Source organism: Acinetobacter sp. NIPH 2100, from assembly GCF_000369805.1.
GTDB lineage: Bacteria > Pseudomonadota > Gammaproteobacteria > Pseudomonadales > Moraxellaceae > Acinetobacter.
This window is the reverse complement of sequence record NZ_KB850224.1, coordinates 3,798,489-3,856,159: the sequence shown is the minus strand read 5'-3', so window position 1 is coordinate 3,856,159 and position 57,671 is coordinate 3,798,489. Positions and strand designations below refer to the sequence as shown.

The 57,671-nt window shown below is 40.1% G+C and carries 54 protein-coding genes (2 of these 54 cut by a window edge); 28 read left to right on the top strand and 26 right to left on the bottom strand.

Annotated elements, in window-relative coordinates; genetic code table 11:
• The 4 genes from pncB to F887_RS00355 all read left to right on the top strand — a co-directional run.
• Positions 1-605, top strand: the 3' portion of a protein-coding gene (gene pncB / locus F887_RS00340) for a nicotinate phosphoribosyltransferase (RefSeq protein ID WP_005297663.1). The gene continues 601 nt to the left of window position 1, outside the view; the window shows 605 of its 1,206 coding nt (coding positions 602-1,206); the start codon falls outside the window, past its left edge; its stop codon occupies positions 603-605.
• A 368-nt stretch (positions 606-973) separates the two neighbouring features.
• Positions 974-1,822 (top strand): sulfurtransferase, encoded by an 849-nt coding sequence (locus tag F887_RS00345; protein WP_005297661.1) that lies wholly within the window; start codon positions 974-976, stop codon positions 1,820-1,822.
• Entirely contained in the window at positions 1,819-2,670 is an 852-nt protein-coding gene (gene asd, locus F887_RS00350; protein ID WP_005297659.1) for an archaetidylserine decarboxylase, read from the top strand. The genes F887_RS00345 and asd overlap by 4 nt, the downstream gene beginning before the upstream one ends.
• 359 nt (positions 2,671-3,029) lie before the next feature.
• A complete protein-coding gene (locus tag F887_RS00355; RefSeq protein ID WP_005297656.1) occupies positions 3,030-3,926 on the top strand; it encodes a LysR family transcriptional regulator in 897 nt (298 codons plus the stop codon).
• On the opposite strand, the gene F887_RS18410 is transcribed toward F887_RS00355, so the two are convergent.
• Entirely contained in the window at positions 3,907-4,512 is a 606-nt protein-coding gene (locus F887_RS18410) for a LysE family translocator (RefSeq protein WP_005297654.1), read from the bottom strand. The two genes, F887_RS00355 and F887_RS18410, sit on opposite strands and share 20 nt — an antisense overlap.
• 207 nt (positions 4,513-4,719) lie before the next feature.
• Between F887_RS18410 and F887_RS00360 the strand changes: the two genes are divergently transcribed.
• Entirely contained in the window at positions 4,720-5,529 is an 810-nt protein-coding gene (locus F887_RS00360; protein WP_005297651.1) for a PhzF family phenazine biosynthesis protein, read from the top strand.
• Positions 5,530-5,766: 237 nt separating this feature from the next.
• Here the strand turns inward: F887_RS00360 and F887_RS00365 are convergent, their stop codons facing one another.
• Positions 5,767-6,684 (bottom strand): LysR family transcriptional regulator, encoded by a 918-nt coding sequence (locus F887_RS00365; protein WP_005297649.1) that lies wholly within the window; start codon positions 6,682-6,684, stop codon positions 5,767-5,769.
• Between the two features lie 96 nt (positions 6,685-6,780).
• Here F887_RS00365 and F887_RS18895 point away from each other — a divergent pair, with 96 nt between their 5' ends.
• Complete coding sequence (locus tag F887_RS18895) at positions 6,781-6,906, top strand: hypothetical protein (protein WP_005297647.1); 126 nt, start codon at positions 6,781-6,783, stop codon at positions 6,904-6,906.
• A gap of 264 nt (positions 6,907-7,170) precedes the next feature.
• Here the strand turns inward: F887_RS18895 and F887_RS00370 are convergent, their stop codons facing one another.
• Positions 7,171-8,064 carry a LysR family transcriptional regulator gene (locus F887_RS00370; RefSeq protein WP_005297645.1) on the bottom strand — a complete coding sequence of 298 codons (894 nt, stop codon included), beginning with the start codon at positions 8,062-8,064 and terminating at the stop codon, positions 7,171-7,173.
• A 94-nt stretch (positions 8,065-8,158) separates the two neighbouring features.
• On the opposite strand from F887_RS00370, the gene F887_RS00375 reads away from it, so the two are divergent.
• Positions 8,159-8,611 (top strand): PACE efflux transporter, encoded by a 453-nt coding sequence (locus F887_RS00375; protein ID WP_005297643.1) that lies wholly within the window; start codon positions 8,159-8,161, stop codon positions 8,609-8,611.
• 98 nt (positions 8,612-8,709) lie between these two features.
• Here F887_RS00375 and F887_RS00380 read toward each other — a convergent pair whose 3' ends face one another.
• The 4 genes from F887_RS00380 to F887_RS00395 form a co-directional block, all read right to left on the bottom strand.
• Entirely contained in the window at positions 8,710-9,177 is a 468-nt protein-coding gene (locus tag F887_RS00380) for a DUF2147 domain-containing protein (RefSeq protein WP_005297641.1), read from the bottom strand.
• Between the two features lie 103 nt (positions 9,178-9,280).
• Positions 9,281-10,639 (bottom strand): phosphate regulon sensor histidine kinase PhoR, encoded by a 1,359-nt coding sequence (gene phoR / locus F887_RS00385; RefSeq protein ID WP_005297639.1) that lies wholly within the window; start codon positions 10,637-10,639, stop codon positions 9,281-9,283.
• 9 nt (positions 10,640-10,648) lie between these two features.
• Positions 10,649-11,359, bottom strand: a complete 711-nt coding sequence (gene phoB / locus F887_RS00390) for a phosphate regulon transcriptional regulator PhoB (protein WP_005147788.1) — start codon at positions 11,357-11,359, stop codon at positions 10,649-10,651.
• Positions 11,360-11,610: 251 nt separating this feature from the next.
• Entirely contained in the window at positions 11,611-12,288 is a 678-nt protein-coding gene (locus F887_RS00395) for a TetR/AcrR family transcriptional regulator (protein ID WP_005297637.1), read from the bottom strand.
• 299 nt (positions 12,289-12,587) lie between these two features.
• Here F887_RS00395 and F887_RS00400 point away from each other — a divergent pair, with 299 nt between their 5' ends.
• Entirely contained in the window at positions 12,588-13,415 is an 828-nt protein-coding gene (locus tag F887_RS00400; protein WP_005147782.1) for an SDR family NAD(P)-dependent oxidoreductase, read from the top strand.
• A gap of 441 nt (positions 13,416-13,856) precedes the next feature.
• Here the strand turns inward: F887_RS00400 and F887_RS00405 are convergent, their stop codons facing one another.
• The 5 genes from F887_RS00405 to F887_RS00425 form a co-directional block, all read right to left on the bottom strand.
• On the bottom strand, positions 13,857-15,224 hold the full coding sequence (locus tag F887_RS00405; RefSeq protein WP_005297634.1) for an MATE family efflux transporter: 1,368 nt from the start codon (positions 15,222-15,224) through the stop codon (positions 13,857-13,859).
• 105 nt (positions 15,225-15,329) lie between these two features.
• The gene (locus F887_RS00410) at positions 15,330-16,484 is read right to left on the bottom strand and encodes a pyridoxal phosphate-dependent aminotransferase (protein ID WP_005297632.1); all 1,155 of its coding nucleotides are present in this window, start codon (positions 16,482-16,484) and stop codon (positions 15,330-15,332) included.
• A 273-nt stretch (positions 16,485-16,757) separates the two neighbouring features.
• Positions 16,758-18,065, bottom strand: a complete 1,308-nt coding sequence (locus F887_RS00415) for a DUF445 domain-containing protein (RefSeq protein ID WP_005297630.1) — start codon at positions 18,063-18,065, stop codon at positions 16,758-16,760.
• Between the two features lie 17 nt (positions 18,066-18,082).
• Complete coding sequence (locus F887_RS00420) at positions 18,083-18,640, bottom strand: CC0125/CC1285 family lipoprotein (RefSeq protein ID WP_004776316.1); 558 nt, start codon at positions 18,638-18,640, stop codon at positions 18,083-18,085.
• Between the two features lie 36 nt (positions 18,641-18,676).
• On the bottom strand, positions 18,677-19,216 hold the full coding sequence (locus F887_RS00425; protein ID WP_005297628.1) for a DUF924 family protein: 540 nt from the start codon (positions 19,214-19,216) through the stop codon (positions 18,677-18,679).
• A 268-nt stretch (positions 19,217-19,484) separates the two neighbouring features.
• On the opposite strand from F887_RS00425, the gene gshA reads away from it, so the two are divergent.
• The 6 genes from gshA (at position 19,485) to F887_RS00455 (ending at position 29,082) form a co-directional block, all read left to right on the top strand.
• Positions 19,485-21,059 carry a glutamate--cysteine ligase gene (gene gshA, locus F887_RS00430; protein ID WP_005297626.1) on the top strand — a complete coding sequence of 525 codons (1,575 nt, stop codon included), beginning with the start codon at positions 19,485-19,487 and terminating at the stop codon, positions 21,057-21,059.
• An 18-nt stretch (positions 21,060-21,077) separates the two neighbouring features.
• Positions 21,078-21,584 (top strand): disulfide bond formation protein B, encoded by a 507-nt coding sequence (locus tag F887_RS00435; protein WP_005297624.1) that lies wholly within the window; start codon positions 21,078-21,080, stop codon positions 21,582-21,584.
• 177 nt (positions 21,585-21,761) lie between these two features.
• Complete coding sequence (locus F887_RS00440) at positions 21,762-25,088, top strand: type VI secretion system Vgr family protein (protein WP_005297622.1); 3,327 nt, start codon at positions 21,762-21,764, stop codon at positions 25,086-25,088.
• Positions 25,089-25,098: 10 nt separating this feature from the next.
• The gene (locus F887_RS00445; protein ID WP_005297621.1) at positions 25,099-27,153 is read left to right on the top strand and encodes a peptidoglycan DD-metalloendopeptidase family protein; all 2,055 of its coding nucleotides are present in this window, start codon (positions 25,099-25,101) and stop codon (positions 27,151-27,153) included.
• 13 nt (positions 27,154-27,166) lie between these two features.
• Positions 27,167-27,868 carry a hypothetical protein gene (locus tag F887_RS00450; RefSeq protein ID WP_005297618.1) on the top strand — a complete coding sequence of 234 codons (702 nt, stop codon included), beginning with the start codon at positions 27,167-27,169 and terminating at the stop codon, positions 27,866-27,868.
• A gap of 689 nt (positions 27,869-28,557) precedes the next feature.
• Positions 28,558-29,082, top strand: coding sequence for a hypothetical protein (locus tag F887_RS00455; RefSeq protein WP_005297616.1), 525 nt, complete (start codon positions 28,558-28,560; stop codon positions 29,080-29,082).
• 98 nt (positions 29,083-29,180) lie between these two features.
• Here the strand turns inward: F887_RS00455 and F887_RS00460 are convergent, their stop codons facing one another.
• Positions 29,181-30,527, bottom strand: coding sequence for a PGAP1-like alpha/beta domain-containing protein (locus tag F887_RS00460; protein WP_005297614.1), 1,347 nt, complete (start codon positions 30,525-30,527; stop codon positions 29,181-29,183).
• A 265-nt stretch (positions 30,528-30,792) separates the two neighbouring features.
• On the opposite strand from F887_RS00460, the gene F887_RS00465 reads away from it, so the two are divergent.
• From F887_RS00465 to urtE, 7 genes are all read left to right on the top strand, one after another.
• Positions 30,793-31,383: a YqiA/YcfP family alpha/beta fold hydrolase gene (locus F887_RS00465; RefSeq protein ID WP_032863028.1), complete on the top strand. Its 591-nt coding sequence runs from the start codon at positions 30,793-30,795 to the stop codon at positions 31,381-31,383.
• A gap of 14 nt (positions 31,384-31,397) precedes the next feature.
• Complete coding sequence (gene parE, locus F887_RS00470) at positions 31,398-33,281, top strand: DNA topoisomerase IV subunit B (RefSeq protein ID WP_005297610.1); 1,884 nt, start codon at positions 31,398-31,400, stop codon at positions 33,279-33,281.
• 259 nt (positions 33,282-33,540) lie between these two features.
• Positions 33,541-34,821 (top strand): urea ABC transporter substrate-binding protein, encoded by a 1,281-nt coding sequence (gene urtA / locus F887_RS00475; RefSeq protein WP_005147750.1) that lies wholly within the window; start codon positions 33,541-33,543, stop codon positions 34,819-34,821.
• Positions 34,822-34,908: 87 nt separating this feature from the next.
• The gene (gene urtB, locus F887_RS00480) at positions 34,909-36,531 is read left to right on the top strand and encodes an urea ABC transporter permease subunit UrtB (protein ID WP_005297605.1); all 1,623 of its coding nucleotides are present in this window, start codon (positions 34,909-34,911) and stop codon (positions 36,529-36,531) included.
• Positions 36,532-36,535: 4 nt separating this feature from the next.
• Positions 36,536-37,606, top strand: coding sequence for an urea ABC transporter permease subunit UrtC (gene urtC / locus F887_RS00485; protein ID WP_005297603.1), 1,071 nt, complete (start codon positions 36,536-36,538; stop codon positions 37,604-37,606).
• The gene (gene urtD, locus F887_RS00490) at positions 37,607-38,434 is read left to right on the top strand and encodes an urea ABC transporter ATP-binding protein UrtD (protein ID WP_005297601.1); all 828 of its coding nucleotides are present in this window, start codon (positions 37,607-37,609) and stop codon (positions 38,432-38,434) included. It begins immediately after the preceding gene.
• A 9-nt stretch (positions 38,435-38,443) separates the two neighbouring features.
• Entirely contained in the window at positions 38,444-39,142 is a 699-nt protein-coding gene (gene urtE, locus F887_RS00495) for an urea ABC transporter ATP-binding subunit UrtE (protein ID WP_005297599.1), read from the top strand.
• Positions 39,143-39,357: 215 nt separating this feature from the next.
• Here the strand turns inward: urtE and F887_RS00500 are convergent, their stop codons facing one another.
• From F887_RS00500 to F887_RS00510, 3 genes are all read right to left on the bottom strand, one after another.
• The gene (locus tag F887_RS00500) at positions 39,358-40,098 is read right to left on the bottom strand and encodes a hypothetical protein (protein WP_005297597.1); all 741 of its coding nucleotides are present in this window, start codon (positions 40,096-40,098) and stop codon (positions 39,358-39,360) included.
• An 81-nt stretch (positions 40,099-40,179) separates the two neighbouring features.
• Positions 40,180-40,731, bottom strand: a complete 552-nt coding sequence (locus F887_RS00505; RefSeq protein ID WP_005297595.1) for a GNAT family N-acetyltransferase — start codon at positions 40,729-40,731, stop codon at positions 40,180-40,182.
• 136 nt (positions 40,732-40,867) lie between these two features.
• Complete coding sequence (locus tag F887_RS00510) at positions 40,868-41,593, bottom strand: outer membrane protein OmpK (RefSeq protein WP_005297593.1); 726 nt, start codon at positions 41,591-41,593, stop codon at positions 40,868-40,870.
• 370 nt (positions 41,594-41,963) lie between these two features.
• On the opposite strand from F887_RS00510, the gene F887_RS00515 reads away from it, so the two are divergent.
• From F887_RS00515 to F887_RS00535, 5 genes are all read left to right on the top strand, one after another.
• Positions 41,964-42,338 carry an HPF/RaiA family ribosome-associated protein gene (locus tag F887_RS00515; protein ID WP_004803557.1) on the top strand — a complete coding sequence of 125 codons (375 nt, stop codon included), beginning with the start codon at positions 41,964-41,966 and terminating at the stop codon, positions 42,336-42,338.
• 144 nt (positions 42,339-42,482) lie between these two features.
• Positions 42,483-43,028 carry an ankyrin repeat domain-containing protein gene (locus F887_RS00520; RefSeq protein WP_005297591.1) on the top strand — a complete coding sequence of 182 codons (546 nt, stop codon included), beginning with the start codon at positions 42,483-42,485 and terminating at the stop codon, positions 43,026-43,028.
• 31 nt (positions 43,029-43,059) lie between these two features.
• Positions 43,060-43,827 carry a transporter gene (locus F887_RS00525; protein WP_005297589.1) on the top strand — a complete coding sequence of 256 codons (768 nt, stop codon included), beginning with the start codon at positions 43,060-43,062 and terminating at the stop codon, positions 43,825-43,827.
• Positions 43,828-43,906: 79 nt separating this feature from the next.
• On the top strand, positions 43,907-45,754 hold the full coding sequence (gene dsbD, locus F887_RS00530) for a protein-disulfide reductase DsbD (protein ID WP_005297585.1): 1,848 nt from the start codon (positions 43,907-43,909) through the stop codon (positions 45,752-45,754).
• A gap of 5 nt (positions 45,755-45,759) precedes the next feature.
• Positions 45,760-46,455, top strand: a complete 696-nt coding sequence (locus F887_RS00535; RefSeq protein WP_005297583.1) for a glutathione S-transferase family protein — start codon at positions 45,760-45,762, stop codon at positions 46,453-46,455.
• A gap of 37 nt (positions 46,456-46,492) precedes the next feature.
• Here F887_RS00535 and F887_RS00540 read toward each other — a convergent pair whose 3' ends face one another.
• Both F887_RS00540 and F887_RS00545 read right to left on the bottom strand, forming a co-directional pair.
• On the bottom strand, positions 46,493-47,680 hold the full coding sequence (locus F887_RS00540) for a GGDEF domain-containing protein (protein ID WP_005297581.1): 1,188 nt from the start codon (positions 47,678-47,680) through the stop codon (positions 46,493-46,495).
• A gap of 272 nt (positions 47,681-47,952) precedes the next feature.
• Positions 47,953-48,864: an alpha/beta hydrolase gene (locus F887_RS00545; RefSeq protein ID WP_005297579.1), complete on the bottom strand. Its 912-nt coding sequence runs from the start codon at positions 48,862-48,864 to the stop codon at positions 47,953-47,955.
• Positions 48,865-49,068: 204 nt separating this feature from the next.
• Here F887_RS00545 and F887_RS00550 point away from each other — a divergent pair, with 204 nt between their 5' ends.
• Complete coding sequence (locus F887_RS00550; RefSeq protein WP_005209507.1) at positions 49,069-49,506, top strand: DUF2147 domain-containing protein; 438 nt, start codon at positions 49,069-49,071, stop codon at positions 49,504-49,506.
• Positions 49,507-49,571: 65 nt separating this feature from the next.
• On the opposite strand, the gene F887_RS00555 is transcribed toward F887_RS00550, so the two are convergent.
• Positions 49,572-49,922, bottom strand: coding sequence for an arsenate reductase (locus tag F887_RS00555; RefSeq protein ID WP_005297576.1), 351 nt, complete (start codon positions 49,920-49,922; stop codon positions 49,572-49,574).
• A 440-nt stretch (positions 49,923-50,362) separates the two neighbouring features.
• Positions 50,363-51,187, bottom strand: coding sequence for an exodeoxyribonuclease III (locus F887_RS00560; protein WP_005297573.1), 825 nt, complete (start codon positions 51,185-51,187; stop codon positions 50,363-50,365).
• Between the two features lie 41 nt (positions 51,188-51,228).
• Between F887_RS00560 and pyrE the strand changes: the two genes are divergently transcribed.
• Entirely contained in the window at positions 51,229-51,879 is a 651-nt protein-coding gene (gene pyrE, locus F887_RS00565; protein ID WP_005147704.1) for an orotate phosphoribosyltransferase, read from the top strand.
• Positions 51,880-51,919: 40 nt separating this feature from the next.
• Here the strand turns inward: pyrE and F887_RS00570 are convergent, their stop codons facing one another.
• From F887_RS00570 to F887_RS00595, 6 genes are all read right to left on the bottom strand, one after another.
• Positions 51,920-53,125, bottom strand: coding sequence for a benzoate/H(+) symporter BenE family transporter (locus F887_RS00570; protein ID WP_005297571.1), 1,206 nt, complete (start codon positions 53,123-53,125; stop codon positions 51,920-51,922).
• A gap of 5 nt (positions 53,126-53,130) precedes the next feature.
• Positions 53,131-53,367 carry a hypothetical protein gene (locus F887_RS00575; RefSeq protein WP_005297569.1) on the bottom strand — a complete coding sequence of 79 codons (237 nt, stop codon included), beginning with the start codon at positions 53,365-53,367 and terminating at the stop codon, positions 53,131-53,133.
• Between the two features lie 328 nt (positions 53,368-53,695).
• Positions 53,696-54,415: an SDR family NAD(P)-dependent oxidoreductase gene (locus tag F887_RS00580; RefSeq protein WP_005297567.1), complete on the bottom strand. Its 720-nt coding sequence runs from the start codon at positions 54,413-54,415 to the stop codon at positions 53,696-53,698.
• 231 nt (positions 54,416-54,646) lie between these two features.
• Positions 54,647-56,365, bottom strand: coding sequence for a tetratricopeptide repeat protein (locus F887_RS00585; protein WP_005297566.1), 1,719 nt, complete (start codon positions 56,363-56,365; stop codon positions 54,647-54,649).
• A 126-nt stretch (positions 56,366-56,491) separates the two neighbouring features.
• Positions 56,492-56,905, bottom strand: a complete 414-nt coding sequence (locus F887_RS00590; protein ID WP_005297565.1) for a divergent PAP2 family protein — start codon at positions 56,903-56,905, stop codon at positions 56,492-56,494.
• A 19-nt stretch (positions 56,906-56,924) separates the two neighbouring features.
• A protein-coding gene (locus tag F887_RS00595; RefSeq protein WP_005297564.1) for a decaprenyl-phosphate phosphoribosyltransferase crosses the window boundary here: on the bottom strand, positions 56,925-57,671 show its 3' portion. 132 nt of this gene lie beyond the right edge of the window; 747 of the gene's 879 nt are visible here — the last part of the coding sequence; its start codon lies off the right edge, out of view — the gene reads right to left on this strand; its stop codon occupies positions 56,925-56,927.

The window sequence follows — 57,671 nt, the reverse complement described above, 5'->3', positions numbered from 1 at the left end:
CAAAAGTATTTCGAGGTACCAGTAATGTGCTATTGGCGAAGCAATTGGGAATTAGCCCGATTGGTACCATGGCACATGAATTCTTACAGGCTTTTCAAGCACTTGATGTGCGTTTGCGTAATTTCCAAAAAGCAGCACTTGAGGCATGGGTACAAGAGTATCGTGGGGATTTAGGGATTGCCTTGACCGATGTGGTCGGTATGGATGCCTTCTTGCGTGACTTTGATTTGTATTTTGCCAAATTATTCGATGGTTTACGTCATGACAGTGGTGACCCGTATGAGTGGGGTGATAAGGCTTATGCGCATTATCGCAAACTCAAGATTGATACCAAGACCAAGATGTTAACCTTTAGTGATGGTCTGAATTTAGAAAAAGCATGGTTATTGCATCAATATTTTAAAGACCGTTTCCAAGTGAGTTTTGGGATTGGCACCAATTTGACCAATGATATGGGGCAGAAACCATTGAATATTGTGTTGAAATTGGTGGAGTGTAATCGTCAATCCGTGGCGAAGATTTCGGATAGTCCGGGTAAGACCATGACGGATAATGATACGTTCTTGGCGTATTTGCGTCAGGTGTTTGATATTGAAGAAGCATAATGATTCTTGCATAACTCAAAATCTCGCACAGCCATGAAATAGCTCAAAACCCATAAGCGGTTTGTATAGGCACTCTTTACTTTTGAAAGATCAAAAGTAACAAAAATCTTTTGTTGAACTGACGGCACATCCTTGATGCCGCAGTTCAACGGGCGGCATCCATGCCGCCTTAGCACCAGTAATTTTTCCGAGAAAGCAATATGGTTTAACTTCCGCGATGATCAGCAAGTTCTTAATTTTTGATCCATCCTAGTTTAAGCTCTATGCTATATCTCCTTTTCTGCTAAACGAATGCAAAAAATCAGACAAAGATAAAAAGTCGGCTATGTTAATATCATCCCCAATGCGGATGATAAAACAGCATAACGATGACTGACGTAGATTTTAAACTGGGTTTACTGATTGAGCCTGAACAACTTGTTCCTTATTTAGGTAGTGAGTTGATTCGTATTGTCGATTTGAGCCGAGCTTCGGTGTATGAGCAACTGCATATTCCCCATGCGATTCATTTACAGCCTAAATACTTGGTTGCACAACAAGAACAAGCCAATGGGGTGTTGCCTGATTTAACAGGCTTACAGGCTTTAATTGAGAAGTTAAATATTTCACCTCAACATCATGTCGTGGTTTATGACGATGAAGGTGGGGCGTGGGCTGGACGTTTAATCTGGAATTTACATTGCCTTGGTTTTAACCGCACCAGTTTGATTAATGGTGGGATTCATGGTTGGTTGGGCGCAGGTTTACCAACTACAGCTGAAGTCGATACGGTCAAACCTGTTGCCAACCTTTTTCAGATTGATTTAGACACTGTGCAGCAGCATCGCATTGAATATCATGAATTGTTACAACATGTCGAACAAGACAATATTCAGCTCTGGGACTGCCGCAGCAATGAGGAATACACGGGCTTACGCCTAGCTGCGCGACGTGGCGGTCACATCCCAAATGCACTGCATTTTGAATGGAGTACTGCCCTAAACCGTGAAAATCATCTAAAATTACACCCGCTTGAACGCACACAACAACGTTTAGAACAATTAGGCTTTAATTTACAACAACCTGTGGTGGTGTACTGTCAGTCTCATCACCGTTCTGGCTTGGCGTATATTTTGGCAAGATTGCTCAACTGGCAAGTTAGGGCCTACGATGGTGCGTGGAGTGAATGGGGCAATCGCCTCGATAGTCCTATTATTTCAGGGGAGTCACCGTCTTGAGTTTTGCAGCAGATTTAAAAAAACAACTCTTTATCAAAGCACAGAATCTTGTGCCGCAACATCAATTGAGCCGTGTCGTTGGTAAGGTTGCCGCAAGTGAAAATCTTTTGGTAAAAACTGCTGTTATTCAAGCGTTCAAAGCAAAATACGGAATTGATATGAGCATTGCTGAACAAAGCAATGCGCAACACTATAAATCTTTCAATGAATTTTTTACCCGTGCATTGAAAGATGGTGTGCGTGGCATCGATGAACAAGCGGATAGCATTGTATGTCCTGCGGATGGTGCGATTTCGCAACTGGGTAAAATCGAAGCAGGTGATATTTTCCAAGCTAAAGGCCAAAGCTTTTCAGTTGAGAAACTGATTGGCGATCCGCAACTGGCAAAACCATTCCAAGATGGCCAATTTGCGACGGTTTATTTATCACCAAAAGATTATCACCGTGTACATATGCCTTTGGCGGGCACTTTGACCGAAACTTTATATATTCCGGGTGAGTTGTTCTCAGTTAACCAAACCACAGCTGAAAATGTACCAGGTTTGTTTGCACGTAATGAGCGTATGGTGTGTTTATTTGATACCGAACTGGGTCGTATGGCGGTGGTTTTAGTTGGTGCCATGATTGTGGCGGGTATTGAAACGGTTGCCACAGGCAAAGTAAAACCATCTGGCAAAGTTGAATTGCAACATCATCAAATGAAATTGGATAAAGGTGCAGAGTTAGGCCGCTTCTATTTAGGTTCAACAGCTGTAGTTTTATTTGAAAAAGATAAAATGGTTTGGGAAGAACAATTTAAAGCCAATTCGACAGTGGTGATGGGTGAGCGTTTAGGTCACTCAGTTTAAGTTTACAAAATGATCTTAAAAAGCCCCGAAGTTGGGGCTTTTTATTTATAGGCTAAATCTTATATATTTGTTTAGCTCAAAATATTTTTAGATAATTTAAGATAAAGGTAGATAATAATGAAATTTTTAATACCACAATTTTCTTTTTTTGAATGTATCGGGATTTTAACTTTTGGAACAATAGTCAGTAATTACTTTTTAGATCGACCACTGATCAATATAACTATTTTTATGATGTATTGTGTTTTTGCTGGCGCATTATCAAGTTTAAATTTTTATCTACGTTATAAAAGTAATGTGGTAATTTCCGATTAACTTCGATCCTTGTTTATGAATTTCTCTTTTATAGATCAAAAAATATGATTGAAGATATAAGATATTTAATTATTTTTGCGAAAATTGCTGAGTTTGGATCAATTTCTAAAGGCGCTAAAGCCTTAGGATTATCTGTTGCGACTGTGAGTTTACATCTAACTAAACTAGAAAAAAATTTAGAGTGTGCTTTATTTTATAGAAATACAAGGAAAATGACCTTAACATACGATGGTCAGAAGCTTCTAGATACGGCTCAGGCCATGTTAGTAACGTATGAATCAGGAATTTTAGATTTTAAGCAACGTTCTATTATTAAAAAAACACAGCTTCATATCTCGATCCCTGCGGTCTTTATTCATGGAGAGTTTATGCAATGTATCACGGCATTCTGTGATCAATATACAGATCTGACTTTACATATTACTTGCGATGATAGCCGGACAGATCTCATTGCTGAAAATGTCGATATTGCTTTTCGAATTGGCGAGCTTTCAGATAGTTCTTTTAAAGCCCGCTATCTATTTTCTCTCGCTCGAAGTATCGTTGCAACACCCTATTTTTTAAGCCAATATCAAACAATTACTCATCCGAAAGATTTGGTGGATATGAAGTGGATAGGATTGAGTATGAGAAAAAACAATCGGATTTTAAGGCATGTCGGAACAAAAGAAGAAGTGGAGATTTCTTATCAGCCATATATCTATGTGAATAATGTTGAAGCATCTTATCAACTGGTAAAATTGGGTTCAGGATTGGCTGCACCTCCTGATTATTTAATGCAAGAAGATATTGAGCAACAGAATATTGTGGAAGTTTTACCAGAGTGGAAACTTGAACCTTTGAGTGTATATGCGGTTTGGCCTGCCAATATTCCAATCAATGGTATTGCGCATGACCTAATTGAAAAAATATATGAATCCTTTAACCCCAAAATCGTTTAATCAGCATATAGATCGATAACATAATTAAAGATCCTCCCATTACAGTATTCATGACTTTTATCTGACGTGGGTGAGTTAATACTTTGGCTAATGTCTGTCCAGAAATCCCCCACAGAATTAAACAGATGTAGCAAGTGATAAAGTAAATCACAATAAATAGCAGCAATGGATGATAACTTAGGGGTGAAGAAAATAAAGAGATACCAGAGAGACAGGCAATCCATGCTTTGGGATTAAGCCATTGTAAGAGAAATCCATCCATAAAGTTAGTAAGAGAAATATTGTTTGAGATATCAACTCTTGGTGTTGAAAAGATAATCTTTTGACCAATATAGAAAATAAATAAAATGCCGATACATTCGATTGATGTGAAGAAAAAAGGATAGTGACTAATTATTTGGTTAAAACCAAAACCTAATAATATTAATAACAGTGTAAAGCCAATTGTTGCTCCTGAGATAAAGGGAAATGTTTTTCTAAAACCATGAATTAAACTTGATGAGAGAATGGTGATGTTGATTGGCCCAGGGGAAATGGACATGCTGAATGAGAAAATAAACATACTTAAAATAATAGAGAGTTGCATTATTTTGGTCTTTTTGAAATTAATCTTAAAATAAGATAATACAGTGTAGTTTAAATAAGATTAGCTAGGTTCTATCAAAAGCAGATTTTGATTTTTTAGGGATTAAAGCTAAAAGGATAGCAAGGAATGCATTTTATTTATCAAAAATTTACATTATGAGTTTTGTTGATTGAGTATCGTATTGAAAAATTATAGTCGTAACAGAAAATGAAAATTTACAAAGTCGATGCATTTAGTGATCAACTCTTTAAAGGAAACCCAGCTGCGGTTGTGTTGTTAGAGCAGTGGTTAGATGAGCGTGTAATGCAGAATATTGCATTAGAAAATAATTTGTCTGAGACCAGTTTTGCAAGAAAAATTGATGATCAAAATTATGAAATTAAATGGTTTTCACCTGTCAAAGAAGTACAGTTTTGTGGCTACGGCACGCTAGCGACCAGTTTTATTATTTTTAAAAATCAACCTGAAATTGAATCGTTAGTTTTCCAAGTGGCGAACTTGGGTGAGTTTTTTATTAGTCGCAGTGAAAAAGGCAGGATTAAAATGAATTTTCCTGTACAGATTCCTCATCGATTAGAGGTGATTCCTCAAGCATTAAAAGAGAGCTTGTCTCAAGAAGTTACTGAGGTATATATCAATCCACAGGCTTATATTGTGATCTATCCCAATACAGCGGCAGTTTTAGATGAGCAACCGAACTTTGATTTGATTAAAAAACTCGGTGGACGACGTGTCGCAATTACTAGTTTAAATGATGCCACAGATGAAAGAATGAGCGAGTTCGATATCATTTCTCGCTACTTTACGCCTTCAATGGGAATAGATGAAGATCCTGTGACAGGTTCGCTGCACACCTCATTAATACCACTTTGGCACCCTCGACTTAAAAAAGAAAATATCGTTGCTTATCAGGCCTCAAAACGAGGTGGTGTGCTTTATTGCAAATTACTTGAAGATGACAGAATTGAAATCTCAGGCGAGTGCCGCTTATATCTAGAAGGTGAAATTTTCATTTAACTTATAAACTAAAAAACCATGTACGTTTTTGCTTACATCGATTAGGGGCAATGTCCCATTTTCAGGCTCATTGGAATTGCCTAATATGAGCTCATCAGGAACAGGAAGTTCCAAAACATAAAACAAAAATGATAAGTTTAGGCATCAGGATGTGAGATATGACAGGAGTTGTATCTAGTGAAAGGAATACGAAAAAGCCCGACTTGGATGTCGGGCTTTTTTCATTTGAGCTAAAACTCAGTAATTTCTTAAGTTCATCTGCTTGGCACTGTAATAGGCATGAATAGCGTCTGCACAGCTGTTGATAATGGGGTCATCATCCTTTTTCCAGATGAGTTTCACTTCGCTGAGTGTATTTTCATCTTGAAGAGGAATGAGTCGGACATTACTGGGGAGAATGACTTTAAACTCTTCAGGCACGATACAAATTCCGAAACCATTGGCAACCAGTTCAAGTTGAGATCTTTTTCTTGAATAGATTCTGGTTCTTTTTGGACTAAAGCCGTTGACCAAACATAAATTGGCTGCCAAATAGCTTAAGCCACCACGTGCTTTATGGGGTACCGAAACAAAATTTAATGACTCCAAGTCACGAATCGATATACTTTCCTTTTCACTTAAAAATGGGTCTGAAATATGTGCAGCAACATATAAAGGGGTGGTATATAAACTGATGGCATTCACGTCATTTAAGTTGTGATAAATCGGTGGTCGGATAAAGCCCAGATCAATCGTGCCATTCAATAAATATTCGAGTTGTAACTCAGATGATAAGGTATTCATTTCAATATCAATGGTATGGCTATCACATAACTGTTCAAAGATTTCGAGTTTGTTTTGATCAAGTACAATACTGCTGGAATGGGCAATCTTAATAATCCGACCTTCACCCCGACTAATACTTTGGGCACTGACAATGGAACTTTTTAAATGATCAATATTGGTTTTTAAACTTTTATACAGTGCTTCACCTGCAGGTGTTAGTCTAATTTTCTTCTCTGAACGATCAAAAATTTCAAAACCTATTTCTTCTTCTAAATTTTTAATTTGTCTGCTGAGTGCTGATTGGGCAATAAACAGCTTTTCTGAAGCGGCAATAAAGCCTCCAGTTTCTACAATCGTGATTAGATAATTGAATTGTTTGAATGTCCACATATCTCAAAATTAGATCAGTACTTGTTTTTTCTATATTAGATTAGATGGAAGAAATCTTATACCTTTTTTATAGATCCTTGATTTAGGTAGCTGAACATGACAATGAAAAACAAGATTTTGACCTTGATTGCTGCTGTAGTGATTTGTCTACTGGCACAAAGCTATGATCAGTATATGGGTGTGATGATGAAAGAGCAGACTATTGATTTATTGGGAGATTGATAAGTTTTTCGTACCCAGTTCCATATAATCACTTACTTTTTAAAGGGTGATAAAGCTCAGCGATGTACGCTTTTTCTTACACCGATTAGAGGCAATGTCCCATTTTCAGACCCAGTGGAATTGCCTAATATGAACTCATCAGGAACAGGAAGTTCCAAAACATAAAACAAGAATGATAAGTTTGCGCATCAGGACGTGAGGTACGACAGGAGTTGTACCTAGTGAAAGGAATACGAAAAAGCCCGACTTGGATGTCGGGCTTTTTTATTTGCTGTCGATTTGCTTTTGCCACAATTCAATCAACAACTGCATTGATTTGCTCAATGGTTTATAGCTCGGCCAAATGGCATGAATCGGCATATCCAGTCCGTTGGTGGTATCGAGAAAAGCTAAGCGTACCAGCCGTTGTTTAGCAAAATGTTCTTGTACAACGGAAAGGGGAAAATTACCCCAGCCTAACCCTTGCTCAACCATATCAATCGCCATCGATAAACTATCGCTATACCAACAGGAATCCGACACCAGTACCCGACTGTCAGGCAGTGGATAATGCTTACTGGCCACAATAATTTGTCTGAGTTCAGACAGCATGGTGAGTTCATTTTTATTATGCGCATGAAGTTGCAGTGCATCTTTGGGGGAAACGGCTGCAACAAATTGCTCCATCCGCAGTAAGCGGAAGCGTTCATTGCTATCCAGTTGCGATGAGCTATAGGCGATATACAGATCGATTTCGTTATTGTGCAAGCGTATTTTGAGTTCTTGTTGTGGGGCGCTGACCATCTCAATATTGAGTAGTGGATAATGCTGAATTAACTGTTCAATGCCCGCTAATAGAAATTTCTGGTTCACATCGGCAGCGATACCAATCGAGAGACTGGTCTCCAATCCTGTTGAAAGCTCGGTCAGATGCATTTCGAGTTGACGCAGTTTCGTTACGATCAGTCGAGCATGCGGTTCGATCGAGAGTGCAACCTCGGTTGGGGCGAGGTGATTTTTGCTGCGTTCAAATAATTTTAAATTCAATTCTGCTTCTAAGTTTGCTATCGCCATACTCACGGCTGAAGGCACTCGATTTAAGGCACGTGCTGCCGCAGAAAAATTACCACGATCAATAATTTCAAGAATCAGTTCTAACTGTTCACTACTGAGTTTCATGGGAAATCCCTTGTCAGTAAATCTGATGACGATTGACTTTTTTTATCAAAATTTGAGCGTAAAATCCACTCATTATTGATTTTAAGGTGTGGTTATGCAAGGAACCAAGAGAAGAGTCACGTATGTATTTTTCTATGAAGTTTTAAGCTTTTTTATCTGTGCGATGGTTTTAGCTGTACTTTCGGGTACAACCATTAGCCATACAGGACCTTTATCGATTTTGATTGCAGTCATCGCAGTCACTGTAAATTTCTTTTATAACTATGCATTCGAAATGTGGGAAAAAACCCAAGTTTCCAAAAAACGAACTGTACTCAGACGTGTAGCGCATGCTATTGGTTTTCAAATTGTTTTGGTGACGATTTTGATTCCCTTGATTGCATGGTGGATGCAGATTAGTTTGCTTAAAGCCTTCTTACTCGATTTCAGTTTGATGGTGCTGATCCCATGTTATACCTTTGTTTATAATTATTTTTTCGATCATATTTTTGGTTTGCCGAGCCATTTGCTTGAACCAACAGCGCTGAATGCTAAAAACAGTGTTTGATAGCGGATAGCTTGATTGAATTGATAAAAAAGAGTGTATGTGGATACACTCTTTTTTATGTGATTTTTAATTTATTTTTATCAATGAAATCGACCTATTTAAAGTCGAATCCAGGTCATATTACGAAAGCTATTATTACTTGGATTTTTTGCATTAATGCTGAGCATTTTGCCAGTCTTACTTAAGCGCGCATTCAAGCTGTACTTATAGCCATCATAGGGATTGATCCATACACCTTGCCCAAATTCTTCATTTTGGCTCAGCATTTTCAGACCTGTTAATACTTCCATTCCGATAATGGGTTGATTCTTTAACGTCCCTGAGCATGCAGTACATACGGTCGGGGCGGCCTCCTTCGCTGAAGGATACATTTTAACAATCACTGCACTGTATTGTTCGGTCGCAGAATGTCTTCGAATCACAATATCAGAGAGATAAGTGCCAGTGCGTTCATCCACCACTTTCCATGTACCAATCAGAGGATCAGTCGGTGCAGCGTGAATAGCCAAAGGCGCGCTCAGTCCAAGTAATAGGACGCAAGCGCGGAAAAAAGGTGTATGAGTCATGAGAGGTACATCAAAAATATGGAAATTAAACAACAGCTTATTTTATTGTTTTAGTGGAATAATCACATCATATTTTAGGGAACTTGGCAGTTCCCTATCTTTTTTAAATCATGCGATATAAGCGTTCTTTTGGGAATACTGCGGTGAAGGTCGAGCCTTCATTTTCTTTAGAGGTGATTTCCAAATGTGCGCCGTGTTGCATGAGTACATGCTTCACAATGGCCAGTCCTAGTCCTGTACCGCCAGTTTGACGGCTACGTGCGCTATCGACACGGTAGAAACGCTCGGTTAAGCGTGGTAAATGTTTTGGATTAATCCCGATACCATTGTCCTGTACGGTAAAGTAAGCATGGTCACCATCTTCATGCCAGCCAATGGTAATGATGCCACCAGCAGGGGTGTACTTAATTGCATTGGTAATTAAGTTGCTGAATGCGCTGGCAATTTCGATGTCGGAACCAATCAGGTCGCAATGACTATCAATATCCAAGTTTAAAGTATGACCATAATCCAGATTGTAGGCTCGCGCATCGTCAAAGATTTGATTCATCAGATTTGCCATGTCAATGATCTGATTTTTAGCGACTTTTTTATTATTTTCTAAATTGGACAATAACAATAGATCGTTGACCAAAGCATTCATACGCTTGGTTTGTGACTGCATTTGCGTGAATGCACGCTTCCAGCGCGGGGTAATATCATCTTGATCAATGAAAGTTTCGATATAGCCGCTGAGTACGGTCAGTGGGGTGCGTAGCTCATGGGAAATATTATCGACAAAGTCTTTACGCATTTGTTCGAGGTTATGTACGCGAGTGGTGTCATAGGCTACGAGCAAACGGCTTTCACCACCAAAACGGGTAAGTTTGACTTGTACATAACGTTCTTCATCCATCTGGGCTTGTAGACGGATGCCATCTGGCGATTGATCGCTATGGTTAAAATATTCGATAAAACTGGGCTGGCGCAAAATCGACAGTAAATTGCGACCACGATCCAAGGGGCTTATGCCTAATAGTTTCTCGGCTGCAGGATTCCACCATTCGATTTGATGTTGATCATCAATTAAAACAACGGCTTCCGCCAGCGCCACTAAAGAGGATTGTGCACGGTCAATCAAGCCAACCATTTCGGCCTGAACAATACGTTCCTGACGTTGCGCACGGTAGACATTGAACAGCAACGCGCCCCAAATCCCGTTTAAATTCGGTGGGACATCATAAGGGCGATTTGAAATCCATTCGTTGACCAGATAAAGCGAGCGGAGCTGTAGTAAGAAAAACAGCACAAAGGCAATAAATATACAGCTCCAGAAGTATCCAACCCCAAATCCGACTAAGCTCGCAATCAATAAGAAAAAAAGTAACAGTCTTAAATCTTGTTTTGCAAAGGTCCATAAACTGCTGTAGCGAAAACGTTGGTGTTCACGTGCCAGTTCAGGGACGGGATAAGGTTCATACATAAAGAATTTTTAACCTACTGCTAAATCTGCTCGTGTCGAGAAACGATAACCTGTGCCACGAACGGTTTGTACAAAACGATCGACACCAAACGGCTCTAACACTTTGCGTAAACGACGGATGTGTACGTCAATGGTACGGTCTTCGATATAGACATTACCACCCCATACTTGGTCCAGTAATTGAGCACGTGTATAGGCACGTTCCGGGTGAGTCATAAAGAAGGCCAGTAAACGATATTCAGTTGGACCCATCTCTAAAATACTGTTGCCAAAGCTGACACGCTGACTGACAGGATCAAGCATTAAACCATTGGCATCAATCACTTTTTCACCGCTAAGTGCGTTGGCACGACGTAAAACGGCTTTGATACGAGACACCAGTTCACGGGTTGAAAATGGCTTGGTCATGTAATCATCTGCACCCGCATCAAGACCTTGTACTTTATGGTCTTCTTCGCCACGGGCTGTCAGCATAATGACAGGAATTTCTGCCAAGTTTTCATCACGTTTGAGGCGACGGCATAAGTCTACACCACTCACACCACCTGGAAGCATCCAATCCAGCAAAATAAGAGCAGGACGCTGGTCGACAATAATCTGATGCGCTTGTTTGGCATCCTCTGCTTGTAAACATTGGAAGCCTGCCATATCCAAAGAGGTATGGATCATTTCGCGGATCGGTAGCTCATCATCAACAATTAAAATATAGTCATCTTTCACAGCGCAATACCCTTAAATTCCGTAACGGTTTAACCGTTTTGTTGTTATGACAGGCTTATTACAAAGATTAATTATGACAATATCATTGCAAAAGAGTTAATAAAGTCGAATTTAGCAATAAATTGTGACAATTGTGGGGCAGTGCAGTGACCAAATGATGACAAATTTTTTATCAAGAAAGCAAATGAATTCATTTGCTTAACTGAACTGTAGTTTAACAGCTTTGTTTGTCACAAAACTGTAAAACGATTTTAATTTTTTTGCGATGTCGTTTGGATAAATGACAAAAAGACGGCACAGCAGGCGGATAAAACATCTTCTAAGGGCTGTTTGAAGCCTTCTGAGACCCAACGGATAATAATATGTGTCACATAGCCATTTAAGCCTGTCGCCATGAGGGAAACTTCTTCTGTACTTTGTGGCGCATTGGGCATGGTGATCATTACGAAACCTTGAATAATACGATCAAATTGGGTCAAGGTTTCTTGAATGGTGGCTTGATTATGCAGGTCTTGAACCAGCATCGCATCGATATAAATAATTCGCGCCATACGTGGATCGTCTTTAATTGCACTCAACAAAGCCGACAAACCTGCGGTCACCATATTTTTGGGTTCAGGCGCGGCCATCAGAACGGCTTGGGTTAAGCAGGTTTGCATTTTTTCAATCATTTTTAAGAATACCGTTTGGAATAATTCCTCACTTTTCTTAAAAGATTCATAAAAGTAGCGTTCAGTCAGCTTGGCTTCATTACAGACGTCTTTCACCGTCACAGAGAAAAAGCCATGCGTGCCATAGGTTGCAATACCTGCTTCAATCAATTTCTCACGACGTGCTTCTTTACGCTCAGTCAAAGAGAGGCCTTTGAACTGTCGCTCTTTCACTTCAGTCTTCTTTTTCTTCTGTGGTGCTTGATCTTGAGTTGCCATTGAGAAAACCGTTCCCTAAAAGTCTTTAAATCGTGTGCTTAATCTTTGCATTTCAACCATGTTGTACTGACTTAGCATAACCATATTTTGAAAATATGCCTTGTCTCTTTTAAACATCTTCGGTCATAAATGTAAATAGGCCTATTATGACATGTCGGATGTTGGTTATTGCCATTTGTCTTAAATTACCAGTGTACTATATTGACAACCTGTATTGTCAAAATTATATTGGTTACAGGTTAAGCAGCACATGATTGGGGCGAATCTGTGCAGATCATTCGTAATACAAAGGATAGGCAATGAAAAATTTTAAAAATAAAGTCGCAGCGATCACCGGCGCAGGTTCTGGGATTGGACAACAATTAGCTGTTTTATTGGCTAAGCAAGGCTGTCATTTGTCATTGAGTGATATCAATGAAAAAGGCTTGAACCAAACCGTTGAATTAGTGAAGCAGTATCCAGTCACAGTAACCACCAAAGTACTTGATGTTTCAAACCGTGATGCGGTGAAACAGTGGGCGCAGGAGACGGTACAAGATCATGGTTCAGTCAATTTGATCTTCAACAATGCAGGTGTAGCCTTAGGTTCAACTGTTGAAGGTGCAAGCTACGAAGATTTAGAGTGGATCGTTGGAATTAACTTCTGGGGTGTGGTGTATGGCACCAAAGAATTCCTGCCATTTATCAAACAAACCAAAGATGGTCATATCATCAACATCTCCAGTATTTTTGGTTTAACGTCACAACCAACACAATCCGCGTATAACGCAACCAAATTTGCGGTACGTGGTTTTACTGAATCATTGCGTCAAGAGTTGGATATTGAGAAGGGCGGTGTAAGCTCACTCTGTGTACACCCAGGCGGGATTCGTACCAATATCGCCAAAGCAGCAAAAATGAATGACAGCTTGAAGAGCTTGGGAATGGATCCAAACAAATCGATCAAGCAATTCGATAAATTCTTGCGTACGCCACCAGAAGAAGCAGCACGTCAGATTTTAAATGCAGTCTTGAAAGATAAACGCCGTTTATTGATCGGTACCGATGCGCGCATTGTGGATTCGTTCCAGCGTTTATTCCCAACGGGTTATCAACGTATTGCAGCGCTTGCAACAAAAATGATGTAAGACCTAATAACCATAAAAAAGCCATTCGATTGAGAATGGCTTTTTTATTTGCGTCAGAACAAGCAGATATTAAATACTCTGAGTTCGGTTTGACTACCCTCTAAGCTATTGAAAATAATTAGCTTGGTGGAATCTTACCATGTTCTCACCCAATTTTAGGATCAGCCACTACGTCTTGCACTTCAGCTGAAATATATTTCAACTTCGTTCAGGCTCGCCCTACTTTTGTTTTGGCATGAGGAGCGAATGCTCCGTAAGGGCAAAACCTGAGGGACGAATAGCGAAGATTAATAATCTTTGCTGTACCGCAAGGTGAAAGCTATGCTTGAATAACAAACTACGCACTGTGTTTATCTTGCGCTTCACCAAAGCTTTAGTCGCTTTGGCTTGCTCAGGTTGTAGATGACGTTTCCAAGTACCATATTCAGCCTCGAACTCAGGTTAAATAAGGACTTTGATCTTGGTTTTTTTCCAGAAGAACTGATAATAAAACGCTTGGAAGATACATAGACTCACAAAGGAAAGTGCGTAAGCAATCCAGATGCCTGTTAAGCCCCAAAGTGAGCTAAACCAGTAGGCGCAAGGGACTTCGATCAGAAGAATGGTCAAAATATTGATCATCATGGGAATATTGACCGCACCACTGGCTCGCATGATTGATGCAAAAATGGCGCTTGCCCCAAAGAATAAAATCGACCATAGCACGATAAATAACAGTTGTTGGCCCAATTCAATTACACTGTGATCGGTAATAAACAATGCCATGAGATATTTTGAGAACAAATAAGCTAAGGTAATCAAGCTACCTGTAAATAAGAAATTCATGCCCAAAGCAGTACGTGTTACTTTCGCCAATAACTCAGGCTTACCCGCGCCAATGGCTTGTGCTGCAAAAATAGAAGCGGCAATCGAAATTGACAGCGCTGGAAACTGAATATAGTTCAGCACTTGATTGACTGCACCATAGGCTGCGGTGGCATGCGCCCCATAATGGTTAATCAAGCCGATAATCACCAGACCTGCCAATGACGTAGTGACCATCTGAATACCAGTCGGAATCCCGAGTTTTAAAATTAATTTACTGAGCTCTGCATCATGGCGAACATGTTGCAGCAATAGACGGTCAATTTTCAGCGGATGATTTTTATAGTTCAGATAAATCGCTAAGAAAATCAGCACAGCGGCATAACCGAGAATAGTTGCAATCGCAGGCGCCACAATGCCTAAAGCAGGAAAACCAAAATAGCCTTTCAGTAACACGGGTGTCACGCCTAGACCGATCAAGCTGGTAAGGCTTAGCGCAATCAACGGTGTCACACTATCGCCAACACCACGCAAGATCGAGGTATAAATAATATAAACGAATAGCAAGGGGCTACCGACCAGCATCCATTGCACATAAGGCAAAGACAGATGCATCACTTTAGGGTCTGTACCCAGCAATTCCAGAATATGTTTGGCAAAGGTCAAACCCAATACCGCAATAATGCTGCCGCCAATCAAGGTCATAAATACGGTAGAACCAATGACAGCACGGACTTTTTCCAGATTTTGCGCACCCCATGCCTGCCCAATCAGCACCGTGGAGCCGGCAGAAATTCCAATCACAAAGGCCAGTAAAAAGAATAGGATGGGAAAGAATACTGAAACGGCAGCAATCGCATCGACACCCATCATTTGACCGACAAAGATAGTATTAATGGTGCCCGACAGGTTTTGTAAAATATTGGTTGCGATCAATGGAACAAGAAAAACAAAAAAGGTTTTCCAGAGATTTGGTTGCATCACCAAAGGTTGGCGTGGTGTCATTCAATTTCCTTCACGCTTCATCCTGAAACGTCTATGTTTTCTTCAACATACCATTATCGGTATCGGTTGTGTTGAAGTCATGATTGTTCAGTTTATTTTTGTTGATCAACACTGTACGAGGATTTCACCTGCACGTTGCAATGTTTGATCAGTCTTGGCAAAGCAGAATCGAATCAATCGTAAGGACTCAGGTGCTTGTTGATAAAACACTGAAATTGGAATCGCTACGATTTTGTGTTGTTCAGCCAGGAATTGGCACATGTCGATATCATTCAAATCGGGACGAATGTTGCTGTAATCCAGATTTTGGAAATAGGTACCTTGGGAGGGGATAAAGTTAAAACGTGAGTTTTGAATCTGGGCATTGAATAAGTCACGTTTTGCTTGGTAAAAGTTTGGTAGTTCCTGAATATGTTCAGGATGCTGCTGCATATAATTGGCAAGTGCAATTTGACAAGGTGTGGTACCACAGAAATTGGCAAATTGATAAATCTGACGGAATAGACGCATGAGTTGCGGTGAGGCAACACAATAGCCAGTTTTCCAGCCTGTGACATGGTAAGTTTTGCCGAAAGAACCAATCACAAAACTGCGTTCACGTAATTCAGGGAATTGCAGCGCGCTATAGTGTTTTTGTCCATCAAAGATCAGATGTTCATAGACTTCATCGGACAACACGACAATATTTTTATCTTGAATGAGTTCAATCAGTTGGCGCCAGTCCTGTTCTGACCAAATGGCACCTGTAGGATTGTGTGGCGTGTTGACAATAATCATGCGGGTTTTCGCATTGATGCTGTCTTTTAGCTTTTGCCAATTCACCTGAAAGCTAGGTGCTTCTAAATGGATATGAACTGATTTCCCACCTGCCAGCTGTACCGCAGGTGCATAGCTGTCATAGCTTGGGTCAAAGATAATCACTTCATCATCTGCATGAATACAGGCTTGAATCGCACAGAAAATCGCAATGGTTGCACCAGGGGTAATGGTGATTTCGGTGCTAGGATCAAGTTGTAGCTGGTCGCGTTGTAAAAATTGTGCGGCCAGTTGCTGTCTTAATGCCAGTACACCATCGCCAGCAGGATATTGGTTATAACCTGACAGTGTGGCTTGACTGAGGGCTTCCAGTAGCGCAGGTGGGGCTGGGAAATCGGGGAAGCCTTGGGATAGGTTTAGGGCATTTAGTCGTTGTGCAAGTTCAGTCATCACGCTAAAGATGGTAACGCCTTGGCTTGGGAGTTTTGACTGAAGTTGCAACATGACTGAAATAACCTAATTGAATTTTAATGGATTATGTATTTTTACGGTGTCTTGCCGAGTGCTCACCTAACTTCAGGATAAGCCTTCAGCTGGAGTTACTTTGGTTTCGCCCAAAGTAACCAAAAGCATTGTCATTCGCAAAACCTGTTCACTTCTTGCGTTGGTTTTATTGCATCGCAGAAACAGCACTTAATTGAAATCACGCAGGTTGCGAATGACTTTTCCCGCGTATCTTATGGATAGCATGTGCTTGTACTCAAGATTGATTCTATATTACAAAACATTTTCAACAATGGCACGAATTACACCCAGTGCTAAACCAATAAATGCACCGACAATTACCCCATTGACGCGGATCATATGCAAATCACCGCCGACTTCGCTCTCAATTTTGGCAATCATTTCACGTGAATCCCATTCATGAATACGTTCACTGATATAACGAATAATCTTGTCGCTGTATTGCTCACTGAAATTGGTTGCTAAGCCGACCATCTTTTCATTCAATACATGACGTACTTTTTCATTTTGAATCAGGCTTTCGCCCAGTTGCTGTATCGCCGCCTGTAAATTTGTGGCAATGCCTGAATCTTCCTGCATTAAATCGGTCTTGATGGCATCACATAGAATCGCCACAGCACCACTAATAAAGTTCAACACTTGCGGGCTATCGAGTAACGCATCTTTGCCACGATTCAAACGTTGGCTGGCCTCACTGTCGGTTTCTGCCAGTTGGAGCATCAGTGAATGCGTAGTTGCTTCGATGTCTTGACGCCACGGATGTTCAGGATTGGCCAGCATGGATTCAACTTTTTCAATCAAGGAGTCAATGGTACGTTGCTGTACATCGATACCGATCCAGCTTGCACCCTTGGCAAGTTTCCAGACACCAAGCTCTTGAAACAGTTTACGTGATAAATCGCGTGCTTCTTCAGGATGAGACACCATCCATTCATGCGCTAAATCCAGTCCACGTTGTAACACATCTTGGTGGAAATCGTTTTCCAGCACAGCCCGCAGCATTTCACTGGCCAATTTATTGACCTTGGTACTTCTGACCCATTGCACACTGTTATTTTGAACAAAGTGTGCAATTTGATCTTGGCTGACAAATTCAAAAATTCTTGGCACGGTGTGCTGAATCATCTGCACCACATGTTGATTGTTTTTTGGATTGGCCAACCATTGACCCACCGCCAAACTGATATCGGCATTTTCTAAACTACGTTCAACCACTTGTGGTGATAAAAAATTTTCCTGTACAAAGCGGCCCATCGATTCGGCAATACGTGCCTTATTGCGAGGGATAATTTCGGTGTGATCACGCAATAGTTTGGGTAACGGCATTCTGCCGAAAGGATTGCGAAATAATACGGTTACTGCATACCAATCGGCTAAACCACCGACCACACCTGCTTCTGCGCCTAACATGAAAATATGGATGAGCCATTTATATTCAGGAAGAAAATGTGCCGCGACCATTAAAGCAACCCATGACACCACTGCAATAATCAGAGCCATGGTGGCGAAGTATTTACTTCTTTGTAGGCTTGGGACGTGGATTTCTTCGACTGAACTCATTGAGCCATCCTTTTAATTTACTTTTTGTTTTGAGGTGGTGCAGGTGGCTGCAACACTTCTCCTGTCGGACTCAGGCCATATTTAGGGCCTAAGGATTGCAAAATCAGTTGCGCATCAAAGGCATCTGGTGATTGCTGCTGGGTCTTGAAACATTCGATAGTATACGACACTTGAATTGGATCAATATTGACCACTTGTGGGGTATCGTAGAATGGATCAGGCCAAAAGGCTGGATGACGACGGTAATAGCCATAAGGGTAATACGACGGTGTTGGATAAATCACAGCCTGACGTGGTGCTTTATGACGGGCATTACTTGGATCATCCACCACACTAAAATAGCGGAAACCATTTTTTACTGTTGTTTGTGCTGCTTTGAGTAGAGTAATTTCTTCAGCTGTACCATAACTCAAATTATTATCGGCTTGGAAACCGACACGGTAAGTTTTGTTATTTAACGGATAAGCGGTGAATTGACCGAGTTGGTCAAAGGTTCTGGGTTTGGACGGAACCGTTGCACATCCTGCAAATGTCAGTGCGACAAGGAGCGGTGTGCATATTAATAAAGATTTCATATGCTTTTCCTATGTTCAGTGTCGAGGGAGATCGACTTAAAAACTACTATTCGGTTGTGTTAAAAATTCCAGTTCATCTGCTGTGGAGCTACGCCCTAAAATTGCGTTGCGATGCGGATAACGTCCAAAGCGATCAATAATCACTTTATGCTTTTTCTCAAAGTTTAGGTTAATTTCATTGCCCAAACGTTGAAACAGTTTTAGTGCAAATTCATGTATCTGTTTAGATTCGCTGTGCATAAAGGGCATATATAAGAATGAGCGCTGTTCAGGGCTCAGTTGCGCATCGAGCTGTAAGCTAATCGCTTCTTGTGAAAGTGCCAGTGCAAGACTGTCGTAAGCAAAAGCCTGTGCTTGGTCTCGGTATAAGTTTCGAGAGAATTGATCAAGCACAATAATTTCAGCTAAACGACCTTCAGGCGTTTGACGCCACGACCATAACTCTGCTTGGGCTGCCTGATGATGAATATCTGCAAATGATTCACGAATTTTTGCGTCAAATTCATCACTTTTGGCAAACCAGAGTGAACGATGATTAGGGTCAAACCAAAAATTAAGAATGTCTTGCGCTTGCATGGGCGAGTATCCATTGGAAGATTTATTTTTAAATAAAATCACAATTTCAGCGTGTCTTATGTAACAAGATTGTGATAAAAATTGCCAAACTAAACAGGGGTTTCTGTCACAGGCATTTATGAAATGTGAACAGACCCTAGATGACTAGATCGTAATTGTCGTTATAATTGGCTGAGTCGAAGGGATTGGCATGTCATCATGTCTGTAGAATCGACGGAGTCGCTACCATGAATTTGGTCGGCTGATCTTGAACAAGCGAGCATATAATATGAATCAACCCAGCCTTACCTCCTCTGTGATACCAACTTGGGTAGATGCCTCGCTATTAAAGGGGATGTTACGCGGGATCGAGCGTGAAAGCTTACGCATGCAAAGTAATGGATTTTTATCACAAAAAAATCATCCGGAAGCTTTAGGTTCAGCGTTAACACATCCACATATCACTACAGATTATTCTGAAGCGTTGATGGAGTTTATCACCACCCCACAAAGCACCATTGCGGCTGCGCTGAATGAATTGAGTGATATTCACAGTATCGTGCATCAGCAGTTGGAAGAGGGTGAGCGCCTATGGCCGTTGTCTATGCCTTGTATGCTGGACGATAACGAAGAAAATATTAAGCTTGCTCAGTACGGTAGCTCCAATATCGGTCGTTTTAAAACCCTTTACCGCCGTGGTTTGGGTGTGCGTTATGGTCGCCGGATGCAGACTATTTCAGGGGTGCATTATAATTTATCTTTCCCTGACCAATTATTTGCAGCATTACAGCAACATGAGACCAATCAAGAATTAAAACAGCTCAGTTTGCAAGATTATCGTAGCCATCGTTATTTTGGTTTGATCCGAAACTTTATTCGTTTAATTCCTTTAGTCATGTATATGTTGGGTGCCAGTCCTTCAGTATGTCGCTGTTTTTTAACAGGTCGTGAACATCATTTACAGCCGTTGGTTAAAGGGACCTTATACCTGCCAGAAGCAACTGCATTGCGTATGGGGCGTTTGGGTTATCAAAACTCAGCGCAAAAGGAACTTGGCATTCATTACAACGATTTGCATGATTATTTGGATGGCCTGCAAAAAGCGGTACACACACCTTATGCAGCATTTACTGATTTAGGCCTGAATGATGAACAGGGCGAGCCAATTCAGATTAATGATCATGTACTTCAGATTGAAAATGAATACTACAGCTTAGTTCGCCCAAAACAGGTGCCGCAAGCAGGTGAAACACCTTCACAAGCCTTAAAGAATCGTGGTGTGGGTTATGTAGAGTTGCGTGCAGTCGATGTGAATCCATACAGTGCGATCGGTATTGATGAAATCTCGGCAGGCTTTCTCGAAAGTTTGGCCTTGTACTGTTTACTCAAAGACAGCCCAGATTTATTTGCAGAAGAACAAGAGCAGATTGATCATAACCAAACGGAAGTGGTTAATCGTGGTCGTGCGGCAGATGCCAAAATTGCAGTAGGTCAAAATACCGTATCACTGCAAGATTGGGCGCAGGGTCATTTAGATGCAATTCAGAATTGTGCTGTGTTGTTGGATCAAATGGATGGCACGCAGTTATACCAAGATGCGATTCAAATCATGCAACAGCGTTTAAATCATGTGGAAGACACCCTGTCTGCCCATGTGATTGATGATACTTTAAAGCACAGTGGTACATGGAATTTTGGTAGTGTGATGGCACAGCAACATGTCGATCACTATGATCAACACCCACTCAGTGAAGAACGTAAACAATATTTTGCACAATTGGCGCAAACTTCGTTGCAAAAACAGGCGCAACTTGAACAAGATAACGACATGAGTTTTGAACAATATCTTGCACAATATCGCTAAAATTTTAGAGGACTTCCCATGCGATGGAATTACCGCTTAGTTAGTGCATTACTGGTACTGACCAGCATCATTGGTATCTCATTTGCGTTGTATTTAGAGCATGTGCAAGGTTTAGATCCTTGTCCATTGTGTATTTTCCAACGCCTGGGTTTAATTGGAATGGGGCTTATTGCGCTCATTGCATTTATCCATAACCCAGTTTCTAGTGCATTTAAACGTTTTTATGCCTTTTTGGCGACTTTATCGATTGGCTGGTCCGTTGGTGTGGCGGCACGTCATGTCTGGTTGCAAAGTTTGCCACCAGATAAAGTCCCAAGCTGTGGACCTGGTTTAGATTATTTGGTCGATGCATTACCGATGAAAACTGTACTGCAAGAAGTGCTTTCGGGTTCTGGTGAGTGTGCGGTTGTGGATTGGACTTTTTTAGGTCAGTCGTTACCTGTTTGGTCTTTGCTTTATTTCAGTTTAATTTTGCTGATTTGCCTATGGCAGCTTTTTAGAAATTATAACCTTACTCAAAAATAAAAGAATAGTTTTTGAGTTAACTGTTGAAACCCGAAATATGGATTTATATTTCGGGTTTTATTTTCTCAGTAAAGCAACAATATGTGCCATTTTGTTGCTTTTAAGCTCTTTTTATGGACAGATAGGTCTGTTTTTTGTAAAGTTCAGCCGATTCCCCGTACGATCTGATTATAAAAAATGCTTTTTAATATATTTAATGTATTAGAAAAAATAGGGCTAAATGCACAGAAACGTGCCATTCACGTACAATTTTCTAATCATCTACTGAATAATCAAGTTTTTTTACAACGCATACAAGGGCAGCATCAACTCAATGTGGGTTTGGAAGCTGAGCTAATCTGCCTGTCGACCAATGCCCAGATTCCCCTCAAACAATTTATTGGGGTTCAAGTTGCGGTGGATCAGGTCACCGATTCAGGGCAACTGTTTCGCACCACGGGGATTGTGACTGAGGCCAGTTATGGGCAAAGTGATGGCGCATTAACCCTGTATAAGCTGACCTTAAACGATGCGACTCATTTATGGCATAAACGCCGTAACAGCCGTGTGTTTATGAATAAAAGCATTGTGGAAATCACTGAAGTTTTATTCAAGGAATGGCAGCAAAGAAGCCCACTTTTTGCGGCAAGTTTGAGTCTGGATCTGAATGGTTTAAGCCAGAATTATGATATACGACCCTTTGTAATGGGTCATAATGAATCGGACTATGCTTTTTTGACACGTTTATGGCGGAGTGAAGGCATCAGTTGGCTGATTGATGAAGCTGAACTTTTTGTACCGCATTCGAGTACGCCTATTAAAGCTCAGAAGCTAAGATTAATTGATGATAATAGTCAGTACCAAGCTTTGGCTCGACGTGGCATATGCTATCACCGTAGCAGTGCGACAGAATTCCAAGACAGCATTACAAGTTTTGTGGCGGTACGTAGCTTACAACCCACAGCGGTGCATCTACAACGTTGGCAGCCAGATGCCTTGGCACAAGAAGAAGGTGCAGGTTCAGTCGTCACCAGCCATAACCATTCAGAAAGTTTTGATTCTGCTAGTTTAAGTCTTGAGCAGGCATGGCATATCAGCCCAGCTTGGATGCAGGACTTAAAGGGTGAAGACCAAGCGACAGCTTCTGGGAACAGTCAGTTAGAAAAACTGAATCAGCAATTCAATGACATGTACGCCAGTCAAGCCAAATACTTTAAGGCTTATAGTACTGTGCGCGATAGCCAAGTCGGTTATTGGTTTAATCTCAGGGAACATCCTGAAATTGATCAGCATGAAGGGGCTGATCAAGAGTTCCTGATTATTGCCAAGCATTTCTACAATCAAAATAATTTACCAAAAGATCTACAGCAACAGCTGAGTCAGCTGTTAAGTCAGAGCCATTGGGATCAATGTGGCTATGACGACGCAGAGCGTCAGGGTAATGAACTCACTTTGATCCGCCGTCAGATCAAAATCACCCCTGAATATGATCCAGAGTTGCATCGTCCAATTGCTTACCCGCAACGCGCCAAAGTGGTTGGACCTGAAGGGGAAACCATTTATGTGGATGAATGGGGGCGGATCAAGGTGCGCTTTCTGTTTACCCGTAGTGATGATCATGGGCATGATGGCGGTGCAGGTAGCAATGACAATGACACCGACTCCGCATGGGTTGATGTCCTCACACCTTGGGCAGGAGAAGGCTATGGCGCACGTTTCTTGCCACGGATTGGTGAGGTGGTGGTCATCGACTTTTTTGATGGCAATATTGACCGCCCTTTTGTGCTAGGGCGAATCCATGAAGCACAACGTGTACCCACCAAGTTTGATGTCAAAGGACAGCTCCCAGATACTAAAAAACTGAGTGGTATACGCAGTCAGGAAGTCAATGGTAGTGGTTTTAACCAATTACGCTTTGATGATACAACAGGACAAATCAGTACCCAGTTACAAAGTAGCCATGCTGCAACACAGTTAAATTTAGGCAATTTAAGTCACCCTAAAGTGCAGGAAACCAGCAATGGTCGAGGCGAGGGCTTTGAGCTTAGAACGGATGCGTGGGGTGCTGTTCGTGCAGGTAAAGGCATGCTGATTAGTACGTATGCCCAAGAACAGGCTATTGCTGATCATCTCGAAGCTGCTCAAGCACAATCGTTGCTGTCACAAGGCTATGACAGCATGAAAATGCTCAGCGAAGTGGCCGCAAAGCAGCAGACAGATGCATTGAATGTCATCAATCGCTTACCGAAATTTATTCAGTCATTGGAGCTTAAAACCACAGGTCAAGCACTGGATAGCACTTTAAATTTATTTAAAGAAGGGGTGAGTAATGATCCGATTCATGCTTTAAAGGATTGTGGTGGTTTTATTGAGGATATTGGCGCACTCGGTGGCGACGCCAAAGGGATGGTAGAGGAGTTTAATGCGTTCTTTAGTGATGCCAAAGATGCGGTTGAAAATCTGAAAGAGTTCATTGAAAACGTAGAAGAGCATGGCGCTGATATTGTCAAAGGCAAGCTGACGAGTATTAAAGATCGGATTCAGCAAAACCCGTTTGAGAGTATTAAAGAAGTCGGAAAGGTTTTGGCCAATGTTGATATTAAAGATTTTGAGCTGATGAGTGTCTGTGGAACCTTTAGTAAAGGCAGCACGTTAGAAATCACCCCAGCCAAAGCATTGGGCTCGTTACAGGGCTTTATGGAGGGTTATACCCAAGGTTTGGAAAGCAGTTCCGATGCCAAACAACAAGAACAAGGCAAGATTTTTAGACAGGCGTTGATGTTGTTGGCATCGCCGAATGGAATTGCGTTAACCACGCCTGAAAATATTATTTTACAGGCCTCTCAGGATATTGCCGAGAGTGCCAGTGGTTCAATTAACCTGAGTGCACAGAAGAATATTATTGGGCATGCACAGGACAAGATCAGTTTGTTTGCCGCGCAAAAGGGCTTTAGAGCTTATGCGGCAAAAGGGAAATTGGAGTTGCAGGCGCAGGATGATGCGATTGAAGCGATTGCCAAGAAGGTGATTAAACTGATTTCTACTGAAGATAAGATTGAAATCACCAGTCCTAAAGAAATTGTGCTGACAGCGGGTGGTTCTCAGCTGAAGATCAATGCCAACGGGGTGTTTTCAACCACGGGTGGTAAGTTTGAGAGTAAGGCAGGTCAGCATTTGTTTGTGAGTGGCGCTAAAGTTTCATATGAGGTTCCTGAATTACCAAAAATAGGACCATATGCTGTTGATTTCTTATTCTCAAGTTTAGCAGGTACGGGGATAGAAAATGCAAAAATACAGATGTATGAGCCAGATAAAAAAGAAATTATTTGGGAAGGGGTAACGAATTCAACAGGGAAAAGCAATTTATCAATGCAAGAAGAATCAAAACGATACGAAGCATTGATTGGTTTTGATGAATGGTCAAGTATCTTTGATGATGAGGATAAATACGAAGAAGAAAATGACGATGAATTTGAAATTGGTGAGCATGGTTTGCAAGCTGAAAAAAAAGATTTGGAACAATAGGTAAGTCTATATGTCAAATGTTTATATAGTTAAATCTGGTGATACTCTTTGGGGAATCTCAAGAAAACATCGTATTACAGTAAAAGAGCTTGCGAGAATTAACTCATTATCAGGCAGAATGATTCATAACTTGAAAATAGGGCAGAAAATTCATTTAAAAGATGAATCTAGTAGCGGTCATAAATATGAAACCCAATTAAAAATAGTTTTAATAGATCTTTCTTTTAAACCAATCTTAAAAGCTACAATTCAATTGGATTTTGATGGCAAGAAAATTATAAAGAATACAACTAATGGCATATTTGATGATATAGGAATAGAAGACCACTCTAAGGGACTAAAAGTATTCTTCAAAAATATAAATGGCAGCTTTGATTTAATTGCTGACCATAAAACGCTTCCCTTAGGCCGGAAAGTATTAAAATTAACTTCAAGAAAAATTAAAGTCGAAGGATCACATTATGTAAAAGAAGGCTTACTTAACGAGACTGTATCTGAAATTAAAAATAATTTAAAAAGGGCCGGAAAGCCGATAATCGAAGGAGTTTCTTCAGCACTGGAAAGTCTATCGAGTACAACAAAACCTCATCTGCCCCAAAGAGTAGCATCTAAAGAAAAAAATCAATTGCCTGAAGAAAGACAGGAGCAGAAACGAACTGATGCTGGTAATAGTACACATATAATTGCTGCACAATTTACAGAAGATAATTTTTTATTAAAGCCAGTTAATAATAAATATAGAGCTTATATTGTGAGCGCTGCTAAGCGACATGGTTTTACTGCACATTCATTAGCAGCTGTTATCGATGCTGAAGCAGCAAAAATAAAAAAAACGGGGGAGTGGAATGTTAATAGTAAAGCTAATTCTAGTTCTGCTGCTGGGTTGACTCAATTCTTAGATGGAACATGGCTCGCTATGTGTAATGATAGGAGTTCATTAGTTGGGCAATATGTAAAAAATAATCCAAAATTAACTAAAGAGCAAAAATTAAATTTGAGGTTCAATGCAGAAATGGCAATTGATGCTGCCGCTGCGTATGCTGTTAGTAATTTTAAAACTTCTGGTCTTCCTTATCAGAATTTAAGTGAGCCAAGTTCAATGGCAAAGTTTGCTTATTTGTTACACCATGAGGGGGCTTCAGGAGGAAAGAATTTCGTCTTAAATACTTTAAGCTCAGAACGAGCTAAGAAACTATTGTTTATTCAATTTGGTAAAAATGGCACTAAACAGGCTGAAGAATTCTTAAAAAGGTATAAAGGTGATGCGAAAGCAGCTTATGGAGCGTGGCTAAGAAACTATATTGATGGGCACATCAATATTTATCAGTATGTCGTTGATAAGAGTAAAACTTCGGGAATAAACCTAAGCATGGAGGAAACAATTAAGCTATTAAAAGGACAATCAGTACCATCCCCTATTTCTAAAGAGCAAAAAGTAACCTCACCAGTAGCGACACAAACTATTAATACTCAACAATCAGCACCAAAGAGTGAGAGTAATAAACCTCAAGTTCAAAGTGATGAGAAAACTGTGGGAGGGGATGAAGGCTGGCATAATCCTTTACGTGATTGTAAGTTGCGGACAGCTGGCTTAGCTAACGCAAAAGGCGCAACCTTTGGCAAAGTAAGAAATAATGGAACTAAAAATCACCAAGGCGTTGACTTACAGGCTAATCCCGGCACAAAAATATATGCTGTCTGTGGAGGGGTGATTGTTTTTGCTAAGGACTCTGGTGGTGCGTATGGTAAAGTTATTGTTTTAAGAGTTGATATAAATGATTTAGCGGAAAAACAAAAAAAATATGCTCAAAGTAAACTTACAAAAAATCAATATGCCTACTTTTTTTACGCTCATTTGTCAGATATTAATGTGGATAAAGACGATCCAGTGGATACAGGAGAGGAAATTGGAAAGACAGGTTCAACTGGCAATGCGAATAAGATGACGACAATTTCCAATGGTGCTCATCTTCATTTTGAAGCAAGGAGCGCTCCTTTATTAGGCGTTGGATTGGATGGAAGGATTGACCCTATACCATTTATAAATGCGAATTTACCGTATTGATTTTGAGGTTTTTATGAAATTTATGAACACTTTTGCAATGATAATCGCCTGTGGTTTTTCTTTTAATGTTTGTTATGCAAAAGAAAATTCTTCTTGGAGTGATTATTTACAAGATTCTACCCAAGTAAAATCACCTGTGGAATATATAGATACATATAATAAATATTCTGTTATTAGTCCTAATTTGAAAATAAAATTAACAGATTTTGGTAATATTGATAAAACAAAGAAAAATATTAACTACAAATTAAAGAAATATGGGGTTCAAGTTTTAAATGGAAAAGATATATATAATGTATTTGAAACAACAGCCCCTTTGAAGTCTAATGTTGATTTTACTTTGCTATATCATGATAAAGATATTGTTGCTTTTAGAATGAAAGAAATCAGTACTGTTGATTACGTTAGAGTTCCTTTTAAAAAATTTCAGGTCACAGCTTATTTATATAATATAAGAAATAATAATTTTACCGAAATACCAGTAATACAATCTAACAGTGACGATGGTAATGAGAAAACAGATCTACTAATGGGTGATCAAGTAACATATGATGCTAAGAAAGGTCAGTATACGTATAATGCAAATGTTAAAACTTATAAAGATGGAAGAACTTCCCCATTAAAAACTTCTCTTAATGTTAATCTAAAATGTATTTCATCAACTTTAGGTTGCGAAACTATAGGTGTTTTAGCAGCTGAAAAAGAAACTAAATAACTAAAATTGAATTCTAGGGTTTTATTCAATACCTAAACCCTAGAATGAAAATCAAAATAAATAGTAAGGATAAAACTATGTGTTTGTCGTGTTTATTTAAAGTAAATTTTTGAAATCCTTATTATGAATAGATTTTTGTTATTATTATGTTTGATGCTGATGGCATGTAATCATGCTAATGAAATTTAAAGTGGGGAAATTGTTATAGATTTTAACTCTTTATATTATAATGGAAAGGTTTATTCTATTGGTGATTAATATTCTGAAATTGATTTTTCTTCAAAAAATAATTTAATAAATGATATGGGGATTGTATCACTATTTTTAATCCGGACTTCGTTATTTCATATACTTTTCACTCTAAAACGCTAGTTGAAATTTTAATTACATATGAAAATAAAAGTGTGCATACATCAAAGAGTGTCAGTAATGGAATGACTGCTGAAAATATAAATAATAATTATAAAGTAGGATGTAAAGTTAAAAAAAAGTGAAGGTGTTGGGGATTATCAGCAAGATTTTAACTATCAGATTTTTGATAGTGATCAAAAAATAATATTTTAGTTTTTGATGTCGTAAATAATGAAATACAAGGAATTTATTTGCGGGAGAAAGATTTCTCTATGTCGGATTGTCAAGAGTAACTATGCTTTCATAGCTGTTGAAGTTATATAAGAGGATATTTAATTTTGAAAAAGGCTAGTTTATTTCTATTACTAATATTATTAGTTGGTTGTTCAAAAACCGAAGTTCATGCTTTAGGTAAAGATAATTTTAATAAATTGAATGGAATTTCTTTAGGAGGTGATTTGGAAAATATTTTAAAAAAATATAAAGATGATATTGTAGTGCAAAACTACAAAGATATTAGCAGTATAATAGATTGTGAAAATGCAAAAAATATTATTATTGATAATAATGAGACGAACTTAGATATTAGTAATAAAGGTCTTGTAACGGCTATAAATACAACTAATCCAAAGGTGATAGATGAAAATGGAATGAGTGTTGGGGAAAATTTACGTAAATTATCAAAATTAGAAGCTATTGATAAAACAAAGAAAATAGATAGCCAAGAAGGTGAGGCTTATTATGAATATAAGTTAGCTCCACAGGATTCTAAATTTTATTATATTTATACTGTTGGTCAAGATGAGAAGGTAGAATCTATTGGGTTGTTCTCTAACGATCATATAGATTGTTATGAGGATTGAATTATTTAAAATTTTTTTAAATATATGTAATCTACCTGTTGAAAATTAGCTTATTTAAGGACAAAAGCTCAGCTAGAACTTAGCTGAGCTTATTTATTTTAGGTTTCAACAATACCTTCTAAATCATCAAAGGTATAATTGTTGGGGACATTGATCAGATGCGTTTGTACACCTGCCTCAACTTTCTCTCCTGCATCTGGATACAACCAGCGGGTGATCTGCTCAGCGACACTTGAGTGATACTGAATTTCAAAGTGATTGAGTCCATAGAAAACCGCTTTATGCGTATCAGGTAACTTCAGTTGGAAACGTGGATTCTGATGTTCACCTAAAGCACTTTTCACACTGACCAGATAATCCCCAATCACAGAAAGTGCTTTATTGCGTAACTTTTCAAACTCTAAAGTTCCTGCAATCAAAAAGGTATTGATATGTGATGGCAGAGGAGCTGGTTTGCGATTGTCATCGGCGAAACCAATACGTGCATCATTATGTTCCCAGTCATCATCACGAACACTACCATAGCGTAGATCGAGTATGCCGTTACTGCGAACATTCACCAATTGACCAAGCAGGTTGATAAACGGAAATCCACCGAGTTTGTCCTGCAATACAAAACCAAAGCGTTCGAGCACTGCACCATGATGTGGCGAACCAATACACACCAGATTTTCGACCATATGTACCCATTGATACAGATTTTGTTTGCCATAAAACAGGGCACTACGCGAAACCAAGCCGCCCATACTGTGGCCAATCAGATCGATACTGGTAATACGTGGGTTACGTTGCACCAAATCCTCTAGGGTATTGGCAAAACTACGGCCATTGGCTGAAATTCGGCGGCCTGTGTTGTAATTCAGATACAACATGGTGTTGTTATCACGTTGAGCAAGCAGACGCTCACCAATCCCGCCATAACGATGATTTGACCATGTCAGATGATTCATACATAAACCATGCGCAAGAATCACTACACGTCCTGTGAGTTCACCTTGTTGTAATGAGCCATAGTGATCATAAAGCACCATTGGCAAGGCCATAGGATTGTGTTGCTTTAAAAAGAAATCACCAAAGATCCCATTTAGCGCGCCCACCACGAAATGCAATGTGGGTGTGAGGGGTTTGTCATGTAAGACGGGAAATTTCTCAATAATGCGGCGCAAATTCGGCGCAAGAAAATGGCTGCCATACTTCTGTAGTGCGACATAAGAAAACTGATAGAACTTTTGCAGTTGCGGGTGCTTTTGTAATTGTTTGGCTTTTTGTGCACTTAAACCGAGCGTCGTCCTTAACACCTCTGTTTGTACCACTTGCACCAATTCGTGTACCCCACTTAAGCTAGTACTGACGAGTTGTGCCAAACCTTCCAAAACATCTGCCTGACTCGGTGGCGTGCGATCCCACTTACAATATGTTTCATGCAGAGGCGTTAAACTTGGCATATTGATTTCCCCATCCTTGATATATACCGAAGGTTTGAAGTGATTTTTCTGAATAATATTGTTTAGATAAACTACAACAAACTCTTACATCTTATGTCTTTCATACGTAATTTTTTTAGAATACTGATGAACGGAGTACAGTATCGTTTTTTATGTCCGACAATATCGAGCTTAAATGTAATTTATATTGTTATTTGTTTAACTATTAATCAAAATAATGTGATTTATTTCACTTTATGTCAAGTCATTGCCTATTTTGGTGCGTATGCAAATTATCTACTTACACGGTTTTCGAAGCAGCCCGATGTCAATAAAAGGGCAACAGTTGCAACAATATTGTGCACAGTATGATCATATTCAGGTGCATTTACCCGATTTAAATCGTACGCCCGACCAAGTCCTTATGCAACTTTCTCAGCTTATCGAAAATTTTAAGCATGATCATGTTGTTTTGCTGGGGAGCAGTTTAGGTGGCTTTTATACGACGTATCTTGTCGCGAAATATGCTTGTCCAGCTGTACTGATTAATCCTGCTATGCAACCATGGCGGTTATTCGAAGATTTATTCGGGATTGAGCAAATCCCGCTCAAAGTCACTGAATCATGGACACTTGATGCCGATCAATTGCAGCAATTACAATCGATTGCTGACACGAAGCTCAATCATGCTGATAAAATTCTAGTGCTGTTGCAACAAGGCGACGAAGTCTTGGATTATCGCGAAGCTCAACGCTATTATAGTGCAGTTCATCCATCATCATTGATTTTAACTGACGCAGATGGTAATCATGCAATGGATGATTTTGAAGAAAAATTACCTTTAATTCTCGAATTTTTATCGGCAGCTATCCAATAAGGAAGTCAGAACAAGTGACACAATACACGGCACAATCCCTTGAAGTTCTTTCTGGTTTAGATCCTGTCCGCCGTCGACCAGGCATGTATACCGATACCTCGCGGCCAAACCATTTGGCACAGGAGGTCATTGATAATGCAGTCGATGAAGCACTTGCAGGTCACGCCAATCAAATTTGTGTCACCGTATATGAAGATGGTTCGTTGTCAGTCGAAGATAATGGGCGAGGGATGCCTGTCGATATTCACCCTGAATATGGGCAAAGTGGTATCGAAATTATTTTGACCAAACTACATGCTGGTGGCAAATTCAGTACCGATAACTATCAGTTCTCAGGTGGTTTGCACGGGGTTGGGATTTCAGTCGTCAATGCGTTATCGACCCGAGTTGAAGTGGCGGTACAGCGTCAAGGTAATCTTTATCAAATGGCCTTCGAACAAGGTGAGCCCGTTGCACCATTGTCGGTTTTGGAAGGAAAGGTCGCAAAGCGTGCCACAGGGACTACCGTTCGTTTCTGGCCTGAAACCAAATATTTTGATAGCCCTAAATTTGCGCTAAAAGCGCTCAAACATAATTTAAAAGCCAAGGCTGTTTTAGCTGCGGGTTTAAAAATTATTTATCTCGATAAAATCAATAACGAAAAAATCGAATGGCAGTTTGAAAATGGTCTGGTCGACTATTTGATGGATGAACTGCAAGACCGAGAAATTCTACCTGATCCTGCTTTCGTAAGCAGTGGGCAAGCAGACCGAGCGGCATGTGAATTTGCGATTTGCTGGAATGTTGAAGGTGGCGAGCAAATTCAGGAAAGTTATGTCAACCTGATTCCAACCGCCCAAGGTGGAACGCATGTGAATGGTTTACGTTCAGGTGTGACCGAAGCACTGCGTGAGTTCTGTGAGTTACGTAGCTTATTGCCACGTAATGTAAAGCTTTCTGCGGAAGATGTTTGGGATGGCGTAAATTTCATTCTATCGCTGAAATTCCAAGAACCTCAATTTTCAGGACAAACCAAAGAACGTTTATCAAGTCGTGAAGCCTCTAATATCGTGTTGAATATTGCTAAAGATGCTTTTGCATTATGGTTAAACCAACATGCTGAAATTGCGACACAGCTGGCTGAGATGGCAATTGCCAAAGCAGGACGTCGTCTCAAAGCTGCGAAAAAAGTGGAACGTAAGAAGATCGTGGCAGGTCCAGCATTACCTGGCAAATTAGCCGATTGTGTTGGTTTAACCCGCGAAGACAGTGAATTGTTCATTGTCGAAGGGGATTCTGCTGGGGGAAGTGCCAAGCAAGCACGCGACAAGAATTTCCAAGCGATTATGCCGATTCGCGGAAAAATCTTAAATACGTGGGAAGTATCTTCAGATGAAGTATTGGCTTCACAAGAAGTACATGACATTGCCATTGCGATTGGTGTTGACCCAGGCAGTGATGATTTGTCTGAATTACGCTACGGTAAAGTTTGTATTTTGGCCGATGCAGACTCGGATGGTTTGCATATTGCGACTTTGTTATGTGCCCTATTTGTGAAACATTTTCCAGCCTTAGTTGAAGAAGGTCATCTGTTCGTAGCTATGCCACCGCTTTATCGTATTGATATCGGTAAAGACGTGTATTACGCACTGGATGATGATGAGCTTGAAAGCATTTTGAAAAAGGTGAAGGGCAATAAGAACCCGCAAATCACACGATTCAAAGGGCTGGGCGAGATGAACGCCAGTCAGTTGCGTGAAACCACGATGGATCCGAATACACGTCGTTTGGTGCAATTAGACTTGGATGATGCGCATTTAACCGCAGGTTTATTGGATAAATTGCTGGCGAAGAAGCGTTCAGCTGATCGTAAACATTGGCTAGAGCAAAAAGGTAATTTAGCGGATATTACCGTTTAAGTTCGTTATATCCTGATTGAATTAAAGCCAAGCGTCAGCTTGGCTTTTTCTTTGCCTGAAGCGTGTCTATCTGAAATGAATAAATTTGCATCATTTTAGGTCAGGACGTATTTTTTGTATGCAATGTTGTATACAAGATTTAAGAATCAAGACCTAAATTTTATTTAAATTGATTAAAAACAATGGGTTGTTTTGTTGGCACAGAAATTGAATAACTCCACCCAGTAAAAATCACAATATCGATGAGTGGAGAAACAAGATGCAAAATAAATTGATGTCGATGTCTGTACTGATGGCAGCCATGATGGGGATCGGTCTGGTCGGTTGTTCAAAGCCAGCGGAAAAAACAGAACAAACAAAAACAGAAGCCAAGACTGCACCTGCAACAAGTGGTGACACCATTAAAGTGGGAATTCTGCATTCACTTTCAGGCACTATGGCGATTTCTGAAACATCGCTGAAAGACACGGCCTTGATGACCATCAATGAAATTAATGCCAATGGCGGGGTATTGGGTAAAAAATTAGAACCTGTGATTGTCGATCCTGCTTCGGATTGGCCGCTGTTTGCAGAAAAAGCACGTCAGTTGATTACCCAAGATAAAGTGGCGGTTATTTTTGGCTGCTGGACATCCGTTTCGCGTAAATCTGTGCTCCCTGTGGTCGAAGAACTGAATGGCTTGTTGTTCTATCCGGTGCAATATGAAGGCCAAGAACAATCTAAAAACATCTTCTATACCGGTGCTGCACCCAACCAACAAGCGATTCCTGCGGTTGAATATTTGATGGGTGATGAAGGTGGTAAAGCTGAGCGCTTTGTGTTGCTTGGTACGGATTACGTCTATCCACGGACTACCAATAAGATTCTTCGTGCCTTCTTGAAGTCTAAAGGTGTCGCCGATGCTGACATCATGGAAGAATATACGCCATTTGGTCATAGCAACTATCAAACCATTGTTTCCAATATCAAAAAATTCTCTGCTGGTAAAAAGACTGCGGTGATCTCGACCATCAATGGTGATTCTAACGTGCCGTTCTATCGTGAATTGGGCAACCAAGGCATTAAGGCTTCTGATATTCCAGTGATGGCTTTCTCGGTAGGTGAGGAAGAATTGCGTGGTATTGATACCAAACCCTTGGTCGGTCATTTAGCGTCATGGAACTATTTCATGTCGGTGAAGAATCCTAAAAACACCGAGTTTGTGAATAAATTCAAACAATATGCGGTCGAATACAAACTACCAAATGCTGACAAAGTGGTGACCAATGATCCAATGGAAGCGACTTATGTAGGCATCAATATGTGGAAGCAAGCCGTTGAAAAAGCGGGGTCTACTGAGGTGGATAAAGTTCGTGATGCCATGGCAGGTCAAACCTTTGCTGCACCATCTGGCTATACGCTCAAAATGGATGAAACCAATCACCACTTGCATAAGCCAGTGATGATTGGGCAAATCCGTGGTGATGGCCAATTTGATGTGGTCTACAAAACACCGCAAACCATCAAGGCGGAACCTTGGAGTCCATATATTCCTAAATAACTTTTCTTCAGCCTGTTGTTTCAGCAGCAGGCTTTTTCATTCTGTTTTTTGTTTGATCAATTTAAACCACAAAATAAGGGGAGTTCTATGGCGAAACACTATGTTTTGGCACTGCTCTGCATCATGGCACAACTGATGTTTAGTCCAGCATGGGCAGAGGCCACATCCACAGCAACCGTGACGTCTACAGCTTCTCAAGATGCCATTCAAACTTTCGTAAAAGCTGATTTTGCCACACGTCGTGCCATGCTCAATCAATGGCCTGCCAGTATTGAACAATTGGATCAATTGGTGGCGTATATCGATGACAATGAGCTGTATACCGATAGTGCGGGCAATACCTATTTGCTGAAAAATGATGACAAATTATTCAGCTACCCTGCACAGCAAGCACTGGAGCAATGGCCTGCGGATTTATCCCAAGTGACTTTGGTCAATACTTTACGTAAGGCACTGAATTTTGGGCAAGCCAAAGCTAAACTCAGCTCCAATGATGCATCACAGCGATTAGCCGCTGTCGATATTTTAGAAAATAATTTGGCCGAGTTAGATTTGGACACCATCAAACAACTCTACCTGCATGAAAAAAATGATCAGGTCAAAGCACGGTTAGCGCAACTTAAAGCGCGGTTGGATTTTAACAGTGCGGATGAGTTCACCAAGCTTGAAGCCGTGAAAATATTGGCAGATTCAAATCGTCCTGATGTATTCGCGCTTATCACGCAGACTTTAGAACAACCGCAAAGCAATCCTGCATTGAAGGCAGCTCTGCTGGATGCACAAAATAAAATTAAAACCCGTTTGCAAATCAGTGAATGGTCGGGTCATGTATTTTCAGGTTTAAGTACGGCCAGCATTTTATTGCTTGCTGCGCTGGGACTCGCGATCACTTATGGCCTACTCGGTGTGATTAATATGGCGCATGGCGAACTCATCATGATTGGTGCTTATACCACTTATGTGATCCAGAGCTTTTTTAAAACCCATTTTGCTGGACTGGTGGATTGGTATCTCATCGCTGCGATTCCTGCGGCTTTTCTAGTGAGTGCCTTGATTGGGATGTTGATTGAGCGCACCGTCATTCGTCCGCTGTATGGTCGTCAATTGGAAACCTTGCTCGCCACTTTTGGGGTGAGTCTAATTCTGATGCAATTGGTACGTATGGTCTTTGGTGCACAGAATGTCGAAGTTTCTAATGTGAGCTGGTTGAGTGGTGGGATTGCGATTACGCCAAGCCTGATGCTGCCATATAACCGTATTGCCATTATTGCGTTTACCGTTGCTGTGTTATTGCTGCTAGTGTTCTTACTTAATAAAACTCGCTTTGGTCTATTCGTTCGTGCGGTCACACAGAATCGTCAAATGGCACGTGCTGTTGGGATTCGTTCTGCACGGATTGACATGATGGCGTTTGGCCTCGGTTCTGGCTTGGCAGGTTTAGCAGGTTGTGCCTTGGCACAAGTGGGTAATGTCGGGCCTGATCTCGGTCAGAATTACATTATTGATGCTTTCCTTGTCGTCGTTGTCGGTGGTGTCGGTCAAGTATGGGGTGCCGTACTTGCAGCACTTGGACTGGGTATCAGTGGAACGGTGCTGGAAATTGGTTTAGGTGCGGTTTTAGCAAAAATTATTCTCTTGGTTCTTGTGATTTTGTTTATCCAAAAGCGTCCACAAGGTTTGTTTGCCATCAAAGGCCGTTTTGTGGAGTAAGCCAATGAAAATCACTTCTGTGTTCGCAGATAAACCGTATAGCGCTGTCGCAATTGCCTGCTGTTTTGCAGTGTTGCTGTTGTTGCCTTGGTTGCATTTGCTGTCTCCAGACTCTGCATTTTACCTATCCGCTTATTGGATTACCTTAATTGGCAAGATCATGTGTTTGGCCTTGGTCGCCTTGGCTCTGGATTTGGTGTGGGGCTATGCAGGGATTCTGAGTTTGGGGCATGGTTTGTATTTTGCCTTGGGTGGTTATGCGTTTGGGATGTATCTGATGCGTCAATCTGCAGGCGATGGACTCCCTGATTTTATGCGCTTCTTAAGCTGGACCGAGTTGCCGTGGTATTGGGTTGGGACGGAGCATTTTGCTTGGGCTTTGGCCTTGGTGGTGCTGGTTCCTGGTCTGATCGCGTTTATTTTTGGATTTTTTGCCTTTCGCTCCAAAATCAAAGGCGTGTATTTCTCCATTATTACTCAAGCCATGACCTTTGCCGCAGCGTTATTGTTCTTCCGCAATGAAACTGGTTTTGGGGGCAATAATGGTTTTACTGGCTTTAAAACCATTTTGGGTTTTGATATCACTTCTGCATCAATGCGTGCCACGCTGTGCTTTGTCACTGCCCTGGTGTTGATGCTGTGTTTTATTGGCTTACGACAACTGATGAATCGTCCTTATGGTCGGGTCTTGGGAGCCATTCGCGACAGTGAAAATCGTTTGCAATATCTGGGTTACCGCACGCTGTGGTACAAGCTGTCGGCATGGGTCTTGTCTGCGGTGATCGCGGGTATTGCTGGCGCGTTGTATGTGCCACAGGCAGGCATCATTAATCCGAGTGAAATGAATCCCGTCAACTCAATTGAAATGGCGGTGTGGGTGGCTGCGGGTGGACGTGGCACTTTGATTGGGCCAATTCTTGGAGCAGGTCTAATTAATGCAGTGAAAACCTACTTTACCGTGGCTGCACCAGAAGCATGGTTGTTGATCTTAGGGGCACTCTTCATTGTGGTGACTTTATTCCTGCCAAAAGGTGTGATTGGCCTATTTGACCGTTTTAAAAAGGAGCGCGACTAAATGAGTGATGTATTAATTGACTCAGCTCAACATGGCGGTCAACTCGGTGAAGGGTATGGACGTGCCAAACCACAAGGGGCTGACTTTAGTCATGGCATTGCCTTATATCTGGAAAAAGTCAGCGTTTGGTTTGATTCATTTCGGGCGTTGAATGATCTGTCTCTCTATATTGCTGAGGGTGAGTTACGTTGCATTATCGGGCCGAATGGGGCAGGGAAAACCACCTTGATGGATGTGATTACAGGTAAAACCCGTCCAACTACTGGCACGGCATTTTTTGGACAAAACTATGATTTAGCCAAAATGAGTACCGAGCAAATTGCCGAAGCAGGTATCGGTCGCAAATTCCAAAAACCAACGGTATTTGAAAATTTTACCGTGATGGAGAATTTATTACTGGCCGCACCAAGAGATAAGCGAGTGAAAAAAAGCTTATTTTCTCGTTTAGATCCAGAAGCGCAGTTGGCTTTGGATGAAACATTGGAACAAATTCGTTTAAAGGAATTTGTACAGAAGCCAGCAGGTTTGCTGTCGCATGGACAAAAGCAGTGGCTGGAAATCGGTATGCTGTTGATGCAACGACCAAAGCTGATTTTACTGGATGAGCCTGTCGCAGGTATGACCGATGCTGAAACTGAGCGTACTGCTGAACTCTGCCTTGAACTGAAAAAAAATCATACCCTTGTGGTGGTTGAGCATGATATGAGTTTTATTGACACCATCAGTGAAAAAGTCACGGTATTGGCACAGGGCGCGATCTTGGCAGAAGGCACATTGGCAGAAGTTCAGGCCAATGAAGATGTGATTGAAAAATATTTAGGACGTTAGGAGACGCGCATGTTAGAAGTGAAACAAATTAATCAGTTCTATGGTGGCAGTCATATTCTGCGTGATGTGTCCTTGCATGCGCCTGTAGGTGAATGCAGTGTGGTTTTGGGGCGTAATGGGGTGGGTAAAACCACCTTGCTGAAGTGCTTGATGGGCATTCTGCCGATTAAATCAGGGCAAATCCTGCTCGATGGTAAAGACATTGCCAAAATGTCTCCTGAGCAACGGGTGCGTGCCGGTTTGGCCTATGTACCACAGGGGCGAGATATTTTTTCGACCTTGACCGTGGAAGAAAATATTTTAATCGGGATGGCCAAGTTTTCGGGTGCTAAGACCCGTAAAGTACCGAGTCATCTATATGAAATTTTTCCTGTATTAGATGAAATGAAGCATCGCCGTGGTGGAGATTTATCTGGCGGTCAACAACAGCAACTTGCGATTGCTCGAGCTTTGGCTTCAGAGCCAAGCGTATTGATTTTGGATGAGCCTACTGAAGGCATTCAGCCTTCGATTATTAAAGATATTGGTCGGGTGATTCGTAAACTGGCTGATCAGGGCGAGATGGCGATTGTCTTGGTCGAGCAGTTTTATGATTTTGCTGAAGAGCTTGCGGATAATTATACGGTGATGGCGCGTGGACAGGTGATTGCGCAAGGGCGGGGTGAGGATATGCCTGAAAAGGGGATTCGGGAGTTGGTGGCGATTTAGTATTTCTTGGCTAATTGTTGCTTTATCAGTGTTTTTAGTAATCTATCTTTATGATGTACCCTACTTTTGAAGGATCAAAAGTAGGCAAAAATCCTTTGTTCGACTGACGGTACATCCTTGTAGCCGCAGTCGAACATGGCGACATCCATGTCGCCTATCACGATAGTGAATGTTGGGAAAATGCAATTTAGAACATTAAATGGTTAGCACGAGATTTATTTGTCTTCAACCTTATAGAACGTTCCGCCTGCATAGACGTTATGTCCAAAGCCACATGAGGACTCACCATTGTTTTGTTCAACTTCAATTTTTTGTCCAAGATTTGCATCATTGGCAAATTGAAGTTTAATCAGACAGTCTTCATTGCGATAGTTAGCCTGTTTTGACTTGACTGGCATGTTGGTTTCAAATTGTCCCATATTTGGTCCATAGATCAGGCCACGTAGTCCAAAGTAATAGCCATCAAATGCAATCGCATATTTATTTTGTTTTTTGCTGACCTTGATGTAATCCCATTGCCCAAAACCATTGGCTCGAACATACGTTCCTTGTAAATCAGAAGATACTTTGGGCTTCGGGAGTTGTTTTAAGTTGTATTGGCTGGTTTTAGCGTCTTTATCACGTAAAAACCAGACTCTGGCCCATTGTGGTTTGCCCAGTTTTGCATAACTCAAACCTGCATTATTATTGGCGATTTCAATGTCTCGATCACTGATCTGAACACCGCTTTCTTCTGCATTGGCTTGGCAGAAATGTGCCCATGCAGCTTGGTCTTCAAACTGTTTGGCTGCTTTGAGATATTGTTTTTGATCGTAAAACTTTTTACCTGCTTGAGCATATTGTTTCACTTTGGCGCAGCCTTGTTGCAGTTCTTGCTCGAAGGAAAGTTCGGCAAAGCTGGCACTTGAACCGAGTAGCATGCTGAGGCAGAGGCCGAGTTGAGATGTTTTAATCATTTTGGCTATTTTTGAAATGAAGTATTTCCTTCATTTTAAGCCACAATTCAGTGCGATGACAGTACGCTAAAAGTGAGATTTTTATTGAGTTTCTGTGAGTTGCAGTTGCATCCAGACCAGATCACGCCATGTACCAAACTTTTGGCCCACTTGTGGCATATACCCTGTTTGAACGAAACCGAGTTGTTCATGCAACACAATTGAGCCTTGGTTTTCACTATCAATGGCAGCGACCATAATATGCATGTTTTGCTGTTTGGCGAGATGAATGAGCTGTTGCATGAGGGCTTTGCCCAGACCTTGGCGTGCATAGCTTGGATTAATAAAAACAGAATGCTCAATACTTTGGCGGTAGCCACTGATGGTCCGAAAAGCAGTGTAATCCGCATAGCCTGCGACTTGATGGGTATTCAGGTCTTCAACCACGATCATTGGGAATTGTTGCTGTTGCATGCTTTGAAAACGTTGCTGATAATCCGTTAGGGAAACGGCTTGATCATTCCAATTTGCGGTTCCATTTAAAATTTCAGCATTGTAAATAGCAAGAATCTCATCAAGATCATTCACTGTCGCAAAACGAATTTGGAAATGGGTTGCTAAGGCATAAGGTGCAAGCGGAATATTCACAGACATGGGCAAAGGTCATCAAATCAGACAAAAACAAGAGATGAATATTGAATACAGCGATCGTTCATCTCAAATTTATATTCGGTGATACACACAAAAACAGCAAGGAATTCCTTGCTGTTTTTTTAACACTCTAAATGATTTAGAAGTGGTATTTGATTAACGCACTGACGTTGTTTTCGTCACGGTTTTTCAGACCAAATTTGTTATTCCAAACAGAGTGCTCAACACCCAAATAAAGGCGAGTGTCTGGTGAAATGTGTTTACCCACATTCCACTTGTATTGTGTGGTCCAGTTCAGTTCACTTGCGTGATCTTTTTCACCTGTCGACCAGTCAAGGAAACCATCAACCAAGAAATCTTCGTTTGATACTTTAAATGGCAGCGCATAAGCGATGGTCATTTGGTAGTCATCAGCAGTATTTTCATTGTTGGCACGGTAGAAATTCACATTCGCATATTGGAAATATGGAATTGCGAGATCAAAACCTACGCCATACAAGAAGTTGTCAAAATTATTACCATCAGCGCTGTTACTTTCCCATGTTGTTGAGATCAACACATCTTTGATTGGACCAAATGCAAGTTTTTGTCCTGAGATCTCACCCAAGCTTAAACGTGGAGAGAGTTCGAAATATGTGCTTTTATTATCATCGCTGCCACGCATACGATCCATAAAGAAAAACACATCGGCATATTTGACTTTTGCCGCATATTCAAGTGTTACTGTTGTTTGTTTTTCATCAACAACTTCATAGTTCTCACCGTACAAACCCGTCACGCTGAAATCTTGCCAAATTGGCTTCGCCTGAGCGAAAGCTGCTGTAGATACCAATAAACATGTTGCTGCAAGTTGCTTCAATTGCATTTAAAAAATCTCCCCCCAAAAGGCGTGTAAAGGATACAAGGTATTAAGCAAAAATAAAGCCAAATTTGACCAAATGAACAAAAGAATTGTATATAGCGGGCTAAAGTAAAATGACCTATAAAGTTAAAAATATTTTTGTTTTAAGTTTTAATAAAAATGTCAAAAATCAGCTTGCATATTTTGGAGGAAAGACAGATATTGGAATTATAGAAGATCTTCTTACATACTGAAAAGCAACAGATGCAAAGCGAGGAGACAACAAGCATTTACATAATCAAAATATACAACTGCACTGAATGACTGCATGCTCAAAGCGTGCAAAGAAGAAAGTTTTGTAGCACCGTCTCACAGAAAAGAGAGGAAGATATTTATGAATATTGAAATCCGTACAGATAAAAACATTCAAGGTAGTGAACGCTTAAACAGTTATGTTCGTGCAGAACTTACACAAGAATTCCAACGTTATAGCGAGCGTATTACACATTTTTCGGTTCATATTAGTGATGAGAACGGGGATAAAACGGGCGATCATGACAAACGATGTATGATTGAAGCTCGCCCAGCAGGAATGAAACCTGTCGCAGTGACACATAAAGCAGCAAATATTGACAACTCGATTCATGGTGCAATTGATAAATTGAAACGTAGTCTGGAGCATCTTTATGAGAAAAAAGAGCACCATCGTGGTGGTTTACCCGAATACGTTGATGTCGATGATGACGTAAAAGTGGATGATGAAGCATAGCCACAAATGCAAAGAAAAAGCCCAGTTCTTGGGCTTTTTTTACGTGTGTATCAAATTTATACATGATTTTTTAGATGGTTTTATAAAATCCTGTCAGGATATTCGGCATAATAGAGCCATTAAAAAATATTGTGAGAACTGGTCATGTTAAATAAGCAACAGCAGGCCTTGGTGCAAGCCATACAACAACTCGATTTGGACCAAGTGCAATCTTTACTTGCTGAAGGACTCGACCCGAATTTTATTGATCCTGAACAAGGGCCACCTGTGTCTATGATTTGCGATGGTTTGTTCACATGGTGGGAACGAATTTGTGAAGCTTATGAAGCAGGTAAGCCTTTCAGTGACGAAGAAAAGCAACAACAACTCAAAGTTTATTTAGATATTTTAGATGCATTGATTCAAGCCAAAGCAAATTTACATTTGTGGGATGCAGAAGAGTTTTATGGTCCGCTTTGGGACGCAGCAAGTTCTGCTTGCGCACCTGTGGTACAACGCTTACTCGATGAAAAAGTAGATCCAAATACCCGTGATGAAGAAGGTCTGACCGTTTTATCATCTATTAGCCAGCTTTTCTTTGATTGTGAATTTGATGAAATTGATTGGTCAGAATCATTGCCAGAAGAACGTGCAACACTGGAATTGTTACGTCAGCATGGTGCAAAAATGTCAAAAGAGCTCGGTGCATAAGCCAAGCCAACAGAATAGAACGAGGATACGTATGAAAACATTTCAAACATTGAGCTTGATTGCAGCATCAATGATGGCAAGCACGACTTTTGCTGCCGACTTTTCTTTTGACCGCCCTGGTGCGGGGATAGGGACAGGGATTACCCCTGTTGGGAAGTTGGCATGGGAACAAGGTTTACCGAGTGTCAGTTACCAAGAAGGTAAAGTAGATGGGATCAAAGACAAGACCTTGACGCTGAATGGTGACATGTTATTGCGTACCGGTCTGGCAGATGGATTGGAATTGCAATTGGGTTGGCAGGGGCCTGTTTGGCAGCAATATAAACGTGCTGGCATGAAAAAAGAAAGCAATGGCCTAGGTGATGTCAGTATCGGTTTGAAAAAAGCCATTGATTTAAAAGATGACCGTTTATCGATGGCATTGCTGGCAGAAGCAATCATTGCAACGGGGAATGATGAATTCACCAACCATGATGATATCTATAGCTTAACGTCTGCTGTTGCTTACGAATTCAGCGATTTGATTGGTACCTCAATTACCATGCGTTATGAAGCACAAAACAGCAATTGGGCAGTCACAGCTGTACCAACCATCGATTATAAGATCGCGGGTAAATTATCTGGCTTCTCAGAATTTATTTACCGTAAAGCAGAAAGTCAGGATTATGAATATGGTCTTGGCACGGGTCTAGTGTATGCCTTGAATAATCGTACACAACTCGATGCAAGTATTGGGGTTGATCTCAATGGCGATCAGAAAAGCTATAACGGTGGCTTTGGCGTATCTGTTTTATTCTAATAATGATGCACCTGAATTCTCTTAAATTAACTGCTGCGATCGCAGCTGGGGAGTTCGGGAGAATGATAGTGAGATAATCATGAAAATGTCTGTTCAGGGTGGGACGCATTTCCCACTGATGAGTTACTTCCTCGGAACTTTATTGTTGTTATGCGGGTCTCTGACTTACGCTCAACAGAACTCATCAGCACCGTTGTTAAGCCCTGAACAGGCGTTTGCATTTACGGTAGAATCAACTCAGCCACATCAGGCGCGTTTGCATTGGTCGATTCAGCCCAATTACTATTTATATCAACATAAATTTGAAGTACAGCAAGGTAATCAACCCGTTGCCTTGAATTTGCCAAAAGCGATTGAACAGTATGATGAAAACTATGGTCATAGCCAAGTTTATTATCAACAAGCTGAATTTAGTATTCCCACCCAAGCCTCTCAACATTATCGTGTAACTTGGCAGGGTTGTGCCAAAGACCGTATTTGCTATCCACCGCAAAATATTGAATTTCAGACTGACGCCGATGGTTTGGTCAATGTTCAGAATGTCAGCGCAAACTCGCAAAAAAGCTTTTTAGATGCTGCGCGTTCATCTAGCGCATTCAATGCTCAACAGCCCGCAAGTGATGAAGTACAGGCTGAAGCAGCCGCAGCATCACCCTCACAAGGCAATTCAGGTGTGATGGCTCAAGACCAGAAATGGTCGAGCGCACTTGAACAGCATTCCTTGGCTTATAGCATTTTATTATTTTTAGGCCTTGGTATTTTATTGGCTTTTACGCCGTGTTCATTACCGATGTTACCGATTCTGACCTCGTTGATTGTGCGTGACAATAAAGGGGTTAAAGCATGGTCAATTGCGCTGACTTTTGTTGTCAGTATGGCTCTGGTCTATGCGGTACTGGGGTTGATTGCTTCAGCAGCAGGATTGAATTTTCAACGTTGGTTACAACAACCTGCGACATTGATTGCATTTAGCTTATTGTTTGTGGTGTTTGCTTTAAACCTATTTGGTCTATTTGAGTTGAAATTACCACAGCGTTGGGTCAATCGACTGGATCAGATGCAATCCAATCAAAAAGGCGGCACACTGGTAGGTGCTGGCGTCATGGGCATGATTTCTGCATTGCTGGTTGGGCCATGCATGACCGCACCTCTGGCAGGGGTGTTGTTGTTTATTTCGCAAACCCAGAATCAATGGCAAGGCGCATTGTTACTCTTTACCCTCGGCTTTGGTATGGGCATTCCATTGCTACTTGCGAGTGTTTTAGGGGCAAAAGCCTTACCTAAAGCTGGCGAGTGGATGAATCAAATCAAGATCATTTTTGCCTTTTTAATGCTGGCTTTAAGCCTCTATTTTATTCGTCCATTATTGCCTGAATTGGCCCTACAAATTCTCAGCCTGATTTTAGGTTTGGCTTTCATTATTTATGCCGTGTATCGCTTGTTTGGACAAAAATCCAAACTGCAATGGCTCTATGCAATATTGCTGATTTTGGTGATCCCAGCATTGGCTTTTAATCAATATCAACACATTCAAAGTCTCAGCTCGGTTCAGGCTGAGAAGCTCGCTGAATGGCATGTGGCAAAAACAGCAGATGAGTTTCAGCAGATTTTAGCCAATGCACCCAAAGACCGTGGCATTGTGATTGATGTCTATGCGGATTGGTGTGTGGCTTGTCAGCCGATTGAGCATCGCATTTTAAAAGATGCCGAGGTACAACAAGCATTATCAGGTTTTTATTTAATTAAAATGGATTTAAGCCATTATGATGCGTCACATCAAGCACTGTTAGCGCAGTGGGATATTTTAGGGCCACCGACGTATTTATTCTTAGATCCACAACAACAAGAAATCCGCTCACTACGTTTAACTGGAGCATTCCAGAAAGCCGAGCTATTACAACAACTCGCCTTATTTAAAGGAAAATAATAAGTATGTATCAACTCTTTATTGGTAATAAAAATTATTCGACTTGGTCAATGCGTCCGTGGATCTTATTGAAACAAGCAGGTATTCCATTTCAGGAACAGCTGATTCAGTTCGATAGCTTTGATGCAGATAGCCAATTCAAAACAGAAATTCTGAAACTGAATCCAACAGGGAAAGTACCTGCATTGGCTGATGGCGATCTGATTGTTTGGGACAGTCTGGCGATTTGTGAATATGTGGCAGAGCAATATCCTGAAAAAGCATTACTGCCTCAAGATCAAAAGTTACGGGCCAGAGCACGCTGTATCAGTGCCGAAATGCACAGTAGCTTTCAAAGCTTACGCAATCTATGCCCCATGAATGTGGAAGCTGATCTGACACATGTCGGTAAACAGCTTTGGGCAGAGCATACCCAGTTACGTGCGGAGGTTGCCCGAATTGATCAAATTTGGTCACAACGTCCGAGTGAGGATAGTTTTTTATGTGGTGAGTTTAGTCTTGCCGATGCATTTTACGCACCTGTGGTGATGCGTTTCGAATGCTATCAACTCCCGCTCTCTGACGCCAGTCAAGCCTATAGGCAAAAAATCTTGGCTTTGTCTTCGGTGCAACAATGGATTGCAGAGGCGAAGCAGGAACACATGTTTGTCCCTTTTGATGAGCCTTATCGTCAGCATCGAGATGAATTTTTAAAAGCTTGAGGATGAGGGAGTTAAGGCTGGTGAGGCCTTCACGACACTAACTCATTGCCAGTTCAGTAAAGATTTTCACCTGATTGCGACCTGCTGCTTTAACGGCATACAGGGCTTGATCTGCTTGGCTAATAATGAGATGGGGTTCATCAGCACTGAGTGAGCTACTGATCCCAAAACTGGCACTGACTGCAAATTCTTGTTTATGTTCATTAATAAAGCGCAATTGAGAGACCGCAAGGCGGCAGCGTTCAGCGACATTCTGTGCTTGTGCAGTGGTGGTATTGGGCAGCAATAAAATAAACTCTTCGCCGCCAAAACGACCAATAATATCTTGGTCACGTAGATTTTTTGCCAGGCATTTTGCCACGGTGACCAACACTTGATCGCCCATGCTATGTCCAAAATGATCATTAATACTTTTAAAATGATCGAGGTCGAGTAAAACAATTGAATAAAGCGGGTCTGGTTGCTGATGTAACCGTTCTAAATAACTACCGATACTACGTCGATTCAATACATTGGTGAGCGGATCAAGGCGACTGAGAATTTGAATGGTCATTTCCCGAGTTCGCCATTGGGTTAACAAAATTTCAAACAGAAATAAACAGGCCAGTAAGATCGGCAATAAGAAAAACACCATACTACCGACCCAAAAGGGATGCATGGAGACTTCATTCAATCGCTGCATATTAAATAGCGGCGCATAAGTCAGTATTCCGACCATACTTAAATAGTTGCAGAACAGCAGCGCAAGCGTGGCAGGAATGAGGGCACAATAGACCATTCGACGATCGAACAAGACCAAGCCTACACCAACCACACTGACATAGCCGACCATTGTAGCAGGGCTGAAACTACCCACTAAGTAGCCTTTGTGACAGAGCATGGCGGTAAAGATCTGGACACTCAGGATCGGCAAAACATTTTGTGCCCAAGCTCGATCTTTAAATACATGACAAGGAATGATAAGCAGGAGCATCACCAGCAGTGTGATCAAGCTGGTCCATAAGTGTGAGCGTACAATGCTCAAATGAACCCATTCCGAATATTGTGGATGCATGAGAATAAAAACATCCCAACTGATCCAGAATAAACTCATAAATGCAGCAAGTATCAGTAATAGAATACTTTTTTTGAGTATGGTCCAATTGACGACAATGTGATGTTCCCAAGAAAGCCTAAAGCCCCATCCTGTTGCGTCAGTTGACCTATTGAAACGAATCTTCATCATTGGCATGCATCCTTTTATGCAATGAGATTCCTAGGAACTGTATATCTGTCGTCAAAATATTGAAGAACGATAATTAAAATAACAATAGCATCTTTAGAATGAGAAAAAAGTCTAGCTCTGGGCTTTTTAGTGCAAAATAGGACGGGAAAAATTCTTTGAAAAATCAGCTGTTATCTGAATATCCAATCAGTTTTATTTTATGATGACAAAAGTGAATTAAGAGTGACAATGGTCAGACATAGCTGACCATTTTTTGCACGATTGTAAATGGCTTAATCGCGATCGAGTGCATGCGCAAATTCTGCGATGTCTATCAAGGCTTGTTTGGCTTCTGGGAACCACGCATTAAACATTTGGAAGTTATGCCACATGCCGGTATACAGTTTGAACTGAACCTTGACATCGGCCTGTTCTGCTTTTTCTCTAAAGCGTTTTGAATCATCCAGTAAGATTTCTTTAGAACCGACTTGCACAAGTGTTGGCGGTAATCCAGCTAAATCATCGAACAGTGGAGAAACACGTGGATCATCTGCTTGAATATTATCAGTGAGATAATGGTTGATGCCTGCCTGTAAGGCCTCAATAGACAATAAAGCATCATGCTTTTGGTTGAAGCGTAGCGATTCACTGGTCAAGGTGAGGTCGAGGTAAGGCGACATCAAAATCAAGCCACTTGGCATAAACTCCGGCTGCTGTTTGAGACGTAAACACAACGCCAAAGCAAGGTTTGCACCACAGGAATCTCCAGAGATAATAATATCTTTTGGTTTGACTCCTTGAACTAATAAGGCTTGATAGACATCGAAAATCGCATCAATGGCTTCAGGGAAAGGATGTTCTGGGGCAAGTGGATAATCGACATGAATGACTTGCATTTGAGTACGTGCCGCAATATCAGTCATCAAGGCCCGATGCGTATTTAAGCTCCCCAAGAAAAAAGCCCCACCGTGAATGTGGAAAATCAACTGCGTGGCAGCAGCTTGAGCTTTAATTTCTTCACCGCGCACACCTGCTAGACGTATTGGGCGAACTTGTACTGTTGAATCTTGAGGAAAGAGACGACAAAGTTGGTCGAGCAAGGGACGTAATGCATTGGGAGCCAAATTGAACTGACTGGGTGTTCGAATCGTCGCTTTAAGTAAGGATTCAGTAAAATAATATTTCCAAACAGTAGCAAATTTCATAATTTTTCCATATTGTTAGATCAGTATAGCAATAAGAAAGCTCTTGAAAATAAGCTATGTCGAAGCGCGACGATAAAATCTGAAAAAATGTGTACTACGACACTCTTACTCAGGTTATACCAAATAGTCATAATCAAGAATTGCAATATTGATTGAAGTTCTCAATACTTTCAGTTTGAAAGACCCCTTAAGGATATTACAAAAATGAAGAAAATTGCTTTAGCATTTGGATTGCTCGGTTTGACAACTTTTGCCAATGCAGCGGATGCGCTGAATGGCAGTGTTTGGCAGACCATTGATGATGAAACAAAACAGCCAAAGGCGATCGTGAAATTCACGGAGCAAAAGGATGGAACTCTGACTGCGTCTATTCAAAAGTATTTAGTGGCTGGCCAAGAAAATGCTTGCTCTAAATGTGAAGGGACTTATCACAACAAACCACTCAAAGGCGTAACCATTGTACATAGCCTGAAAAATGTGGGTGGTGTGAATTACGATGGTGGTTCAATTATCGATCCTAAGAACGGTAAAACCTACAAGTTAAAAGCTGAAATCATCGACGGTGGTAAAAAGCTGAAATTACGTGGTTATATTGGCGTAGCTGCTTTAGGTCGTAACCAAACTTGGATTCGTACCAACTAAGCCATCTGTGAATGAAAAAAACCGAGTTCTGACTCGGTTTTTTTGTATCTACATATCTAAAATGCTTAAGCAGATAAGTCCTGATATGTCGCTTCGTCAAAACCAATCACAAAACCTTGCGGTGTTTGCAGTACAGGACGCTTAATCAGGCTTGGTTGCGCGATGAGGGTTTCAATCAGGTTTTGTTCATTGCTGGTGGCATGTGCTTGCTCATCGGCAGTCAATTTGCGCCAGGTGGTACCTTTTTTGTTCAATACTTTGTCTGCACCGATCTCTTTTAGCCAGATCGCTAAAGTCTCTGCATCAATGCCTTGTTTTTTATAATCATGAAATTCGTAATTGATCCCTTTGGCTTGTAGCGCATCAAAGGCTTTTTTCATCGAATTACAATTTTTAATGCCGTAAATTTTAAACATGTGAAAAACCATCGAAAACAATAAAAGATATGGGGCAAAGCCTAACGTAAAAGATGGGTGCTGTACCAGTTGAAATTTTTTATCACGCTGATCGGTAAAATGTGTGAAGCAAAAAATTAAATGACGAAAATGATCATACGGTTTGAGCTAACCTGCTAAAGACAAATCAGAGCAAGAAAATCTAAGATCTAGAAAAGAGAAAACCCGCATATAATCTTCCTGATTATGCGGGTCTCATTTCAACGTCCAATGTCTCATCCTTGCAAATAAACTTAATCTAAGTTTATTTTATCTTCCTACGGCGTCCTATCCCTTTTTGGTCATCCTGACCGCTTCCCTGTGCCGTGAAGCTATAATGCCGTTCTAGAAGTGAAATAAAAATATACAAAAGCGACAAGTTATGTAAGCCAAAGAAGCGACCAAAGTGAACAAGTGTTCACTTATTCGTGTATTTTATAGTCGATAATGACCGGTGCATGGTCGCTAAACCATTGTTCTTTATACACCCATGCGTTGGTTGTGCGTGCTTTCCAGTCTGGAGAGCAGGCGTGGTAGTCAATACGCCAACCAACATTTTTTGCACGCGCCTGACCGCGATTTGACCACCATGAATACAATTCTGCTTCAGGGCGAACTTCGCGGAAAGTATCCACATAACCCAACTCATCATACATATGATCAAGCCAAGCACGCTCATGTGGCAAAACCCCAGAAGATTTCTGGTTGCCTGACCAGTTTTTAATATCGATGCGTTTATGCACGATATTGTAATCCCCACAGACAATGATGGATTTATTTTCATCTCGCCACTGTTTTAGTATTTTGGCGTATTCTTGTAAAAACACGTCTTTGCGTGCTTGCGCTTCGTCACCGCTTGATCCTGATGGCAAGTATAACGAAGCAATATGAATAGTTTGTGACAAGCCCAAATCGAATTCGGCCGCGACAAAACGCCCCTGAGAATCAGCAAGTTCAAAACCTAAACCATCTTTTACCGACACGAAGGGCAGACGACTATAGATCGCTGTACCTGCATAGCCTGCACGTTCAGCTGGGAACAGGTGGGTATACCAACCTTCAGGTTTAAATTTATCGGTCCATTGTTCATGGGTGATGCGGCTTTCCTGCATACACACCACATCGGCACCCGACTGTTCTAACCATTCGAGTAGACCTTTGGTGACTGATGAACGCAAGCCATTTACGTTAATTGAAACGACTCGAAGAATTTTTACATCACTTGGATAGCTATCCTTTGGTATCATACGTCTGTTTAACCTCAATTGAAGAATTTGGAGCACTTTATATGACAACGCCTGTGTCATTTCATCCGCAAGCTTTTATCGAACTCGCATTATCACGTGGAGTGCTTAAATTTGGTGAGTTTACCTTAAAATCAGGCCGTGTCAGTCCTTATTTCTTTAACGCAGGTTTGTTAAACGATGGTGAAGCATTGTCTTTGTTAGCGCAAGGCTATGCCGATAAACTGGTACAATGTGACAATGTTGGTGTGATTTTTGGCCCAGCTTATAAAGGGATTCCTTTTGTCGCAGCAACAGCGGTGGCATTGTCTCAGGTTCATGGCAAAAGCGTACCTTGGGGTTTTAACCGTAAAGAAGCCAAAGATCATGGTGAAGGCGGTGTCTTAGTGGGTGCATCGGTTACAGGTCAAAAAGTCTGGATCATTGATGATGTGATCACTGCGGGGACTGCGATTCGTGAAGTTGTGACTATCTTAAAAAATGCAGGTGCTGAAATTGCAGGTGTGTTGGTTGCATTAGACCGTCAAGAACGTGGTCAAGGAGAGCTTTCTGCGATTCAGGAAGTTCAAAAAGAATTAGAAATTCCTGTGCATGCTCTCATCACCATGAAAGATTTGATGGATTATTTAGATGCGAAAGGCGAAAAAGATGCTTTAGCAAATATGCAGGCATATCGTGAAAAATATGGCATCTAAGTTTTAGATATAAAAAAGGAAGCTGAGGCTTCCTTTTTTGTTAAAAGGGCTTAAGTTTAATTTTTTTATAAATTGCTGCTTTTTTTCTTAAAATAAAATATAAGATCATTCCAAAAAGCAGCCCTAATATAATTGAATTTATTCCAAAAATTTTTATATCAGATATTGTAATTAGAAAAGTGAGTATTGCTGGTTCTTGTTCGCCTTTTACACTAAAAGCATCTAAGAAACTATTTATAAGTGTTGATAATAAAGCTAAACCAGCTAATGTGATCACGAACTCTTTAGGAAATAAAAATAACAGTGATGTTATGGTAGCACCTAAAATACCAACCAAGACATAAAAAAAGCCTGCAATAACAGAAGCGATGTAGCGTTTACTTTTATCTTCATGTACATCTGGGCTTAAGCATAATGCAGCACTTATAGCAGCTAAATTTGTTGAAAATGCCCCAAACGGTGCAAAAATGGTATTGAAAAAACCAGTTATTCCAACGGCTTGATTTGTAGGACAAGGATAACCAAATGATTTGATTATGGAGACTCCAACTAGATTTTGAGAAACCATTGTGATAATGAAAAGTGGAATCGCGATATTCCAAATAGAATGAAGGTTGAAAATTGGTTTAATAAATATAGGCTGTGTTAATTCAAATGATATTGGTATATTGTTGAGACCTCCTTGGTAAAGGGTAAAAAAAACGCCTATAGTTAATGTTGTTAATATGCTATATCTTGGAACGAATACTTTGCTTAAAAAGTATGAAATAGTCATTGCTATGATTAAACTTGTATTTTTTGAATACATTTCAATTATTTTTAAACAGAAAGGAAGTAATATCCCAGCTAGCATAGCTGATGTAATTGAAGTAGGAATGTGGCTAATTATTTTTTTAAATAATGATGAAAATCCAGCTATTGTAATTAATAGGCCACTTATTATAAATGCTCCAATAGCTTCATTTAAGGTGGCCTGATGGCCATTAATTGCTAAATATGCTGCACCTGGTGTAGACCAAGCAGCAATGAGTGGAATCTTATAATAAAGGGATAGAACTATACTTGATAATCCGAGTGTTAAACCAAGTGCCCAAATCCATGATGCAATTTCTGCTGAATTCGCTCCTAAAGCAGTAGCTGCTTGAAAGACGATAATAATCGAGCTGGTCACACCCACAAGGACTGTAGTGAAACCAGCTGCAAAAGCGGAAACTGAAAAATCTTCGATAAAGCTTTTAATATTCATCTAGATCAAATTTTTTTCGTGACAGGGTTATAGTCAAAGTCACTATATCTTCTGAATCGTCGTCCTGAATCTTTTTGCCCAAAATAGATATCCTCTGGCATATTTTCCCAACTTTGACTAAATTCAATGAACTCAAGAAAACCTCCTGAAAGTGAAAATGATTTTCCTGTTACATTAGAAAAGCCAAATTCTTTTATTTCATTAATAACTTTCTCTTTTTCTGTTGATTCAATTGATAGCATTATTTTTCTCACTTTTTGGCTGGTTGTTAATTCGTTTCAATATTATATATTTTAATGGTTATGTAAAATTTATTTTATCAAGTGGTTGGTTTTTCTATTTTTTTTACACATAAATCTTTTTTTATTGTCATTTTTGGTCTTTTTGGGAAAATTTAATTTTTATTTTTAATGAATAACAATATATTATATTTTCTTTTTGTTAAAAAATAAAAAAATTAATATTTATTTATTTTGGCATTTTTTGTTTAGAATAATTGGTTAATATGTTTTTGTATGGAGTGTCAAAGCTTTTGCTGATTTTTTGTGATTAATAATGTGAAATTTAAACTTAAATATTCTGATCTAACATCGCAGGCATCAGGATTTCTTTAACACAGCTTGCCTTCGTGGTTGAAATAATAAAATGAATTGCCTGAATCACATCGGCTAAAGGGATAAGGGAATATTCGGTTTGTTCTAAAATGTCTTGAACAGGTTTGTTGATCTCATATTCGCTGGCAAGGTAGCCTAAGTTCAATACACTCACACCAATCAAGTGTTCTCGTAAAATCTCTCGTAGTGATTGCGCTATGCCTCTTAGGGCAAATTTGGTTGTGGAGAACACAAGTTCTTTACCGTTATGGTTATCAACACCCCAAGTCGAACCGATCAGAATAATTTTGGCGTTGTTGGAGAGTTGGAGATTTTCAATGAGAGATTGAATCGACAGGATACAGGTGCTGATATTGGTATGAATGATTTGGTTGATTTCAGCAGCAGAAATATTTTCAAAATTATAGTTGTCGCTAAATGCCTGTTGTTCCCAGATGCCCACGTTGTAAATCAGTAGATCAATTTGTTGCTGTCCAATTGCTGTTTTTACATCGCTTACAGCCGACTCTGGCTTGGATAGATCAGCAAAAATCCAGTTTAAGTTTGGAATTTGTTGTGGTTGGGTGCGAGAGACGCCATAGACAGTATCTGTTGGCCTTGGTACAGCTTGAACAATGGCTTTACCTAGACCTTTGCTAACACCGTAAATGAGAAATGTTTTACTTGAATTGTTCATCCACTTATCCGTATTTTTAGATTAGAGGGTAACTATAAAAGCTCAAGTTGGCTTGAGGTCAAGAATTAAGTTTTAGGAATAATGAAAAAGAAAAATATGTGAAAGTTCGCTTTTAGGTTCATCTAATTTATTATTGATATGGCGATTAGAAAACAAACGTGGCATATGGAAAATTATCCAAAAGCCGTTCCAGCGTATTGAACTCTGGAACGGCTTACGATCAGACATTAATTATTGAACGTTACCCAGCTTAAGTGCTTCCAATGAAATTTCTGCAGGTAAATTTCCTCTATTTTTTAGTTCAGCCAATATTTTTAAAGCTTCCTTTTTATTTTTAACAAAGCCATTGTTACCATGTAAATAATTAATAGCTAACATGAATTTAGCCAAATCATTTCCATGTGAAGCGGCTTGTACTAATAAGCTGTTCGCCTTTTTAATATTTTTTTCGATACAAACGCCGTTCCTATACAAAAGAGATAAGTTATATAAGGCATGCTTGTTTTGATCTTGGGCAGACACTTTAAACATTTCTAATGCAGAGCAATAATTTATAGATGTATGTATCCCATAAAAATAGAAGAAGCCAAGAGTATTTTGGGCATCAGTATTGCCCTCATTCGAAGCTTTAATGTAGTGATGAATAACTACTTTATTGAGCTTTTCTTGTTTAACTTTTTCTTGGTTTAAAAAGTAAAGTTGAGTAATAGAATTAACATCATCGATACTTAGCCTAATATTAGAGAAAGGGATTGGGTCATTTAATTTGACTAGTAATTCTTGGTCCCATTTTTCTCTTTTTTCCCAAGGCAAATTAACTTCATAGAAGTTGATAAATAGATTTCCTATTCCTATAGGGCCAAGTAACAAGGAAACTAGTGCATAAGAGTATATGAGTTTTTTAAGACTCATGAAATTTGATGCAATTAAATTTCTGTCAATAGTATTCATTATTGCTAATGACATAAATATTATAGATAAGTTGAATAGGAATAGTGCAATCCATCTAATATAGTCAAATGCTATTAATGTTAGAGCTAATGGAGATGCTGAAAAAAACAATATGAGAAGAAATGTTTTTTTATCTGTGCTTTTTTTAATAAATAAAAGAATAGGAGAGCAAAAAAGGAATGTAAAAAATATTTTTAAATATGCTTTAGTTTCAAAGAAGGTTTGATAGTTTGTTACGAAATTTTCTTTTAAAGTCAGTAACGATGTACTGACGGCATAAGATTGAAAATGATCGTAATACATAAAAGTTTTAATAATAGAATTAACTTGGAAAGGAGACATCTTGCCATAGATAACGACTGCTACCAATAGCAGAGCAGACTCTGCCCCAATTAGAAAAATGTGGCTTATTTTCCTATATTTTTGATAATATATAAACGCCAAAGTTGGAACGAAAAATATTAGCATTGCTTCATGAGTCAATGCCATTATTGGTAGTGATAATAATATAAATATTAAAACAATCGAGTTTTTTACATTTTTTAATATGAGTAGAATAGCGGTGAGTAGAATAATCTGACCGACATGATCAAAGCGAGATAATTCCCTTACCCATTGGGAGGTTAGAAATGATAAACTAAAAACACATAGTGAAAAAGTAATAACATATTTATTATCAAGTTCTAATTTTTTGAAAAAAACATAGGTGATTCTAGCAAAAAGATAGAATAATACAATTAGAAAAAGAATAGATACTAAGCGGACATGTCTATAAGTTGGATCTACTCCCAGTATGCTTAATATTTCACCCGGTAAAGCTCTTCTGACAAAGCCATAGTCATAGCTAAATACCCATTGTGAATATAAATAGTCATGTAATCTTATTGTGAAATCAAAAGAATATATGTTGCTGTGAATAAATAAAATCACAATAAGGATCAATAAAGAATATAAAATAAATTTAATATGTTCTTTATTGCTTTTAATGAACATGTTCATAAATGCGCTACTAAAAATTAATTATGAAATGACTATTAGTTAACTAACACTGGAAGGATAAACAAGAATTAAATTAGTGACTCAATTAACATTTATCAGTTATATAGTCACAACTTAATATTCGATTTACAACGCGCTAGCTAAATAAGCAACGAAAATACCGACAACGACACCAGCTAAGATTTCAATCTTGGTGTGGCCCATGCGTTCTCTTAAATACTGATACTCAGGAGTATCTTTGGCCAGACGATTAATTACTACTGCATGTTTACCAATAGCTTGTCTTAAACTGTTTGCATCTAATAGCACAATAAATGAGAGGGTAAGCGCAACACCAAAAGCAGGTGTATCAATCCCTTCCTTAAAGGCAATAAGTGCAGTCATGCTGCTTACAATGGCACTATGATTACTTGGTAATCCACCATAGCCAATTAATCCAAAGGCCAATTTCTTGGCCTTAATTGAATTAATAAGAAATTTCAGACAGCCCGCAACGAGCCAAGCTAGAAATGGGGTAATAAGGTAAATATAAGACTTCACAAAACAATCCAAAATAAAACTAAGCTGGTAATAATGTCCAAATGCAACATGCAACCCATAAAACAACGGTTAATAATATTTGCCAGTCCTGAGCGATTACGTCAGTTGGAGATTCACCACCTTTTAATGTTTCAACAATAAACCAGTAACGGAATAAGCCAAACATGACAAATGGGATGGTGATAATAAGCTGTGGCTGTACTTCCATCGTATACAAGCTATAAAAAACAATGGCTGTAACGGCAGAAATTCCTGCAAAGCGGTCAATTAGGCTGACTGAATAGTGTTCAAGTACACCACGCCCTTGTGAGCCGCTTTGTATGAGTTCCTGACGACGTTTAATTGAAGCGAGATACAGTGAAATACTTAATGTGGTAATAAACATCCAGTGAGATACTGGCACGGCCAAGGCGACAGCACCTGCATAGACACGTAATACAAAACCAAAGGCGACAATGAAAATTTCAATCACTGGTTCATGTTTCAGTTTAAAGGTGTAGGCCCAATTCAGCAGTAAATATACGACGATCACGTAGATGACCTTGGGTGCAACTAACCAAGCGAACCCTAGAGCAATATAAATCAACGTTAATAAAATAATTGCACTTTGGGGGCTCACCTGACCTGAAGCTAAAGGTCGTTTCAGGGATTTCTCGGGATGCGCCCGATCTTTTTCTATATCTTTTAAGTCATTAACAATATAGACCGCTGAGGCTGCTAGACAAAATAAAAATGCCGCAAATAATACGGAATAAATGGATCCTAA

Excerpts from the sequence above, each read along its gene's own strand:
- F887_RS00515 (WP_004803557.1), top strand. The coding sequence starts at position 41,964 with ATGAATATTGAAATCCGTACAGATAAAAACATTCAAGGTAGTGAACGC.
- F887_RS00465 (WP_032863028.1), top strand. The coding sequence starts at position 30,793 with ATGCAAATTATCTACTTACACGGTTTTCGAAGCAGCCCGATGTCAATA.
- F887_RS00570 (WP_005297571.1), bottom strand. The coding sequence starts at position 53,125 with ATGAATATTAAAAGCTTTATCGAAGATTTTTCAGTTTCCGCTTTTGCA.
- F887_RS18410 (WP_005297654.1), bottom strand. The coding sequence starts at position 4,512 with ATGCAACTCTCTATTATTTTAAGTATGTTTATTTTCTCATTCAGCATG.
- F887_RS00535 (WP_005297583.1), top strand. The coding sequence starts at position 45,760 with ATGTATCAACTCTTTATTGGTAATAAAAATTATTCGACTTGGTCAATG.
- F887_RS00395 (WP_005297637.1), bottom strand. The coding sequence starts at position 12,288 with ATGGCAACTCAAGATCAAGCACCACAGAAGAAAAAGAAGACTGAAGTG.
- F887_RS00440 (WP_005297622.1), top strand. The coding sequence starts at position 21,762 with ATGCTTTTTAATATATTTAATGTATTAGAAAAAATAGGGCTAAATGCA.
- urtD (WP_005297601.1), top strand. The coding sequence starts at position 37,607 with ATGAGTGATGTATTAATTGACTCAGCTCAACATGGCGGTCAACTCGGT.
- F887_RS00375 (WP_005297643.1), top strand. The coding sequence starts at position 8,159 with ATGCAAGGAACCAAGAGAAGAGTCACGTATGTATTTTTCTATGAAGTT.
- F887_RS00420 (WP_004776316.1), bottom strand. The coding sequence starts at position 18,640 with ATGAAATCTTTATTAATATGCACACCGCTCCTTGTCGCACTGACATTT.
- F887_RS00510 (WP_005297593.1), bottom strand. The coding sequence starts at position 41,593 with ATGCAATTGAAGCAACTTGCAGCAACATGTTTATTGGTATCTACAGCA.
- phoR (WP_005297639.1), bottom strand. The coding sequence starts at position 10,639 with ATGTATGAACCTTATCCCGTCCCTGAACTGGCACGTGAACACCAACGT.
- urtC (WP_005297603.1), top strand. The coding sequence starts at position 36,536 with ATGAAAATCACTTCTGTGTTCGCAGATAAACCGTATAGCGCTGTCGCA.
- urtA (WP_005147750.1), top strand. The coding sequence starts at position 33,541 with ATGCAAAATAAATTGATGTCGATGTCTGTACTGATGGCAGCCATGATG.
- F887_RS18895 (WP_005297647.1), top strand. The coding sequence starts at position 6,781 with ATGACAATGAAAAACAAGATTTTGACCTTGATTGCTGCTGTAGTGATT.
- F887_RS00525 (WP_005297589.1), top strand. The coding sequence starts at position 43,060 with ATGAAAACATTTCAAACATTGAGCTTGATTGCAGCATCAATGATGGCA.
- F887_RS00360 (WP_005297651.1), top strand. The coding sequence starts at position 4,720 with ATGAAAATTTACAAAGTCGATGCATTTAGTGATCAACTCTTTAAAGGA.
- F887_RS00545 (WP_005297579.1), bottom strand. The coding sequence starts at position 48,864 with ATGAAATTTGCTACTGTTTGGAAATATTATTTTACTGAATCCTTACTT.
- F887_RS00400 (WP_005147782.1), top strand. The coding sequence starts at position 12,588 with ATGAAAAATTTTAAAAATAAAGTCGCAGCGATCACCGGCGCAGGTTCT.
- F887_RS00585 (WP_005297566.1), bottom strand. The coding sequence starts at position 56,365 with ATGAACATGTTCATTAAAAGCAATAAAGAACATATTAAATTTATTTTA.
- F887_RS00560 (WP_005297573.1), bottom strand. The coding sequence starts at position 51,187 with ATGATACCAAAGGATAGCTATCCAAGTGATGTAAAAATTCTTCGAGTC.
- F887_RS00540 (WP_005297581.1), bottom strand. The coding sequence starts at position 47,680 with ATGATGAAGATTCGTTTCAATAGGTCAACTGACGCAACAGGATGGGGC.
- F887_RS00355 (WP_005297656.1), top strand. The coding sequence starts at position 3,030 with ATGATTGAAGATATAAGATATTTAATTATTTTTGCGAAAATTGCTGAG.
- pyrE (WP_005147704.1), top strand. The coding sequence starts at position 51,229 with ATGACAACGCCTGTGTCATTTCATCCGCAAGCTTTTATCGAACTCGCA.
- F887_RS00575 (WP_005297569.1), bottom strand. The coding sequence starts at position 53,367 with ATGCTATCAATTGAATCAACAGAAAAAGAGAAAGTTATTAATGAAATA.
- F887_RS00365 (WP_005297649.1), bottom strand. The coding sequence starts at position 6,684 with ATGTGGACATTCAAACAATTCAATTATCTAATCACGATTGTAGAAACT.
- F887_RS00425 (WP_005297628.1), bottom strand. The coding sequence starts at position 19,216 with ATGCAAGCGCAAGACATTCTTAATTTTTGGTTTGACCCTAATCATCGT.
- F887_RS00520 (WP_005297591.1), top strand. The coding sequence starts at position 42,483 with ATGTTAAATAAGCAACAGCAGGCCTTGGTGCAAGCCATACAACAACTC.
- F887_RS00445 (WP_005297621.1), top strand. The coding sequence starts at position 25,099 with ATGTCAAATGTTTATATAGTTAAATCTGGTGATACTCTTTGGGGAATC.
- F887_RS00410 (WP_005297632.1), bottom strand. The coding sequence starts at position 16,484 with ATGTTGCAACTTCAGTCAAAACTCCCAAGCCAAGGCGTTACCATCTTT.
- F887_RS00450 (WP_005297618.1), top strand. The coding sequence starts at position 27,167 with ATGAAATTTATGAACACTTTTGCAATGATAATCGCCTGTGGTTTTTCT.
- F887_RS00505 (WP_005297595.1), bottom strand. The coding sequence starts at position 40,731 with ATGTCTGTGAATATTCCGCTTGCACCTTATGCCTTAGCAACCCATTTC.
- F887_RS00345 (WP_005297661.1), top strand. The coding sequence starts at position 974 with ATGACTGACGTAGATTTTAAACTGGGTTTACTGATTGAGCCTGAACAA.
- F887_RS00580 (WP_005297567.1), bottom strand. The coding sequence starts at position 54,415 with ATGAACAATTCAAGTAAAACATTTCTCATTTACGGTGTTAGCAAAGGT.
- F887_RS00460 (WP_005297614.1), bottom strand. The coding sequence starts at position 30,527 with ATGCCAAGTTTAACGCCTCTGCATGAAACATATTGTAAGTGGGATCGC.
- F887_RS00500 (WP_005297597.1), bottom strand. The coding sequence starts at position 40,098 with ATGATTAAAACATCTCAACTCGGCCTCTGCCTCAGCATGCTACTCGGT.
- gshA (WP_005297626.1), top strand. The coding sequence starts at position 19,485 with ATGAATCAACCCAGCCTTACCTCCTCTGTGATACCAACTTGGGTAGAT.
- F887_RS00550 (WP_005209507.1), top strand. The coding sequence starts at position 49,069 with ATGAAGAAAATTGCTTTAGCATTTGGATTGCTCGGTTTGACAACTTTT.
- F887_RS00435 (WP_005297624.1), top strand. The coding sequence starts at position 21,078 with ATGCGATGGAATTACCGCTTAGTTAGTGCATTACTGGTACTGACCAGC.
- urtB (WP_005297605.1), top strand. The coding sequence starts at position 34,909 with ATGGCGAAACACTATGTTTTGGCACTGCTCTGCATCATGGCACAACTG.
- F887_RS00405 (WP_005297634.1), bottom strand. The coding sequence starts at position 15,224 with ATGACACCACGCCAACCTTTGGTGATGCAACCAAATCTCTGGAAAACC.
- urtE (WP_005297599.1), top strand. The coding sequence starts at position 38,444 with ATGTTAGAAGTGAAACAAATTAATCAGTTCTATGGTGGCAGTCATATT.
- F887_RS00415 (WP_005297630.1), bottom strand. The coding sequence starts at position 18,065 with ATGAGTTCAGTCGAAGAAATCCACGTCCCAAGCCTACAAAGAAGTAAA.
- dsbD (WP_005297585.1), top strand. The coding sequence starts at position 43,907 with ATGAAAATGTCTGTTCAGGGTGGGACGCATTTCCCACTGATGAGTTAC.
- F887_RS00370 (WP_005297645.1), bottom strand. The coding sequence starts at position 8,064 with ATGAAACTCAGTAGTGAACAGTTAGAACTGATTCTTGAAATTATTGAT.
- F887_RS00555 (WP_005297576.1), bottom strand. The coding sequence starts at position 49,922 with ATGTTTAAAATTTACGGCATTAAAAATTGTAATTCGATGAAAAAAGCC.
- F887_RS00380 (WP_005297641.1), bottom strand. The coding sequence starts at position 9,177 with ATGACTCATACACCTTTTTTCCGCGCTTGCGTCCTATTACTTGGACTG.